Source organism: Paenibacillus sp. 2KB_20 (assembly GCF_052115765.1).
GTDB lineage: Bacteria > Bacillota > Bacilli > Paenibacillales > Paenibacillaceae > Paenibacillus_AQ.
Window position 1 is genome coordinate 864,679 of record NZ_JBFRHH010000001.1, and the last position, 57,671, is coordinate 922,349.

57 protein-coding genes and 6 tRNA genes (2 of these 63 only partly in view) are annotated in these 57,671 nt (G+C 49.7%); 10 read left to right on the top strand and 53 right to left on the bottom strand.

What is annotated here, in order from left to right:
- The 10 genes from AB4124_RS04015 to AB4124_RS04060 all read right to left on the bottom strand — a co-directional run.
- Positions 1 to 1,978, bottom strand: partial view of a VWA domain-containing protein gene (locus AB4124_RS04015; protein WP_441971258.1) — the 5' portion only. The gene continues 1,043 nt to the left of window position 1, outside the view; only the first 1,978 of its 3,021 coding nucleotides appear in the window; the start codon lies at positions 1,976 to 1,978; the stop codon falls past the left edge of the window.
- Entirely contained in the window at positions 1,962 to 3,959 is a 1,998-nt protein-coding gene (locus AB4124_RS04020; protein WP_441971259.1) for a vWA domain-containing protein, read from the bottom strand. Before AB4124_RS04020 ends, AB4124_RS04015 begins: the two co-directional genes overlap by 17 nt.
- A 256-nt stretch (positions 3,960 to 4,215) precedes the next feature.
- Positions 4,216 to 5,163 carry a DUF58 domain-containing protein gene (locus AB4124_RS04025; RefSeq protein WP_441971260.1) on the bottom strand — a complete coding sequence of 316 codons (948 nt, stop codon included), beginning with the start codon at positions 5,161 to 5,163 and terminating at the stop codon, positions 4,216 to 4,218.
- Positions 5,160 to 6,149 (bottom strand): AAA family ATPase, encoded by a 990-nt coding sequence (locus AB4124_RS04030; RefSeq protein ID WP_441971262.1) that lies wholly within the window; start codon positions 6,147 to 6,149, stop codon positions 5,160 to 5,162. The genes AB4124_RS04025 and AB4124_RS04030 overlap by 4 nt, the downstream gene beginning before the upstream one ends.
- 268 nt (positions 6,150 to 6,417) lie before the next feature.
- Positions 6,418 to 8,097 (bottom strand): phage tail tape measure protein, encoded by a 1,680-nt coding sequence (locus AB4124_RS04035; protein WP_441971263.1) that lies wholly within the window; start codon positions 8,095 to 8,097, stop codon positions 6,418 to 6,420.
- Positions 8,098 to 8,133: 36 nt separating this feature from the next.
- Positions 8,134 to 9,081 carry an ABC transporter permease gene (locus tag AB4124_RS04040; protein WP_076324639.1) on the bottom strand — a complete coding sequence of 316 codons (948 nt, stop codon included), beginning with the start codon at positions 9,079 to 9,081 and terminating at the stop codon, positions 8,134 to 8,136.
- A complete protein-coding gene (locus AB4124_RS04045; protein WP_076324640.1) occupies positions 9,078 to 10,007 on the bottom strand; it encodes an ABC transporter ATP-binding protein in 930 nt (309 codons plus the stop codon). Before AB4124_RS04045 ends, AB4124_RS04040 begins: the two co-directional genes overlap by 4 nt.
- Positions 10,004 to 12,364, bottom strand: a complete 2,361-nt coding sequence (locus AB4124_RS04050; RefSeq protein ID WP_441971264.1) for a DUF7408 domain-containing protein — start codon at positions 12,362 to 12,364, stop codon at positions 10,004 to 10,006. The genes AB4124_RS04045 and AB4124_RS04050 overlap by 4 nt, the downstream gene beginning before the upstream one ends.
- Before the next feature lie 456 nt (positions 12,365 to 12,820).
- Complete coding sequence (gene purU, locus AB4124_RS04055; protein ID WP_441971266.1) at positions 12,821 to 13,720, bottom strand: formyltetrahydrofolate deformylase; 900 nt, start codon at positions 13,718 to 13,720, stop codon at positions 12,821 to 12,823.
- Between the two features lie 131 nt (positions 13,721 to 13,851).
- Complete coding sequence (locus AB4124_RS04060) at positions 13,852 to 14,973, bottom strand: deoxyribonuclease IV (RefSeq protein ID WP_430111759.1); 1,122 nt, start codon at positions 14,971 to 14,973, stop codon at positions 13,852 to 13,854.
- A gap of 124 nt (positions 14,974 to 15,097) precedes the next feature.
- On the opposite strand from AB4124_RS04060, the gene AB4124_RS04065 reads away from it, so the two are divergent.
- Together AB4124_RS04065 and AB4124_RS04070 are read left to right on the top strand one after the other, a co-directional pair.
- Positions 15,098 to 15,571 carry a DUF2621 domain-containing protein gene (locus AB4124_RS04065; protein WP_009594427.1) on the top strand — a complete coding sequence of 158 codons (474 nt, stop codon included), beginning with the start codon at positions 15,098 to 15,100 and terminating at the stop codon, positions 15,569 to 15,571.
- A gap of 257 nt (positions 15,572 to 15,828) precedes the next feature.
- Positions 15,829 to 16,749: a copper amine oxidase N-terminal domain-containing protein gene (locus AB4124_RS04070; RefSeq protein ID WP_441971268.1), complete on the top strand. Its 921-nt coding sequence runs from the start codon at positions 15,829 to 15,831 to the stop codon at positions 16,747 to 16,749.
- 103 nt (positions 16,750 to 16,852) lie between these two features.
- Here AB4124_RS04070 and AB4124_RS04075 read toward each other — a convergent pair whose 3' ends face one another.
- From AB4124_RS04075 to AB4124_RS04145, 15 genes are all read right to left on the bottom strand, one after another.
- On the bottom strand, positions 16,853 to 17,266 hold the full coding sequence (locus AB4124_RS04075) for a transposase (RefSeq protein ID WP_441971270.1): 414 nt from the start codon (positions 17,264 to 17,266) through the stop codon (positions 16,853 to 16,855).
- 102 nt (positions 17,267 to 17,368) lie between these two features.
- Positions 17,369 to 17,476, bottom strand: a complete 108-nt coding sequence (locus AB4124_RS04080) for a hypothetical protein (RefSeq protein WP_441971272.1) — start codon at positions 17,474 to 17,476, stop codon at positions 17,369 to 17,371.
- The gene (locus AB4124_RS04085) at positions 17,473 to 17,718 is read right to left on the bottom strand and encodes a helix-turn-helix domain-containing protein (protein ID WP_441971274.1); all 246 of its coding nucleotides are present in this window, start codon (positions 17,716 to 17,718) and stop codon (positions 17,473 to 17,475) included. The genes AB4124_RS04080 and AB4124_RS04085 overlap by 4 nt, the downstream gene beginning before the upstream one ends.
- Positions 17,719 to 18,221: 503 nt before the next feature.
- Positions 18,222 to 18,713 carry a hypothetical protein gene (locus AB4124_RS04090; RefSeq protein ID WP_441971276.1) on the bottom strand — a complete coding sequence of 164 codons (492 nt, stop codon included), beginning with the start codon at positions 18,711 to 18,713 and terminating at the stop codon, positions 18,222 to 18,224.
- Positions 18,714 to 18,988: 275 nt separating this feature from the next.
- Positions 18,989 to 19,162 (bottom strand): helix-turn-helix transcriptional regulator, encoded by a 174-nt coding sequence (locus AB4124_RS04095; protein ID WP_441971278.1) that lies wholly within the window; start codon positions 19,160 to 19,162, stop codon positions 18,989 to 18,991.
- 247 nt (positions 19,163 to 19,409) lie between these two features.
- Positions 19,410 to 21,269 (bottom strand): DUF6382 domain-containing protein, encoded by a 1,860-nt coding sequence (locus tag AB4124_RS04100; protein WP_441971280.1) that lies wholly within the window; start codon positions 21,267 to 21,269, stop codon positions 19,410 to 19,412.
- 13 nt (positions 21,270 to 21,282) lie between these two features.
- A complete protein-coding gene (locus tag AB4124_RS04105; protein ID WP_076324647.1) occupies positions 21,283 to 21,795 on the bottom strand; it encodes an A24 family peptidase in 513 nt (170 codons plus the stop codon).
- Between the two features lie 186 nt (positions 21,796 to 21,981).
- Positions 21,982 to 22,902 carry a TadE/TadG family type IV pilus assembly protein gene (locus tag AB4124_RS04110; protein WP_441971640.1) on the bottom strand — a complete coding sequence of 307 codons (921 nt, stop codon included), beginning with the start codon at positions 22,900 to 22,902 and terminating at the stop codon, positions 21,982 to 21,984.
- Between the two features lie 82 nt (positions 22,903 to 22,984).
- A complete protein-coding gene (locus AB4124_RS04115; protein ID WP_441971282.1) occupies positions 22,985 to 25,216 on the bottom strand; it encodes a TadE/TadG family type IV pilus assembly protein in 2,232 nt (743 codons plus the stop codon).
- A 2-nt stretch (positions 25,217 to 25,218) separates the two neighbouring features.
- Positions 25,219 to 25,893 (bottom strand): TadE family protein, encoded by a 675-nt coding sequence (locus tag AB4124_RS04120; protein ID WP_441971283.1) that lies wholly within the window; start codon positions 25,891 to 25,893, stop codon positions 25,219 to 25,221.
- Entirely contained in the window at positions 25,886 to 26,077 is a 192-nt protein-coding gene (locus AB4124_RS04125) for a Flp1 family type IVb pilin (RefSeq protein WP_076324651.1), read from the bottom strand. Before AB4124_RS04125 ends, AB4124_RS04120 begins: the two co-directional genes overlap by 8 nt.
- A gap of 20 nt (positions 26,078 to 26,097) precedes the next feature.
- Positions 26,098 to 26,970 carry a type II secretion system F family protein gene (locus AB4124_RS04130; RefSeq protein ID WP_076324652.1) on the bottom strand — a complete coding sequence of 291 codons (873 nt, stop codon included), beginning with the start codon at positions 26,968 to 26,970 and terminating at the stop codon, positions 26,098 to 26,100.
- Positions 26,971 to 26,985: 15 nt separating this feature from the next.
- Complete coding sequence (locus AB4124_RS04135) at positions 26,986 to 27,843, bottom strand: type II secretion system F family protein (protein ID WP_441971285.1); 858 nt, start codon at positions 27,841 to 27,843, stop codon at positions 26,986 to 26,988.
- Positions 27,840 to 29,090, bottom strand: coding sequence for a CpaF family protein (locus AB4124_RS04140; RefSeq protein WP_441971287.1), 1,251 nt, complete (start codon positions 29,088 to 29,090; stop codon positions 27,840 to 27,842). Before AB4124_RS04140 ends, AB4124_RS04135 begins: the two co-directional genes overlap by 4 nt.
- Entirely contained in the window at positions 29,090 to 30,244 is a 1,155-nt protein-coding gene (locus tag AB4124_RS04145) for a hypothetical protein (protein WP_441971289.1), read from the bottom strand. The genes AB4124_RS04140 and AB4124_RS04145 overlap by 1 nt, the downstream gene beginning before the upstream one ends.
- A gap of 310 nt (positions 30,245 to 30,554) precedes the next feature.
- Here AB4124_RS04145 and AB4124_RS04150 point away from each other — a divergent pair, with 310 nt between their 5' ends.
- From AB4124_RS04150 to AB4124_RS04160, 3 genes are all read left to right on the top strand, one after another.
- Entirely contained in the window at positions 30,555 to 31,421 is an 867-nt protein-coding gene (locus tag AB4124_RS04150) for a thermonuclease family protein (protein WP_441971291.1), read from the top strand.
- Positions 31,422 to 31,499: 78 nt separating this feature from the next.
- The gene (locus AB4124_RS04155) at positions 31,500 to 32,918 is read left to right on the top strand and encodes a PepSY-associated TM helix domain-containing protein (RefSeq protein ID WP_441971292.1); all 1,419 of its coding nucleotides are present in this window, start codon (positions 31,500 to 31,502) and stop codon (positions 32,916 to 32,918) included.
- A gap of 41 nt (positions 32,919 to 32,959) precedes the next feature.
- Complete coding sequence (locus AB4124_RS04160) at positions 32,960 to 33,436, top strand: FixH family protein (RefSeq protein WP_441971294.1); 477 nt, start codon at positions 32,960 to 32,962, stop codon at positions 33,434 to 33,436.
- 12 nt (positions 33,437 to 33,448) lie between these two features.
- Here AB4124_RS04160 and AB4124_RS04165 read toward each other — a convergent pair whose 3' ends face one another.
- The 6 genes from AB4124_RS04165 to AB4124_RS04190 all read right to left on the bottom strand — a co-directional run bounded on the left by AB4124_RS04165 (position 33,449) and on the right by AB4124_RS04190 (position 35,865).
- Positions 33,449 to 33,874, bottom strand: coding sequence for a thiol-disulfide oxidoreductase DCC family protein (locus AB4124_RS04165; protein ID WP_441971295.1), 426 nt, complete (start codon positions 33,872 to 33,874; stop codon positions 33,449 to 33,451).
- Between the two features lie 88 nt (positions 33,875 to 33,962).
- Complete coding sequence (locus AB4124_RS04170) at positions 33,963 to 34,238, bottom strand: hypothetical protein (RefSeq protein WP_076324660.1); 276 nt, start codon at positions 34,236 to 34,238, stop codon at positions 33,963 to 33,965.
- Between the two features lie 89 nt (positions 34,239 to 34,327).
- The gene (locus tag AB4124_RS04175) at positions 34,328 to 34,570 is read right to left on the bottom strand and encodes a zinc ribbon domain-containing protein (RefSeq protein WP_006212369.1); all 243 of its coding nucleotides are present in this window, start codon (positions 34,568 to 34,570) and stop codon (positions 34,328 to 34,330) included.
- A gap of 139 nt (positions 34,571 to 34,709) precedes the next feature.
- Positions 34,710 to 35,129: an organic hydroperoxide resistance protein gene (locus AB4124_RS04180; protein WP_441971298.1), complete on the bottom strand. Its 420-nt coding sequence runs from the start codon at positions 35,127 to 35,129 to the stop codon at positions 34,710 to 34,712.
- A gap of 187 nt (positions 35,130 to 35,316) precedes the next feature.
- Positions 35,317 to 35,399, bottom strand: a tRNA-Leu gene (locus AB4124_RS04185).
- A 109-nt stretch (positions 35,400 to 35,508) separates the two neighbouring features.
- Positions 35,509 to 35,865 (bottom strand): helix-turn-helix domain-containing protein, encoded by a 357-nt coding sequence (locus tag AB4124_RS04190; protein ID WP_076324662.1) that lies wholly within the window; start codon positions 35,863 to 35,865, stop codon positions 35,509 to 35,511.
- Positions 35,866 to 36,041: 176 nt separating this feature from the next.
- Here AB4124_RS04190 and AB4124_RS04195 point away from each other — a divergent pair, with 176 nt between their 5' ends.
- The gene (locus tag AB4124_RS04195; RefSeq protein ID WP_379416286.1) at positions 36,042 to 36,686 is read left to right on the top strand and encodes a hypothetical protein; all 645 of its coding nucleotides are present in this window, start codon (positions 36,042 to 36,044) and stop codon (positions 36,684 to 36,686) included.
- A 101-nt stretch (positions 36,687 to 36,787) separates the two neighbouring features.
- On the opposite strand, the gene AB4124_RS04200 is transcribed toward AB4124_RS04195, so the two are convergent.
- The 13 genes from AB4124_RS04200 to AB4124_RS04260 form a co-directional block, all read right to left on the bottom strand.
- Entirely contained in the window at positions 36,788 to 38,431 is a 1,644-nt protein-coding gene (locus AB4124_RS04200) for an alpha/beta hydrolase (protein ID WP_441971300.1), read from the bottom strand.
- Between the two features lie 22 nt (positions 38,432 to 38,453).
- Complete coding sequence (locus AB4124_RS04205; RefSeq protein WP_430111788.1) at positions 38,454 to 39,473, bottom strand: FecCD family ABC transporter permease; 1,020 nt, start codon at positions 39,471 to 39,473, stop codon at positions 38,454 to 38,456.
- Positions 39,466 to 40,473 carry a FecCD family ABC transporter permease gene (locus AB4124_RS04210; RefSeq protein WP_441971302.1) on the bottom strand — a complete coding sequence of 336 codons (1,008 nt, stop codon included), beginning with the start codon at positions 40,471 to 40,473 and terminating at the stop codon, positions 39,466 to 39,468. The genes AB4124_RS04205 and AB4124_RS04210 overlap by 8 nt, the downstream gene beginning before the upstream one ends.
- A 40-nt stretch (positions 40,474 to 40,513) precedes the next feature.
- On the bottom strand, positions 40,514 to 41,536 hold the full coding sequence (locus AB4124_RS04215; protein WP_441971304.1) for an ABC transporter substrate-binding protein: 1,023 nt from the start codon (positions 41,534 to 41,536) through the stop codon (positions 40,514 to 40,516).
- Positions 41,537 to 41,654: 118 nt separating this feature from the next.
- The gene (locus tag AB4124_RS04220; RefSeq protein ID WP_441971306.1) at positions 41,655 to 43,322 is read right to left on the bottom strand and encodes an AraC family transcriptional regulator; all 1,668 of its coding nucleotides are present in this window, start codon (positions 43,320 to 43,322) and stop codon (positions 41,655 to 41,657) included.
- A gap of 262 nt (positions 43,323 to 43,584) precedes the next feature.
- Positions 43,585 to 44,049 (bottom strand): KGG domain-containing protein, encoded by a 465-nt coding sequence (locus AB4124_RS04225; RefSeq protein ID WP_076324669.1) that lies wholly within the window; start codon positions 44,047 to 44,049, stop codon positions 43,585 to 43,587.
- A 312-nt stretch (positions 44,050 to 44,361) separates the two neighbouring features.
- A tRNA-Leu gene (locus AB4124_RS04230) sits at positions 44,362 to 44,444 on the bottom strand.
- A gap of 39 nt (positions 44,445 to 44,483) precedes the next feature.
- Positions 44,484 to 44,559, bottom strand: a tRNA-Lys gene (locus AB4124_RS04235).
- Positions 44,560 to 44,643: 84 nt separating this feature from the next.
- Positions 44,644 to 44,718: transfer RNA gene (locus AB4124_RS04240), tRNA-Glu, on the bottom strand.
- 116 nt (positions 44,719 to 44,834) lie between these two features.
- Positions 44,835 to 45,530, bottom strand: a complete 696-nt coding sequence (locus tag AB4124_RS04245) for a Type 1 glutamine amidotransferase-like domain-containing protein (protein ID WP_441971308.1) — start codon at positions 45,528 to 45,530, stop codon at positions 44,835 to 44,837.
- 180 nt (positions 45,531 to 45,710) lie between these two features.
- Positions 45,711 to 45,799: transfer RNA gene (locus AB4124_RS04250), tRNA-Ser, on the bottom strand.
- A gap of 3 nt (positions 45,800 to 45,802) precedes the next feature.
- A tRNA-Asn gene (locus AB4124_RS04255) sits at positions 45,803 to 45,878 on the bottom strand.
- A 26-nt stretch (positions 45,879 to 45,904) separates the two neighbouring features.
- Entirely contained in the window at positions 45,905 to 46,411 is a 507-nt protein-coding gene (locus AB4124_RS04260; RefSeq protein ID WP_441971310.1) for a SprT family protein, read from the bottom strand.
- Between the two features lie 97 nt (positions 46,412 to 46,508).
- On the opposite strand from AB4124_RS04260, the gene AB4124_RS04265 reads away from it, so the two are divergent.
- Entirely contained in the window at positions 46,509 to 46,859 is a 351-nt protein-coding gene (locus AB4124_RS04265; RefSeq protein WP_071222576.1) for a hydrolase/acyltransferase, read from the top strand.
- A gap of 80 nt (positions 46,860 to 46,939) precedes the next feature.
- A complete protein-coding gene (gene cmpA / locus AB4124_RS04270; RefSeq protein ID WP_015737250.1) occupies positions 46,940 to 47,071 on the top strand; it encodes a cortex morphogenetic protein CmpA in 132 nt (43 codons plus the stop codon).
- A gap of 98 nt (positions 47,072 to 47,169) precedes the next feature.
- On the opposite strand, the gene AB4124_RS04275 is transcribed toward cmpA, so the two are convergent.
- On the bottom strand, positions 47,170 to 47,640 hold the full coding sequence (locus tag AB4124_RS04275; protein ID WP_441971313.1) for a DinB family protein: 471 nt from the start codon (positions 47,638 to 47,640) through the stop codon (positions 47,170 to 47,172).
- 146 nt (positions 47,641 to 47,786) lie between these two features.
- Here AB4124_RS04275 and AB4124_RS04280 point away from each other — a divergent pair, with 146 nt between their 5' ends.
- Together AB4124_RS04280 and AB4124_RS04285 are read left to right on the top strand one after the other, a co-directional pair.
- Positions 47,787 to 48,350 (top strand): CGNR zinc finger domain-containing protein, encoded by a 564-nt coding sequence (locus AB4124_RS04280; protein ID WP_441971315.1) that lies wholly within the window; start codon positions 47,787 to 47,789, stop codon positions 48,348 to 48,350.
- A 66-nt stretch (positions 48,351 to 48,416) separates the two neighbouring features.
- Entirely contained in the window at positions 48,417 to 48,857 is a 441-nt protein-coding gene (locus AB4124_RS04285; protein ID WP_098748723.1) for a GNAT family N-acetyltransferase, read from the top strand.
- Positions 48,858 to 48,967: 110 nt separating this feature from the next.
- On the opposite strand, the gene AB4124_RS04290 is transcribed toward AB4124_RS04285, so the two are convergent.
- The 8 genes from AB4124_RS04290 to AB4124_RS04325 form a co-directional block, all read right to left on the bottom strand.
- Positions 48,968 to 51,181, bottom strand: a complete 2,214-nt coding sequence (locus AB4124_RS04290; protein WP_441971316.1) for a Tex family protein — start codon at positions 51,179 to 51,181, stop codon at positions 48,968 to 48,970.
- 441 nt (positions 51,182 to 51,622) lie between these two features.
- Entirely contained in the window at positions 51,623 to 51,973 is a 351-nt protein-coding gene (locus AB4124_RS04295) for a type II toxin-antitoxin system PemK/MazF family toxin (protein ID WP_006212388.1), read from the bottom strand.
- A gap of 3 nt (positions 51,974 to 51,976) precedes the next feature.
- Positions 51,977 to 52,258: a CopG family ribbon-helix-helix protein gene (locus AB4124_RS04300; RefSeq protein ID WP_028406492.1), complete on the bottom strand. Its 282-nt coding sequence runs from the start codon at positions 52,256 to 52,258 to the stop codon at positions 51,977 to 51,979.
- 225 nt (positions 52,259 to 52,483) lie between these two features.
- The gene (alr, locus tag AB4124_RS04305; RefSeq protein ID WP_076324674.1) at positions 52,484 to 53,671 is read right to left on the bottom strand and encodes an alanine racemase; all 1,188 of its coding nucleotides are present in this window, start codon (positions 53,669 to 53,671) and stop codon (positions 52,484 to 52,486) included.
- Between the two features lie 271 nt (positions 53,672 to 53,942).
- Positions 53,943 to 55,055 (bottom strand): outer membrane lipoprotein-sorting protein, encoded by a 1,113-nt coding sequence (locus tag AB4124_RS04310; RefSeq protein WP_076324675.1) that lies wholly within the window; start codon positions 55,053 to 55,055, stop codon positions 53,943 to 53,945.
- Positions 55,056 to 55,320: 265 nt separating this feature from the next.
- Positions 55,321 to 56,649 (bottom strand): MFS transporter, encoded by a 1,329-nt coding sequence (locus tag AB4124_RS04315; protein WP_441971318.1) that lies wholly within the window; start codon positions 56,647 to 56,649, stop codon positions 55,321 to 55,323.
- A gap of 65 nt (positions 56,650 to 56,714) precedes the next feature.
- A complete protein-coding gene (locus tag AB4124_RS04320; RefSeq protein WP_076324677.1) occupies positions 56,715 to 57,212 on the bottom strand; it encodes a winged helix-turn-helix domain-containing protein in 498 nt (165 codons plus the stop codon).
- A 174-nt stretch (positions 57,213 to 57,386) separates the two neighbouring features.
- On the bottom strand, positions 57,387 to 57,671 hold the 3' portion of the coding sequence (locus AB4124_RS04325; RefSeq protein ID WP_076324678.1) for a GNAT family N-acetyltransferase. It continues 276 nt past the right edge of the window; 285 of the gene's 561 nt are visible here — the last part of the coding sequence; its start codon lies beyond the right edge, outside the window — the gene reads right to left on this strand; it ends in the stop codon at positions 57,387 to 57,389.

The following is a 57,671-nucleotide window of genomic DNA, read 5'->3' on the forward strand; positions in this document are numbered from 1 at the left end:
ATACCCATTCCTTGGACCACTTTCCGCTTAAATCGCTCGTCCATGCCACCGTTCGCCCGGATCCGTATTGCCAGCGCGACAGGATCGGGTCCGGCTCCGGACTGGACAGAACCGTCTGGGCGGAAGACTTCGGCGTTGTCGCTACATAACCATATAGCCCCGGTACGCCCTGCTGGAATAGACTTACCCAATCGCCCGCATTCTGAACGGCCGGAACAAAGGGTTTATCCACGATATAGGATTTGGCCAGCATCACGGCCTCCCGGCTGAATACCGCCGGCAGTGTCGTTTCATCCTCAACGAAGTAATAACGGCCTTTAGCCGCATCCGCCAAGGATTGAAGAAGGTTCGTATCGGCATCCATCCCGACCGCCACCGAAGACATCGTAATTTTGTTCTCCACCATCGTATCGGTCAGATCCTGATAACCGGAATTCATGGCCGATTGTCCGTCGGTCATCAGAATGATATGTCTGCGCTGGGCGTTAATCTTCAGCATTTCTTCAAGTGCGGAGGAAACGGCAGGATAGATGTTGGTTCCTCCGGCGCTCGGAATCGACTGGATGCTGCTGAGTACCTCTTCCTTGTCCCCGAGCTTCTGCGGCGGAACAACCCACCACGGCTGATCGTCAAAGGCGACGACGCCGACTGTATCCTTGGCTCTCAGCAGCTCAACCGTGCGCATGGCCGATTCTTTGGCCAATTCGATCTTATTGCCATCCATGCTCCCCGAACGGTCAATGACGAGGATGAGACCAAGCGATGGAATCTCCCGTTTGCCTTCCAGTTCCATCGAGACCGGCAGTGCTTTTTCAATCGGGGTTTTAAAATATCCGCCCATCCCAAAGCTGTCCTCGCCGCCCGCCATCATAAACCCGATGCCGAAGCTTCGGACCGCCTGCTCGATCAGCTCCATCTGCTTGCCGCCGACGTCACTGCCCGAGACATTATTAAAGATGATGCTGTCGTACACGGCATACTTGGCCGCTTCCAGCGGAAGCAGCTCCGGCGGAATCACTTCGGTGCCGATCATTCCGGACTCCAGTGCTGCCGTGATATTACCTGACGTTCCCGGGGTTCCTTCAACGATCAGTACGTTTGGCGGACCTTCCACCCGGGTAAAATCAAAGGCTGCATTATTGGCGGATGCCTCATCCCCATCCATGAAGATTTCGGCACGGTAACGGTGAAGTCCCGGGCTCTTAGCCAGGCCTTTTACGGCATACCGGTTCTCGCCCGGGGTTACGTCGACGCGTTCCCGACCGATCTCACGGTTGTCCTCGTAAATGCGCAATTCACCGGAGGTCTTAAACGTGCTGCGGATCAAAACCTCTACATAGAAAGACTCCGCTTGATACAGCTTATCCGGTACCTTTAGTTCCTCCACCGCAACGTCACGGATAGCCTGCTTCGGAGTTGGAAGCACATCAACCGCAATGCCCCGGTCCTTCAGCAGCCTTCCGGCCGCTGCCATGCTGCCCACATTCTCTTCCCCGTCCGAGATCAACACAATTCTGGAATCGCTGTTGCCCTCGAACAGGCTCCCTGCGAGCTGAAGACCGGACTCCAGCCCCGTAAACTGCTGCTCCAGCAGCGCATTTAAAGAGGCTCCTGCATTCTCCGTAGAGGATAATCGCCGTTCCACAGCGCCCTCAAGACCTGTAGAAACAACAGCGGTGCCATCCTTCTCGCCTTTTGCCCCAAGGGAATCGTTAATCCAATTCGTGATCCGGGCCGAATCCCCCATACTGTCGGAACGGTCCGCCAAGTACACCACCTGTTTATCCCGCAAGACGGTATACCCGTGCAGACCCGAAATCATAAGAATCAATAACAGAATGACGCAGGTTCTAAAGAATAAGGCCAATTTCTTGCGAAAACCGCTGAGCCGAAAATCCGATTTGTATGCGTAATAGAGAAAGACTCCTGCCGGGATCAACAGCAGCAAAAACCATGGTTGGCTAAATTGAACGCCCACGCTGGTACACCCCCCATTCCGCTGCGATCACAGCCAGTGCCAAGGCCGCCAACCACGGCATTAACGAACCGGCATCGCTTGCCGTCTCACTGTGCCCAGACGTCCCGGCACGTTCACCAGCTGCCGTATCCGAGTTCGGTGACGTTTGACTCACGACCGGGCCCTGATCGTTGCTCCAATCTGCCTCGTACGGGTCTGCCGTTACGGCCAGCCAAAACTTAAGCTTCTCACCCGCTTCATTCTGCTGTTCAAAAGCGTACAGCCCTGGATATTCCGGCACGATCTGTACCGGTGATATCCCTTGCTCATTCCGGAGGGCCTCCGCTGCAGGGATGCCGTCAGCAAGAGCAAGACCGCTCTTAGGTACCCACTTTGCCGCTACCGTATCCGCCGCAATCGGAATATCTGCTTGCGCGCCGGCCATATAGCGGCCAAGGCCGCTCCCCTTGCCCGAGGTCATCCACTCTAGTGCATTGCTAACCATGACCGGGAATTCCGGCGATAACGGAAGATCGCTATCCTGAAGCAGGAAATTAAACGACAATCGCGGTCGCCCGTTTTCGCTTCCCGCATAGACGATGGGTTGATCTCCCAGCTTGGCTACAGGTTCCCCCCAAGCAGGGGCCTGATCTACCAGCGTACCGAAATAGACGCCCGATAAGGTTACATAAGCGGTCACCGGATGCTTCGCAAGCACGGCGCGTCCTCCTTGGCTTCCGACTTTGGTGCCTTCTCCACCGATCGTCCAGAGCGGCGTTTTGGCGGCCAGTTCCGCCCACTTCCCTTGCTTGAACCCTTCCGGCATGCTCCCGTCTACGACGAGCAGATCAAATTCGCCATTGGGTACGGGCGGTACATCCGATGCTGTGCCCTTATCCGTATTTTGATCCGTGCCTGGATCCTCACCCGTCTTGTCTTCGGAGCCATCCCAGGCAACCCGGGTGACTTCGGCTCCGCTTAGCTGCAAGGCCTTCTCCAGAAACAAATTGCCCGAAGTCAGCAGAAGTACGCGCGAAGATCCGTGACCCAAACCGAATGCAAAGGAATAATTGTCTGCCGCATACCCGTCATCCTGGGATAACTCAAGCCGATACACCTCCGCAAACGGGAGATCGACAAAAGATTCGGTTAATTTCTTCCCCGGCGTAAGATTCAACACCTTGCTGGCCAGCAGCTGTTCATCCCCGTAAAGATTCACTTCGGTCGACATCGCTTCCTTGGCATTCGTGCTGAGGACAGCGACCGCCCCATAGGATGAACCTGCTTCACCCATAGGTGAAATGCCAAATTGGTCGATGGAAACGTTAAGAGGGAGCTCCCCCTGTACCTTCTCTACGGATACCGGAACCTGAAACGTTATGGGAGCCGTATCCTGCTTCCAGTAGCTGTCCGTAAAAATAACGACCTCTGCATCACGCTCTTCCCGTGTCAGAGCGGAAGCGAGCGATAAGGTTTCCCTGTAGGAGGCCTGGCCGTAATAGGGCCGTAACCCATCCACGACCTTATCGATGGCGGCGCGGTCGCTTTCATGGGAGACCAGCGTCGTGGGACTTGCTCCCACGGACAGGAGGGTAATCTCGCTCCGTCTCCCTTGGTCCTTTACGTACTCTTTAATTCGCTCCTGCATCATTTGCAGCCTGGATGTGGCTTCGCCTTCGGCCGAAGGCTGAATCTGCGCGCTCATGCTGCCCGAGGTATCGGCAACGATGACCACATGGGCGCTGCCTCCGCCAGACACCTGCATAAAGGGCTGCATCAGTGCGAAGACCATCAGCGCAGCAGCAAGCAGTTGGAGCCACAGCAGAAGCCGGTTCTGCAGCTTCTGCCACGGCCTGTTAGCCTCCAGGTTCCGAAGCACCCGCTCCCACAGCAAGTGGCTGGGAACGGTTGTATCCACATATTTTCGTTTGAACATATACATAAGCACGATAGCCGGCAGCGTTAAACCGAACCATAGGCTCAGCCAAGATTGAATCCCCAACGTGTCCCCTCCTTACTCCCGTGGACCCTGACTAACACGACTTGGATGTTTTCTCAAAGCATCGGATGAAGGCTCGTCCATCTTTTCCTATTTGAATGAGTTCTCTTCTTATTTGTTCTAAAGATCACAGACAGATGCTCGTGAAGCCTGCATTTCATAGCGTGTCTATTTATCGGTGTTACCCTTTCTACAAGCTTCCCAAAGCGTATGAAGTCCGGCAGATGCTTGGAACACTGCGTCCTGTATGAGGCTTGCCTTATCCAGTAACCAGACCTGCTCCTGCCAGTACCCCGAACATCGCGTCCGTAAGCGGCATGTCCGCCGGAATGAGCACGTAAGACATGCCCCGCTCCGCGCACACGCGGGACAGCATCGTCCGATACCGCTCCAGCTCCTCTTTGTAAGCATCGAGTACTTTACCCGTCAACGCTACTTCCTTGCCGCTCATCGTTTCGCTGTCGACCAATCGCAAATCGCCGGTCAATTTAGGCTCTAGTTCTTCCCTCGACAAAACATGCACCAGCACCACTTCCTGCCCGGTGCCGGACAAAAGGGATAGCGCCCTGAACAATTCCTCCTCGCCGCCCGCCAGCCAAAAATCCGAGAATACCCAGGTCATCCCCGGCTGCCGAGGGAGTGCGCTAGGAACCGCAAGCGCGGCGCCCAAACTTCCCTCACCTCCCGTTTCTGCCCCTTGCAGGAACGAAAACAGGCGATGGGCCGAGCCCTTTCCTCTCATGATCGGAAGACGAGCATTAATCGAACGGCTGTAACAGGCGACCTGCAGCCTGTCGTAGGAGGACAATGCCATGTAGCCGATGCTTGCGGCGAGTTGACGTGCGAGCAGCCATTTCGGGCTTCCCTTCGTTCCTGCCGGATCCGCAGCGGATAGTTCGGATGACGATGACATGACAGCCCCCATCGATACCGAGCAATCCACGAATAGGCTGACCGTCAGCTCCTGCTCGTCCATGAATTGACGCACGAACGCTTTTCCCGTACGAGAATAGACGCCCCAGTCAAACCTGCGGACATCATCCCCGGGCGAATACACTCGGTAATCGGCGAACTCAAGGGATGATCCGAGCCGGCGGGATCGTCTCTTTCCCTGCAGCATTCCGGCAACCCGTCGCTTGGCATCAAGACTCAATCGCTCCAGTCGCGGAAGCCATTCCGGAGGAAGCAGGTGCCCGCCCCCGCTCACGCGGATGCCTCCAGCGCTTGCAGAACCTCCTGAATGACATGGTCTGTCGTAATGCCAAGCGCCTGACCTTCAAAATTCAGGAACAAACGGTGACGCAGCGCAGATAAAGCCACGGCGCGAATATCCCCTGTCGATACATGCATCCGCCCGCTGCACAAGGCCCGAACTTTGCTCACCGAGATGATGGACTGAATGCCCCGCGGTCCGGAACCGTACTGGACGTATTTCCGTACCGCCTCCGGTGCCGCAGCCTCCTCCGGATGCGTCATCATAAGCAGACGAACCGCATAGTCCAGAATCTCCTCGGCAACAAGCACTTCCTTGGCTCCATGCTGGATTTCCAGCAGCTCTTCCCCCGTCATTTGCCGTTCCACCTGGAATTCGTGGGAGGACGTCGTCCGCTTTACGATTTCCTTCAGTTCATCCGCACTCGGATACGATACTTCGATCTTTAGCAGAAAGCGGTCAAGCTGCGCCTCCGGCAAGGGATACGTCCCCTCGTTTTCCAATGGGTTTTGCGTCGCCAGAACAAAGAAAGGTTTTGGCAGCTGATGGGTTACCCCGCCCACCGTGACGGTCTTTTCCTGCATGGCCTCCAGCAAGGCGCTCTGGGTTTTGGGCGTAGCCCGGTTAATCTCATCAGCCAGCACGATGCTGCTGAACAGCGGACCCTTTTGAAAGGTCATTCCGGTGTCTCCATGCTGCCCGAACGACAAGATGTTGGTGCCCGTTATATCGCTCGGCATCAAATCCGGCGTGAACTGAATACGGGAAAAGGACAATTCCAACGCTTCTGACACCGTGCGAACGAGCATCGTTTTACCGAGACCCGGAATCCCCTCCAGGAGGGCGTGCCCTCCTGCAAAGATACACCAGAGCATCTGCTCCACAACATCCTGCTGCCCGACAATCACCTTGCCAATATGTTCCCGCAGGCCTGATATTTTCTCCATCCATTCCTGTGGTCTCACTGCAATATCCGACATGGACGAAACCTCCATCTTCTTGGTAAAGTTCAAATACTCATTCTAAATAAGTTGAACTAAAGATTCTTAGCCTGAGCATCACTACGAATGCGGATTATTCTTCCGATCGCTGTTGCCCCCAGATTTCTTCTATACATCCATATCATGGTTAAAATCCGGTGACAAAGGCGACCACTTCGTTTCTCCAGAATAATTCCGCCTTCTCCGTTGAAGTTCATCTTTTCTTTAGTTCAATCTATATAGCTTCCGTTATTGGCTCTTCGATCCCTTACGGATTCGGATTGATTTGTATGAAATACTCTTCAACCAACCCTTGCATCTGGTCAGGCAGTTGATTGCGATCTAATGTTTTACGCGCTTCGGTCTCATAATCGCGGTACACTTCCTCATAAGGTCTGGACATGCCCGGAACGGTCGGCGAAACGCCGCCCTTCTGAATATCACCGCCACTGCCCTTGATCTCGCCGGAATCGTTCTGCACATTGCCGCTGCCCTTGTAATCCCGAGGGATCGTCACAAGCTCGCGACCGCCAGAGCCAAAGCCGGCTCCGCTGCCGGTCCCGCTTCCCGATCCTCCGCTGCCACCTGAACCGGAGCCTGCTCCTGATCCGGAGCCGCTCCCCGAACCGGACCCACTGCCGGCGCCTTGACCTTGACCGGCCCCGGAGCCGCCTTCCCCGGAGCTTCCCTCCGAGCCTTCGCCTTCTTCTCCCGAGTCTCCCCCGGATCCCGCCTGCGCCAACGCCTCGGCACTGCCGCCGTTACTCCAGGCATCGGATACCGACATCCCGGCAGCCGTCATCTGATCGGCCAAGCTCAGTCCTTGCGAAGCAAGGGAGGACGCCAGCGAAGCGGCGGATTGCGACTGACTATCCGACGCGGCTTTGGCTTGCGCCGCTTTAGCCAGCTCCTCGGCCAGCTGCTGGAGCGCTTCTTCCAGCTCCTTCGGCAGCTTTCCTTCCTTTAGCGAGTCGGCTGCTTTCTTGAGCTCTTGCTCCAGCTTCCCGTCCTCCAGCTGCTTGGCAGCTTCCTCAGCCAACTTTTTCAAAGCATCGGACAGCTCGTTCTTCTCTTCCTGGGACATCTTTTTCACCTGCTCGGTGAGTTTCTTCATTTCCTGCTTGAGCTCATCGGCCATGCCTTCGGCTAGCTTTTCCCCCACCTGAGACAACGCCTTCTGCTGCTGCATTTTTTGAGCCAGTTCAGACAATGCCTTCGCTTTTTCCTCCTGCTGTTTCGCTATTTTTTCAAGCTCTTTCATCGCTTCTTCCAGCTTCTCCAGCGCTTGCTCGGGATGTTTCTCACGGTCCAGCGCTTTCTTCAGGGCACCCAACTTCTCCTGCAGCTTCTTCCTGTCAGCAGGATCGATCGTTTTTTTCTGGAGTTCCTCCGCAAGTTTTTCGGTTTTGGCTGCCTGCTCCTTCATCCAGCTCTGCGCCTCTTTTGCCGCTTCCACCTTCTTGTCCATCGGGTTCGGAACAAAAACAAGGATGAGCACGGCAGCCAGCGAAGCACCACAGATCAAGAGATGTCTTTTACGACTAGGGTAAGGAAGACGCTCCGGCAATTGCTCCGCAAAACGTGCACCATAGTGTTCCGCCTGCTCACGCTGCCATTTAGCGGCCTGCGATTCCTGTTCTTTGAACGATAGTGCCGTGACCATCATGTCGCTTCGCTCCGCTCCGTCCGGAACATGATCCATCGCTGAAGCGGCTTCTTCGATCGGAACCCGGTGCAGCCATCCCCATAACAAGCCTACGAAGCCTGCTCCGACAGGAAGGGCCACGGATGCGACGGGAAGCCAGGCAATGGGTACAAATCTCCCCAGTACTAGGAGCAGCAGCAGCGCGGCAAACCCTGCCATCAGTCCGTATAAAACATACGTTATGACGCGAAATCGCTGCAGCCGCCGTCTCGCGGCTTCGATAAAACGCATGATGTTGTCCATTGCTCTTCCTCCTTACCGTACTCTTATACTTTAAGGTTACGCTTCATCCCGCGTCATTTCCGGTACTTGCGGGAGCTGTGCCTCATCCTTATCCTTACGTTTCCGCCTTGCGATAGGACGTATTTTCCGTATGGCAACCCACAGGGCAAGAACAATCACAACCGAATACACAATGAAGAATTCCAGCCACAATTCAATGGGGGCCTTACTGTTCAAACTTCCGCCGTGCAGCAGGAACACTTCCTTGGAGAACGACGGGTTGAACAAACTCATCATCGCTCCGCCGGGATTCAGACCCAGCAAATATCCGACCCATGAATAACTGCCCGGTGTAGGCGTTATCCCGCTTTGATACATATTCCGCTGTTCAATCCCCATGAAGAACAGATACAGCAGGCCTGTGACAAGGAATATAATAAGTCCCGCACCGTAGGCGACAATAATCGCGACGATGGTTCTTTTGAATAAAGTCGAGAACATCACGCCAAGCGAACCGAGCAGCAGCATCACGAATAAATAAAAAACAAAAACGGATATGAGCTGTTTCGGCGAAATCCCTCCATATAGGAAAACAATGCTGTATATCGGCAGGGTGGCCAGCACGATCAGTGTCATGAAGCTGAGTGCCGACACCAGCTTGCTCAGCACAATCGTGGCCGAGCTCTGCTGCGTCGTCAGCAGCATGCTCAGCGTTTGCTTCTCCCGCTCGCTGCTGATGACGCCGGCGGTAAGAGCCGGTGCCATGAACGCGATGAGGACAAGCTGAGCAAAACTCAGCACATAGAACATCATTTGGCTCATCTGCGGATCGAATCGCTGAGGTCCCCGCTGTCCCAAATATAAGAAGAGGTAAATGAAGCCCATCGCAACAGCTCCGAGCGCCAACACATAAAATAACACCGACAGCATAGAACGCGTAGAACGCATCCGCAGCCGAAATTCCTTGTCAATGACCGGATTAATTAGCTTTCTGCTCCAATTCATTCGCGGGGTCCCCCTTTGGTAATTTCGAGGAATACATCCTCCAGATTGCTCTGTGCTTCCTGAAACGAGACAATCGGAATTTCCCAGGAGACCACCTGCCGCAGCAGAGCGCTTTGCTGCGCATCATCCCCGCCGTAATGAACATGGACACCGGTGTTATCCGTTAATACCGACGAGACAAAGGGTTCGTCCCGCAGCTTCTCGGCCAGTTCCTCTTCACGCTCGAGCGTGCGGATATGGATGACTTTTTTCACGCGGAGACGGCTCTGAATATCAGCCACCTTGCCTTGGGCAACCATCTCGCCGTGTTCAATCACGCCGATTTCATCCACCATCTCCGCCAGCTCAGGCAAAATATGCGACGAGATGATGATCGTCTTGCCCATAAGCTTCAATTCCTTCAAGATTTCACGCATCTCGATCCGCGCCCGCGGATCCAGCCCCGAAGCCGGCTCATCCAGAATTAATACGTCCGGATCATGCACCAGACACCGGGCAAGGCATAAACGCTGCTTCATGCCGCGCGAGAGACTGTCGACGTACGTATCCGCTTTGTCGCTCAGGTTGACGAGCTCCAGGAGCTGCGGAATGAGCTGCTCCCGCTCGGCGCGCGGAATGCCGTAACTTGCCCCGTAAAAATGCAAATATTCGGTAGATTTCAGCTGGTCATACACGCCAAAGAAATCGGGCATGTAGCCGATCCGCTTGCGGACCTCTTTGGGATGCTGGGTCACGTCAAAGCCGCCGACTTTGGCAACTCCCGAGGTTGGCAGCATCAGGGTGGCCAATATGGACATCGTCGTGGATTTGCCTGCTCCGTTCGGGCCGACAAATCCAAATACCGTCCCTTTTTCGATATGAAGACTGATGTCCTTCAACGCATGGAACGTTCCGTATTTTTTACTCAGGTTTCTAATCTCGATCATGGAGTGGCCTCCCCCTTCACAGACAGCTCCGGCATCATAAAGTTGGTCTGATCCTTGGCGGTGATCATGAAACGGATCCGATTTCCCACGATATACTGCTCCGGATTTTTGGTAATGGTATGCACATTGTTCACGTCTGTAACAGGCTCCCATTCGCTCTTCTTCGAGTTCCAGATCTCCATCATAACGTTGTTGTTGAATTTGGTGCCTCTCATGGACAATTCCGAATACTTCACGTTGCCTTCCGATATTAACGGGAATTCGGCGATCAAGCTGCCCTGTCCCATTTCGACCCCATGAGGGTAAACCCCATACATCGGCGCATTCACCTGCGATATCTCGGGAGACAGGAACCCGTAAGGAATGTTGATCTCCCCGTTCAGTCCCCAATCCATCTCCACGGGCTGTATCCAGAAATTGAGCTGATCACTCTCCACCTCAGCGCCTTTCAGCGTATAATTCGTCAAATGATCCTTGCTCCATCCCAAAATGTAAGCATCCCTGTTGACCATTCTGTTGGAATATCCGTATTGGGACAAAATATCGCGCTCACGCTGTTTCGGATCATTCTGCGAATAAGGGTACAGCATCCCGGACAAGTCACCGCCCGTAAACTTGATGATTTGTTTCGGGTCCTGAGGAACGGCAACCGCCTCTCCCTTCTTGATATCTCCCAGCTTATAGGCTTTGCCTCCAATAACCAGTGCAACCTCGGTCAAATCGTTAATCGTGTCATTGGTGACCTTACCGTTTAATTCTCCTTTGGCATCCAGCTTCAAATCCATGCCGAGGCGCCCCATCTCCTCGGTTCCTTGACGGTCCACCCATACCTTGGCTAATGACCATTGGGACATGTCGCGAAGCTCCAGCGTCGTGGACGCCTGCTCCATTCGGACAAAATTTTTATTCTCGCCCATCCCCCCAAACGTGTTCCGGGACTGCCCCGTTCTCAAATACGTATTCTCCGGAAATTCCAAGGCATAGTTCCCGCTTCGAGGCGTGAAGAATGCGGAAGCCGTCGATTTAACCGCATCCCCCTGACCGTTTAGTTCAATCAAGTTGATAGTGTGTGCGAGTTCCCGCGTCTTGTCCGATGAACCGGCCACGTAAACGGAACCGCTCGCGATGACGGCAATAATCGGGATCAAGAACCAAGCCCATTCCCGTTTGTCCGCCTTTTTCAAGATGTAGTAGAGCAGCGGCGCAACGACGACCGCATAAATAATGAGCATCCACAACAGCAGCGTGAAGGAAGGCATCTTCAGTGATGGAAAATACTCCAGAACGTAATTCAAATTGTCCATAAGCGAATTGTAATACATACCATTCTGCGCACCCATCATGGGAAGGTTATTACGCAGTATCGATGCCCAAGCATCCGGATGGCCTGCCCATGAGCTCACCGGTTCCATAGCCAGATCATAGGCCGCATATTGAACACTTCCTTGGCCATAGGTCTTCGAAGCAAACAAAGGTTGTCCATCCGCTTCAATCCCGATTTGGGCGCCTTCCACCGCTTTCGCTGTAGAAATGGTAAATGCCCCATCCAGTTTCAGCGGTTTCCCGCCAAGCTTCTCCAGCTCCGCCAGCGAGTTAACGGTGGTGGTGCCATTCGCAACAACCGGCGTTATGTCGGCAAACGGTGCCGCTGTTTTGGTATATCCCGCGCCTCCGGCCAGAATCAGGGTGCCGCCGCCATTTACCCAATCCGTAATCGCCTTGCGCTGAGGCTCTGACAGCGTATCGGAAGCAAAATTGTTAATAACGATAACGTCCAGTCCGTTCAGCAGCATTCCATCCGACGGAACGCTGGCGTTCTTAAGCGGAAACACGTTCACGCTGTTGCCCTTGCCGTTAAGGACATTCATGAAATTCATCGTATCCGGATCATCCGATAAAACGGCAATGAGTGCGCCTTGATAAGGAGAAGCCTGCACGTAATTTTTACCTGTGGCAAACGGAATCTGCTTCCCCTTGGTATAAGATCCTTCATAGAAGAGGATTTGGTTATTATCTTTATTCAGCATGGCCCCTGGAATGCCGATCACGACTTCCTTCGGCGTATCCTTCGGCAGGTCCACCTGCTGGACGTAGGAAGTTTGATATCCGAAGCCATTGTAGTTCTGAATCTGCACGACCACGTCACCGGATATATCCCGGTCACTGGTTAAGGTCAGTTTGAGCGGATTCCATTTATCATGTTTAATCTTGCCTTGATAACCCATTTCGGATTGAATGCCAATCTTCGCTCCATCGGCGTAGACGTTTCCGGCCGGAATCGACAAGGATAACGTGGCAACAATCAGCAGCGCCACCATCGGCAGCAACATCCACGTTTTTTTTGTATAAAACGACAACTGATGATTCCCCTCTCCACATATAAATTGCTCTCACATGAGAAATGACACATATGTTCCGAAGACGATGTAAAGGTTCTCTTCACAAGTTCAACTATATTGACGAGTCGAATTTATAAAAAGTTTGACGTTTCCTTCCATAAAAAGATGTATTGGACTGTATTTTCAGCATTCCAGGGGAATTTAGCGTTTTTTACCAAGTCAACTATAAATAAAAATCCCACTCCAATAAGAGGAGCGGGATCAAGGGGTAATCCATTGCAGCGTTAAAGTGTTGGGCTGCTCCATTGTACTATCTATGATGAATCGTCTGAATACAGCCTCATATTCTTACTTGAATCTCAGGCACAGGCCCGGTACTCTGGCATGGCTCGCCATCGTGTTCGTGCTGTTTCCGAACCTGCTGGCTATCTTCCTGTCTGGTCATACGTACGCTTGCAAATCTTTTGCAGATCGTTAGTTGAATACAACCGTTTTATTGTTATGCACCAGAATCCGATCCTCGACATGCCATTTGACGGCTCTTGCAAGCACCACGCGTTCGATGGTACGGCCAATACGCTTCAACTCGTTGACATCGTCCCGGTGGCTAACGCGCTGCACATCCTGCTCAATAATCGGTCCGCCATCCAGCTCTTCGGTTACATAATGGGCGGTTGCTCCGATAATTTTCACCCCGCGGTTATAAGCTTGCGCATAAGGCTTGCCGCCGACAAAGGCCGGAAGGAAGGAATGGTGAATATTGATAATCCGGTTCCGGTAATGTTCGATAAAGGTTGGCGAAATAATCTGCATGTAACGCGCAAGGATAATCACGTCGATATCATCGCCGATCACATCCAGCTGACGTTGCTCCGCTTGAGGCTTCGTATCCGCCGTAACCGGAATATGGTGATACGGGATACCGAAGGATTCCACGTATTCCTTCATATCCAGATGGTTGCTTACCACCAGTGCGATATCCGCATCCAGATCACCAGCCTGCCATTGCCACAACAGCTCTACAAGACAGTGATCTTCTTTTGAAACAAAAATCGCCAGTCGTTTCTTACGGACCGCATGATAGATATTCCATTCCATACGGAATTGATCGGCAACATCCCGGAAGGACTCCTCCAGCTTGGGAAGCTTCGTATTCAAATCCTCCAGATCAAATTCAACCCGCATAAAAAACATGCCGCCGGCCGGATCCATTGTATATTGATCAGACTGGACAATGTTGGCGCCATGCTGGTACAGAAACTGGGAGACCGCCGCCACAATTCCCGGTCCATCCGGACAGGAGATCAGCATGCGGGCACGATTAGGGTACTGACCTGCCGCAGATGGCAGATCCTTCTTGATGTGAATTTCCATGAGACTCGGTGATCCTCCTTATAAATCTGCAATTAACATGAACGGCACCTCTCAAGAAATACAAACCGCAACATGCGGAAGTTTTCTTGAGAATGCCTTAGTACTCTTAATATAAAGCCATTTAATGAAGCTTATGAAGTCAGGGTAACACCGGACAACCAAGCGATCAGGCGCTGATTGATCTGCTCCTCCGAAAGGTCGGACAGCAGGCCTGCTGCCATGACCATATCATACAGGCGCTCCATCGGTTCGCGAGGATCCGCCTTTTTGGCTTTGGCATCATTCTTCAGAAGCGTCCAGGTATCCAGCACGAACGAACGGGATTCAATGCCTTCCTTCGCAAAGAAAGCACTCAGCTCTTCTACTTGCTGAGCAAAAGTTGGCCCGAAACGGCCTTCCACATCCCCACGCAGAAGCGCAATCTCGATCTCATACATCGGACGCTGCGTCTTCGGATCTTTACCGATCCACGGCGTCTCCAGAATAAACGGTCTGCCCTGGAGCTTCTCATGACGAACCACTCTTTGAATGGCTTCATAACCGATCCATCCGGTTCCAATCGGCGTATGACGGTCTTTACCCGCTCCACGCGGATTCTTGCTGTCGTTCACGTGCACAACCGTTAACCGGTCGAGTCCGATCAGCTTGTCGAACTGCTCCAGCACGCCGTCCAGATCATTTACGATATCATAACCCGCATCATGAATATGGCAGGTGTCGAGGCAGATGGCCAAACGGTCATTGTACTTCACCTTATCAATAATGGAAGCAATTTCTTCAAAACTGCGTCCCATCTCAGTGCCTTTGCCGGCCATCGTCTCCAGCGCAATCTTCACTTCGGTCTCATCCGTACCGCCGAGCACTTCATTGAGGCCTTCAGCAATTCGGTCGATGCCGTATTCCGCGTCCTTATCGGTATATGCACCCGGATGGAGAACGATATTCTTCACGCCGACCGCATGCGTACGGCGAATCTCCTCTTGCAGAAAGCTCACCGCCAGCTCAAACGTGTTGGGCTTGTACGATCCAAGGTTGATAATGTACGGCGCATGAACCACAATCTCATCAATCCCACTTTCCTGCATAGCGGCTCTGCCTTCTTCGATAAACATGGAATCGATCGGCTTACGGCGCGTGTTTTGCGGTGCGCCGGTATATATCATGAACGAGCTTGAGCCATATGATGTAGCTTCAGCCGTCGCAGTCAGTAATCCCTTGTCCGAAAACGACACGTGGGAACCAATTTTCAACATGCTGTATCCCCCTTTTTTACACACAATTACACCTATTTTAGCTTGTATATCGAAATAAATCTAGAAATGCGTTATAATTCTCATGAAAGTGTCATGTGACAATAATCATTGAGGTGATATACAAATGAAGAGCACAGGGGCCGTCATGGGCTATTTGTCGTCCAGTGCGCCGCCGTCATGGTTCATGAACTCCATTGCCTTCTGGGGATGGGTCATGCTTGGGCTGATGGGCATCGGCGGATTTTTCATGTTCCGCAAGTTTCTGAAAGTGCTTCCCAAAGCCGACGGCAAATCGAAGCTCGATTGGCAAAATTACTGGGTAGAGCGAAGCCGCCCGCTGTGGACGGATGAATCCAAAGCATTTCTGGACGAACTAGTGCAGCCTGTTCCAGGACCGTTCCGGGATATCGCCAAACACTCCATTGCAGCCGAAATCGGCAAAATCGCCGTCGAATCCGGCGCTACCGAAGTAACCCGGGATCACTGCATCAAAGGTTACATCGTAGCTACGCCGAAGCGGGATTACAAATTCCTGATGAATTTCCTCCAGAAGAAGGAAATCGACTACAAGCCTTATCAGCATTTGATCAATAAGTAATAACACAACCTTAAATGGAACGACGGTACCTGCTCCATTCAAATGCTCGGACAAACCGTTGGGTCCGGAAGATAATTCCCCCTAGTCCTCATACAAAGGATCAGGGGGATTCGTTTTTTAATTTCGTTAAATGGAAGGGATCCGAATGCACTTGGCCTGTTTTTCGCTTCAAGAAAATTGTGGAAATAAGTCATAGATCACGTATAATAGATTGTTATAAGAAATATAATCCGATAGTCCTAGGAGGAAAGAATGGCGTGAAGTTGAAATTAGCAATTATTATAGTTTTACTATTTACATGTATTGTACCAGCCGTAGGAGCGGCGCCAGCCAATATCGTCAATGTAGATGGCGTTAAAGTGGGGCTGCGACAGGCCCCTATTTTGCGAGACGGGGTGACCCTGGTACAATTCGCTCCGATATTCAAAAGCTTGGGTCTCTCTGTAAAGTGGGATCCCGCTAAACAGCAGATTACAGGGACTAAAAAAGGGATCAACCTTGTGCTGACTGTAGGCAACAAAAACGCCTATGTGAACGGCTCGCGAATGCTGCTCGAATCTCCTCCGGTATCCTTGAACGGAAACATTTTCGTTCCGCTTCGCTTCATCAGCGAGGCCACTGGAGCAACCCTCGCCGTAAATGGAAACACCATCAACATTACCAGTTACAAAGGGACAGAGCCCTTTGTTCCTAAACCTACACCGATCCCGCCGGTAAAAACGAAAGCCGTAAAAATCCAAGAGGAGTTGGAATCCAAATACTCGAACCTCTCTTTCGGAAAATTGCACCTAAACAACTTAACTTATGGTGTAACCGACGATTCGGATACACTTTCCATTGCCGTAGAAATTTCGGATGAACAAACGATGCAGAACATTATCGACACCTTTGACAGCAAACCTTCAACGGGGCATCAGCTGACCAAAAATATTGCAAATCATGTACATAAAAAATATGGCTACAAAAAAGTCAACATATTTATCATTACATTCTTTGCGAGTTCCTCTTATCCAAGCGGATATGATGCCCAATATAATATTTTCGTTCCCGAATACAATGTATATGTTACACGCTGGCCCTTATACGGAGGATCTTATAATTACTCGAAAAAGGTAGCTTACTGGTATTTTGACCCAACCGGCGATACGGAGTATATGATTTATTCTAGCTCGTTATAAAAAGTTCGCACTCACACTTCAATAAAAATTAGAAAAAGAACCTCGGGTATATGTTTAAGGCAGATTGGTCAAGCCCCTGTTTGATAGACACTGAAAAAAGCCCCTAGGCTATAAGCTGTTTCCGGTACGCTACCGGAGACAGCTTATTTGGTCTTCGTTGCGGTCGATTCTGGTTGTAAAATTGAATGTAGGCTTCAATTCGCCTCTGTGCCGCATCCATATTTCGGATATCATAAGGGTAGAGCCCTTCCGTTTTGAGATGTGAGAAGAAGCTCTCCATGGAGGCATTGTCATAACAATTTCCTCGACGAGACATGCTAATTTGGGCGTCAACCTTTGATAGCATGTCGTGGTATGCATGAGATGTGTACTGGAATCTCTGGTCGCTGTGAACGACCAGTCCGGTCACGTCTTTTGTCTGTTTAAAGGCTTTCTCAAACGTCTGCAGAAAAAGTGAATTGTCATTTCTTTGACTCATGTGGTAGGCTACAATTTCATTGTTAAACAAGTCTTTCATCGCAGAAAATAGAGCCAGGATTCCCCCACTCGGTATTGTGTCACATCAGTCACCCATTTTTGGTTAGGGGCATCCGTCTCGAAATCCTGCCTCAGTAAATTTTTAGCGACACGTTCCGGTCGAAGAGACATAATTGCCGCGATGTTTTCGTCGGATGCGTGAGCGGATTCCGAGTACCCGCATGAGCCGCAGCACTTTCTTATGATTCATCCAAACGCCATGATCCTGAAGCAAGAACAACTGGATCTGCCGGTAGCCGTAAACTCCATGAGTCCAAACTCACCGGATTCCTTATACTTCTTCATCCAATCTTTGAGACGGTGTCTGTCTGTCATCCCAAACTTCTCCATGATTCTGCGATATGTCCAGCCTTCCACCAGATGAAGGTGTATCGCCTCCATCTTTGTCTCGAACGAATACTGTTTAAACTTCTGTCCCTTAAACGCTGGCATAAAAATGCACCCCCTAGAATTTCATCGGATAAACCAGGGGTTTAGTCCAATGTCTATTCTAAGGGGTGCACTTCATCTATTACTCGGTGTTATTTGCAGGTTAGTGTCTGGTACTTCAAGATAAACCTTAACCTCATTTAGTATTTAGAATATTAGGGGTTTGATTTCAGATAACATATCCATTTGTTTTCACTGCCGTTGAAAGATTCGTTTTACAAACTCTTGCGTTTTGATTTTTTGACTGGATCTTCGTTATTAATAAGTTCATCTACTGCCCATCTGTTAACTGGATTCTTAGTTCGACCAGGCTTGATACATTTATGTTCGATTATGTCACTTATTCGATAGAATACAACGTAATCAATTACTATACATGTTTTTACATTAAATATGGCATATTCCTCATCTTTACTTTCTATATATCTTGCACAGGACCGAATCTGAAAACTCATAGAATTTAGGGTTCTGCATTAAGAACGTCTTCTTAATTCTTTCTAAATGACTCATATTATCTGAAGATGATTATTGTCAAGAAAATTATTGAATGTCTTGTAGATTAGAGTCCCCGCAAACATATAAGGAGGAGTTTTTTCCTTAACAAAATTATCAGTCTGGTTAATACTCATAAATAACCAACTTCCAAGGTATTCGTATATCAGCTCGTCATTAGTACCCTCTGTGAGTAAAATAGTAGATATGTATTTTAAATAGTCTGTCACGAAATCAAATTCTTCCTGGTTTAAGGCTCCACCCAATAAATCTAAACAGTTCTCTATTTTATTTACATTGAATGCAAAGCTATCATTGAGTAAACCTGTACCAAGTGAAGTCAGAAAGATTATAGATCTCCACTTATCGGCATCTTTAACTTGTTCAGTAGAGTATCTTTTTAGTAGGTCAGCATACATATCTTCACTTATTATTCGTGCAGCTTCAATCAAAGATTCCAATGACCGAATGTTATTTTCTCTAATTTTCTTCTCTGTGAAAAACATCTTACACCCTCATTTTCTATGGTAATTTACTCTATTCTGAACTGATGTAAGTCTTCAATGTCGACAAAACCAACTTTCCCAGTTTCATCGAAAAGCATTCACTGAACACTTCACAACCTTCCCCTCAACAACTTCATAAGATTTCACCTCATAAAGTATCATCTTACCTACCCTCCTTATAAAGAATTTATTTTATATTTCTCATATAGCTTCCCCTATCTTTTTCATTGCATCCTGTTTCTCTTGGCTTGCAGACAATAGTTCATAGACCAAAGCTAGATTTCAGATCCCTTTGCTGTCCTATATATCCCTAGTAGACTATCTACAGACATATCGTATAGTTCAGAAAGCAAAGTTGTTGTTTCTAAATTAGGCTCTCTTGATCCAGTCTCATAGCCACTTATTGTCTGTCTGCTGACATTAAGATATTTAGCAACCTGCTCACACATGAATCAAAAACACAAGATGTTTTTTCAATTAATCGTTAACATATACAAACTTAGTTATATAGTTAATAGGTATATTTTACCATAATCATCATACCAGATGTTTCTATATATCTAGTAAAAATAAAAAAACCAAAAGCCCCTCAAAAAATTAGGGTACACCTTTGGTTTTCTGCAATAATCCGAATTTTCTCAAAGCTTCATAGAATAATAGCTTTGCAAATCCTACTTCTACAATAATTATCCCGTATTAATATAAACCCCTACGCAAGGTAAACTCCCATCCCGCAATAATAAAGACATCCCCCTCCATCAAAGGGTATTCTTTATAAGGCACCATGGACTCCCCCTTCAACATCGTGCCATTTCTCGAACCCAGATCCTTCAGTACGTAACCTCCGCTTTCACGCGAAAGTTCGACATGCGCCCTTGAAGTCCCCACTCCCTGTGCAACGAATTGGGCTACGTCAGGGGACCGGCCGATAATGAAGTGGGGCTGATGCAGTTCAATCCGCTGGGGGGCGGCTGCATTCGGTTCATTTAGCTCGAGGTAAGCACCTGCTGAATGTTGCACGCCTGGACGGGCTGCGGTATCCGGACTTAGCTGCACGGTAGCCCCCCCGCCTCCAGGGAACGAAAGCACCTCCGTCCGTTGGGACAACTGGGTATAATAATCCCCCTCATCCCCATATGGATCCGCAGTCGCAGCTGCTGCCTCAGATGAACGCAAATAAGCATGGCCCTGCGGAGACTGTGCAGGATATCCCGCTGAATGGTGATCTCTATCGGAGTTAACTGGAGATTTAGGGACCCGCCATCTCCAGTTCTCTTTTCCCTCCTCAAGCTCTGCTTCTGCTTTTCCAGCGTCTGTTTCCCGGCTATCCCCAAGAAGACCCGATAAAGGGTCCGCCTGAAAACGTGGGACAGACTTCCACTTGGAGTCCTGCGGGCTAAGCTCTGTTGACTCGAACATGGGCAGGGAAGCGGACCAATCGCCGGATCTCCGTGAGAGCAGCTTGAGTTTACCTGTCCAGCCAAGCCAGGTTAATGCAGCAAGCAGAATCGTAATCCCTACCGACAACCCCAGCATCAGTGAAGTAGGCTGATTCATGTAAAGTAATCTCCAAGCTCCCGCTGCAGCGAGCAAACATCCTAACAAAATATAGGTGCGAACCGGCGAGGCTTTGCCATTGTCCGAAGCTTCTGAATTTGTATCATCTGTATCAGGGAGCCACGCAGGATTAGAGCTCAAGGGGCTTCGATCCACGTGAGAATCCATTTCCTCGCTCTTGCCCCTCTTCCCAAACATCTCATTCGTACGTTCCGCCAGACCTCGGATTAAACTCTGTTTATCCGTGTGGGTGTCACTCTCCGTCTGCGGCACTGCTATCCGCCCGCGAGCCGGTTCTGTAAATGCGAATGCAGGCTTGGAGCCCATGTTGCTTGATTGACTACCGGTATAGAGCGATCCTTGATTCAAACCTGAAGGCACTGCTGCATTTGCTTGAGTTACAGCACGATGGTCTTCACCCTCTCCTGCTAACAGGTCGACCACAAGCTTCTTAAGTCCCGGCAGATTAAAGCTCTGTTCACTGCAGAACGACATCAGTGCCTGTATCCCTCCCCCTTTTAGCTCCGTCACCGATGCGAGCAACCTTGTCATTAGCTCTTTGAGCATAACTGGAAGACGTGTGCCGCCTGCTTCGGTAGCTGCAACGGGAACATAAGTTAAATATAAAGTGCCAAGATCCAGGGAACCTTCAATAAACAGATAATCCTCATGCAAAATATAATTTTCCGGTTGAAGCATATACAACTTGCTGTCGTCCAGAGCAGTGACGATCTGCAACAGCAATCCAAAATATTCGGTCAGCGTCATTCGCTCGCTCTTTAACGCTTGAGATAGCATTTTTTTGCCGGTGATATCATACTCCAGCGTTACCTTATAATCGACTTCTTTCATATGCAGCTTCAAGAAATGAGGGATTCTCGAAGAACGGATCATTCCCAGCTGTACATGATTAAGTTCTGATGATTGGATTCCTTCAGTCCGGTCCAGCACCATAATGGTTCCACCGTTCTGCATAAAATCCGCCTTTAATCCGAGCATAAGCTCCCCCCTCCTACAAGTGCAGTACCACATACGTGCTGATTACGCCAGGAAGGACAGCAATCATAAAGGGGAATCGCAAGTGTTCCTCCTGGCTATTGCGCCATGGCAACCAGCTCTTCATAACAAAAACGCCGGCGATACTGCCAACGACATTGCGTATTCGCTTCATCATTTCCCGCCGCCAGAGCAGGATGAGCAAACCGATGACACCGGCAAAAATTACAGAATACATGATGCCCTGCAAGGTAAACCATAAGCCGGTCCAGGCACCAATCCCCCCAAACAGCTTAACGTCACCCGCTCCCACAGCCCCTATAAAATACATAATCAACAAGATAAGAAACCCTGCTCCAAGACCCTGCAAAGAAAAGAACAGCCCCTCCCACCCGTCCAGAACGCCATAATAGACGGGACCGGACAGCATAGCAGAAACGGTTAAAACATTCGGTATTTTCATGGAACGAAGATCTGTAATGAATGCCGCGATCAGATAAACGGCACAAACACCAAAAGCAACGGCCATACTACATCAAAACTCCCTTGCTTAAACTATTCACTGGAATAGCCTTGATAAGATTTTAACTATGGATGAACAACGAATGCTCCTTTAGAATGACTCTCTTAAAAACTTATTTGAAACACTTCTTTGAAACACTTCTCTGAAACGCTTCTTAGGGAACACTTCATTTCGGACTCTTGCTATCAAGCCTCAAGAACCTGACCGTGCCACCACCGTAAACGGAACCTCAATTCGCTGTCCGTCTGCTGTCTCAACGACAAACAGCCACGTTCCAGGCGTTGTATTAAAGCCTACGTTCCATTCCCACTCGATATAGCCGTTCCCGTCCGCGGTCTCCCAGCCCAAATATTTAGCCGTGCTCTGACCGCTTTTATAATAGACTGACAGTTGGGCACTGCTTCCCGGCTCTACTTTCACTTTTACCTTAGCCTGCTTGCTAGCAATGGCCGGATTCGGCTTCTCCAACAGCTCGATAGCCCCGTTCGTCCCCGAGCCATCCCCTGAACCCGTCCCTCCTTCGCCGGTGTCGCCAATCCATAATCTCTCCTGAGCCTTTGCCTGCAGCACGATGCGTTTGTTCAAGAAAGGAACCCGGATCGGAAGCGCGTAATTCACCTCAATGCCGAAATAGGGACTCGCCCCGCTCTTCAAATTCGGAATGTGAACATTGGACACATGAATTCGTTCATAGTCCAGAAGACGGTCAGGCATAAACGGCTTCAGTAGCGGCTTGACCACAGGATCGAGTACAGCTTCCACGGTTTGGTTCTTAAGCTGCTGCAGCGGCTCCTCTCCTGACGCCACGGCTTGCGTGATCCACTCATTAACAGGAGAAGGAAGCGAGTCGCTGTAATTTGAAACCCAATCAGAAAGTGACAATTTGGGAATCTCCCAATGGGATGTGCTTGGTGAGCCTTCTCCTGTTCCACTACCATCGGCATTGGCCTGCACGGCTAGCGAGACGGGATACATATGAGCCGCTACGGTTTTGACCGTATCCGAAACGGTACTCTGGAGCGCTGTCGATATCAACGTCATTTGCACGATATAAATGAGAAAAATGACAAAAAACATAAACATCGGCAGCACAAGTGCAGCTTCCACCACCATGCTTCCTTGTTCCGATGACGCTTTACCTTTATGGAGAGGTTTCTGTATTACCGATAATCGTTTCATTCAAGTACCCCTAATCCTAATAGGAAAAATCCGCCTTGCGCTTTACCATGTAACGACTTCCCTGAACTTCGTCCCCATCGCTTCCAAATACAACGCCGATTGCTTTCGTCACCCCTGGAAGAAACCATAAACGCATGGCCGTCTTGACCTCTCCTGAAGCGTAGGTAAATCGCTCTGCAGGATTAGTGCCGGTATTCAATCGAATCAACGCCAACATGCGCGATAGCTTCTTCTCGTTATTGCTGTGAATAAACAGAAATATTCGCAAATGATCCCTGTAAGTCAGCTCAACAGGGACATACTTGGATAGCTGAACGCTCCCCTTCTGACACAACTGGATCATATCCTCAATGGCCTTCTCAATCCCATACAGAATCGCTGCCGCCAAAATCGCCAACGGATTTCCCAATTTACTATTCACAATGAATCCTTCCATCGTCCGGATCGCGAGTCTGGAACCAAAGATCTCTGCATAGGCCGCCGAGATATTCCCGGCGGGGTTATGAAATCCGTATAGAATGTACTCCACTTCCTGGTTCCCAATGGCGAATTCCTGGATGATATCCCCGCCCGTGTTGGAACCATCAACCATTCCGGTTAATTTCCCAATATCAAAATGCTGATAATAATGAACGGCGTACTCATTTTGAAACAGTTCATCCCTGACACCGCCCAGCACGTTCCCCATAAATCCAAACATACCGTCCATATTATCCATTGCTTGTTTACCGGCATCATACGGATCATCGTCCATAGGCTTTCCCTTATTCATGTTGTCCGCTTCAGCATTAAATTGAAGGCTTTCGTCATAGTACTGCTGGAGTTCACGGAACTCATCCATAATAGCCTGATGTTGTCCATTCAACCCGTTAATCGCCTCAATGACTTTGGATGCCTGCTTCAGCTTCTGACTGGCCTGCTTCTCCATCGCCTTCCGTTCCTTATCGGATGTGCGGAACTGTTCCAATGACGCCTGCTGCCGATCTATAATATTTCCACTGCCTGATACTCCATAATTAGACACAAAACTTTGTAATGTGCGACTGGCTTCAAGCACCGTCCCCTTCATTCCCTCTCCCCCCAGCGAAGACTGAAGAGTGGTGACCGCTCGGGCAACCTGTTGGTATCGACTCTCCTGGCTATCAATCTCTTGCCGGAAGCCGTTCAAGAACTCATCGCTGTGAATTAATTTGTCAGCTTGCTTCCGTATGGATTGAATCATCTCCGCTTCTGCCCCGGATGAATCGTTAGACCCTGGTGTTACATCATTCGTGACCTGATCATATCCCCTATTAGATGAACGGTTCTCGGAATCCTTGATAACCTGCTTCATCTCTTCATTCAGATTCCTTGCTTCCTCCCATAATTGATGCGCATCCGAGAGCAGCTTGTCATTCTCCTTCTGAACTCGGCTGGCCTCCCTCGAAATCTGTGAGCCAATGGAAGAAATTCCGCTCCGGTAAGCCATGAGCAGCAGCGTATACTGTTGTTCCTTAGGAGGCCTGTCCGCATCTTCCTGTTGTTTAGCCTTATAATCCTCGTATTGCGATGCCACATCAGCGGCGGTATACATACTGCCCCCCAGCGAAGTGTCGGAGATCGATTGTCCCGGCGGATCCATAACAAGCTTCGAAAGCCGGATTGCATGCTCCCCTGCTTTTCGCTGCTTTGCCAGCATTTCATCCAGCGCCGCTTCCCGCTTGTCATACAATTTGCGAAGCTTCTTAAGGACATCTACCGTATTGGAAGCTTCCTTCATGGACTGCGATAACGGTTTGAACTTGCCCACTAATTCCAAAGTGAAATCAATCGGCGCTTTATACTTCATATCCTCGATAATCTGCCGGTTGAATATGTCATAAGTCCCCAGCGGACGCTGCAGCTCAAGACCCGAACTATCGAGCTCCATTGCCATTAACCGGAATGCATCGCTACGTTCTCCCGGATTCATGCTGTCATTCAGCACATTGCCCATAATGAGATCGCCGCTGGTGTCTCCAAGGGCATATAATCCATATTCCTTCTGCAGCTGCGGATCATAGGAGGACATCACGGAGCGTACGGCTGCTCTTGTCAGCCTCTCACTTTGCACCTTCATGGCCGCGATACGCGAGAAATCAATGAATATGGCTACAAACATAAATACGGCTGCCAGGGCGATAATCAAAAAAACAGATACAGATCCATCGGACGATCGGCCCACCTCTCTCCTTTTCCGACTAGACCGCGCTTTCCCATGCTTCGTCATGACTATCGCGAACCTCCGAACTTTTGTAGAACTTCTCCTGCGGCAGCCTTATCCGTTCCATTTCTCCCGCCTTGAAACTTCGATCCGTAATATCGCATTAGATCCACCGTGCGAATAAATTCAACAGGATCCACCACGATCGATTGTGCGCTGACCTTGATCTGGCCTCCATCGTCCAATATTCGACTGAATGGCGTCAGAGATACCTGCTCATTTAACGAAGTCGTCACCTTTCGAATGAGCAGCTGATTCGAATAACGCATCTCTCCCGCCATGCTAGCGGGCACAGCCGTACCGCCCTTGGACATTTTGAGTTCCGGCAGCTTCCCACTGCCTTCTTCGCCGTGCGGCAATTGTATCGACTTCGTGCCGTCTCCACTGGCCAAACCAAATAGAGTTCCTAGAACATGATCATCCGTTAACCGCCAATATAACGAATCATATTGTCCCTGCTCTACGGATCCCGTAGCTGCGAACTTGTGGCTGTTGTCCCAGCTATATGCGGTCCTTTCGGAAGCCGCGGCCGATGCCTGAACCAGCATCGACTTCTGGTAGATATACAAGCATAGGAACAGAAGCAATACCGTCACCATCAGTACGATGGGAAGAACCAGGGAAGCTTCCACCGTGAAGCTCCCTGTCTCGTCCTTCCATCTTCTCGGCAGCCGTTTATTCAAGGAACTCTTTACTCTTGTTATTCACGTTTTTAAACAAGTTGTTCACCAAGGCCGTAATCTGATCTTTAAATATAAGCGCGATAATCAAAATAACGACTAGGATCAGGATCATCTCCAGCGTTCCGATCCCTTTCTCATCCTTCCAAAAAGCTTTCATCCCGTTCTTTGCCATGCTTAACATCATATTTCATACACCGGTCCCTTCTACATGTTCATCATCATAAATGCAGGCGCTCCGAGCAAAACAATCACGATCATGAAAATGACCACCATTGGCAGCACCAGCTTTGAGGAGGCCTGCTCGCCCCTTGTTCTTGCAATGGCCTTGCGCTTCTCCCACAGCACGCGGGACAAATCCCGCAGTGCCAGGACAAAGTCATTCCCGCCACGCCTAAAATTAAGCAGGACGGTTGTTGTAAATATCGATACCTCCTGAACGCCGCACCGTTTATTGAACTGCTCGAAGGCTTGCTGGAACGGATGGCCTCCCTCCCATTCAAGCACCATTCTCTTCAGCTCAGCATACAGGGGATGGTTCGCGTCCTTGTTCCGTTCCACGCAATGAATGATCGCCCGCTGCACCGTCTCGCCGGCGCCAACAAGCAGCACAATCTTGTTCAGAAGCTCCGGCAGCTCCATCACGATATCCTGCTCACGCAGCGTGACCTTTTTATGGAGGTCCTTTACCAAAGCGACGGGCAGCAATGCACCCAATCCCAATCCGGCCAGAAGTCCGATGACATCCCCCAACAGCAATGTCCACAGGCAGCCACCGATCAAAATAAGCCATGTATACGCAAGTGCCTCGGCCATAAACAATAATGTCATTTCTGTGCTGTGCCGCAAGCCATGGATCTTCTGAACGGAGCCCTGCATTCGATAAAATATAATCGGCAGGCGCATCGGAACCTTCCCTCGCTCGAGCAGAAACAACAGAGGCGGTGCTAACCGCTGCAGCCTAAGACCTTCCATTGGCACTTTGCCAAGACGATGGTACCGTTCGCCGCACGTTTGATTCAGCACCACCCAACCACCCACAAGCAGAACCATCAGCGCGCCGGATATCCATGTCAGCATGCCCGCCTCACCTCCTTACACCTTGATATTCATCATTTTAGTGATCCATAAGAAACAGCCTCCTAGAGCCACCAGTGCAAAAGTAGAGATTATGATCCCCGATCCGCTATACATGGACTCCATATAATCTGGAGATGTCATATTCATGAACAGCAGCAGGAGGAAAGGAGCCGCAAGAAGCGCCTTGGATTCAAACCGCTTCTGGGCGATCATGACGGATATCTCCTGCTGAATATCCAGCTTTTCTCCGATGACAGAAGAGGTTCTGCGCACGACTTCAACCAGATCACCGCCTGTTCGTTTGCAAGTCGAGAAGACATCGGCAAAGTTCGTCAGATCCTCCATCCCCGCCCTACGTGCAAAATCCTGCAAAGCTGTTTCAATAGGCTCGCCGTACTCCAAACGGGACACAATGACTTTGAGTTCGAAGATCAGATCGCTGTTGCCCCCGGGATCCAGCAGCAGCAAGTCCTGAACGGCGTCCCTGAACCCATTCTCTACGGAGCGGCCAGCCGACAGAGATGAAGACAAGGAATACAGAGCTTGCTTGAAGTGAAGATTCAGCGTCTTGCGCCTGATTTCCAACATAAACCGTCGCCAAAATTTAGGGACCGTCAGACCTCCCGTTCCAAGCAGCAGCGACAAAATCAGATTGTGATAAAACAGATAACCGATGAAGAAAAACAAAAGGCCGCCAAGGATGACACATGCTGTTCTCTGTCTCAGCGAGAGATGATAGACGCCGTAATCCGGGAGAGTGTTGGTTCGAGTAGGCGCAGCATGCTCACGCTTTCCAGCCCCCTTACTCCTCTTGATCACCCGCTCACCTTGATCCTCTTCCGGAGTCAATACAGCACCGCCAGATTGCTTCATGACGTCACCTCCATCATCTTCTGCAGCGGCCAAGCCGTAATCCCGGCCATATGAAGCTTGTCCGCCGATTGAAGCGGGTTACCGCAAGGTTCAAGACACCCAATCACCCGGCCGCCTGATTCGCCCGTCTCGCGGAACCGGTACAGTGGATTCAGCAGCACCTCGCCGCCGCTCATTCCGATCACTTCGCTAATCTCCGTTACGCGCCGCGATCGATCTCTAAGCCGGGATAAATGAACGAAAATATCAATCGCCGAGCTAATCTGCTGACGGACTACGCTGATCGGAAGATCCGCACCGCTCAGCACCATCGTTTCCAAACGGCTGATCATGTCCTGCGTGCTGTTGGCGTGCCCCGTCGATAGACTTCCGTCATGCCCGGTATTCATCGCCTGCAGCATATCCAGCGCCTCGCTTCCCCGTACCTCGCCCACCACGATCCGATTGGGGCGCATCCGCAGCGAGGAACGAATCAGATCGCGTATCGCGATTTCCCCCCGGCCTTCCGTGTTTGCATTCCGGGTCTCCAGCGACACGAGATTCGGAACCGTCACGATCTTCAATTCCGCCGAATCCTCGATCGTGATGACACGCTCATCAGGCGGAATATACTGCGATAATGCATTCAGGAAAGTCGTCTTCCCCGAACCTGTCCCTCCGCCTATAAAAATATTGTATTTACCCTTGACCAATATCCGAAGCTGCTCCGCTGCCTCCTCTGTTAGCGCGCCCCTTCCAACCAGGTCATCCATCGTCATCGGTGATTCCGGAAACTTACGGATCGTCATGGTCGGCCCTTTCAGCGCTATTGGAGGCAGTACGATATTTACCCGCGAGCCATCCTTCAATCTGGCGTCAACGATGGGCGTTGATTCATTCACCACCCGGTTTACCGTACCGACAATGCTCTGAATGATATCCTCCAGGCGGCTCTGCGATTCGAATTGGAGCGGCAGCTTCTTCACATCGCCATCCTGCTCTATGAATATGTCCTGGTGGCTGTTAATCATAATTTCCGTAATTCGAGGATTATCCACTAATGGTTGAAGCACATCCAACCCGCGAAAAGAATCAAATACCCTGCGCACCAGCCTCCGCTTCTCGGCGGCTGTCAGCTCCATAAGCTCGCGTCTTCTCCATACCAGTTCCTCGATGCGGGCCATCAATTCCGAATTGTTAATGCTCGCACTCATATCAAGCTCGGAACGAACCTGGTCACGAACCGACTTGAACGGATCCTCCATCATCACTGCTCACCACCCGCTTGCACTGGTGTGATACCCGAGCCCTCCAGCAGCTGCTGGCAGAGCTTCAATACCTCTCTCTGATAGATGGGTGAGGACAACAGCAGTTCTTCCCGATGGAGCTGTTTCCATGAAGGAATATAAGGCAGTACGCTGTCTATGCTTATATCCTTGCGGGGGAATCCGTTAACAAGTTGTCCTGTGTATCGATTGACAATGAATCGGCTCCGCTTCTTCAAGTTTCCGAAAAGCGCGGAATCCTTGAGCTCCAATTGATCCATCCATATACCGCTCTTATACATACTCATTAGATCATCCAATAAAATCCAGAATAGCACTCCGGCCTGTTCAAGAACCGCCTGCATTCGTTCCCCCATGTATCCCTCGGTATCCACGACAATGGCATCATATTGATTACACGATACGAGGGAAGCCAACAGCAAAGCGGTGTCCTCCATGGTCATCTCCGTGATTTCCTTTACATTGAAGCTGGGCTCAAAGGAATCGCACTTCAGGCCATGATGTCTGATGATATAAGGGGTTATCGACAACTCTGTCCCCGAAGCCGATTCTTGTGAGGCCTTAATGTCATACAACAATCTTGAAAAGCTGCCCTCCATGCCCACCGAACCGGAAGGAAATAATGCACTGCTGTTCACCGTCTCCAAATTAAGATAGAACACCTTCAATCCCAGCACGCCCAGCTGCTTCGCCATGTTCATGGCTATCGTTGACTTCCCGCTCCCGCTCAGGGGAGATACGATGCCAATCACCGAGGTTGTTCCGACATTCAGTTTCTCCAGCGCCCCACCGCTTCGCTTACAGTGGGTGATGATGACTTCCATCAACTGAGGCAGCGGTTGATACTTGAATGTACTGTTGCCCCCCTCTACGAGAGAAGATGATGAATGGCCTTCACTTAGAAGCAGCCAAGGAACCGAAGTCTCCCCCCGGCTGAGCCAACTCTCCAGCATTTCCGTATCCCCCGCGACCAGATTCGGTACTTCCCCCACTTCCATATAATGTAGAAATGAATCGGTGCGGGTAAATGCGGTCACCTGAAGAACCGATCCGTAAGAACTTCCATGCAAATAACTCAGCAGCGGTTCAACATACCGGGAATCCTGCACTGCCAGCACAAGTCGGGCCGGTATCATAAAGCCAATCCCTCTTTTCTGTAACAACGCCAAAAAAGCACCGTCAAAGGCCGCAATATGCGGTCAATGAACGGTGCTTCCGTTGTCTGTTATAATTTGACATTAGAATATCACAGTTGCAGCAGAACGGCAAGATTTTATTTTTTATATACAGATAGCCCTTAATCACTATTGTCAAAACAAGGATAAATGTCCTACTATATAGGCTTAGAACGAGTGTTCTCTATATAGAAACTTCTTATATAGAATTAACATATATAAACTCCTAAACCATCTAAACCAATACTTCCAAGCTTGGAGAGTGACACCTATGAACAAACGTATATTAGCCGCGTTTCTAACCGCCCTGCTGTTATTATCCGGCTGCAGCCAGCCGCTGATGTCCCCTGCGACATCAAACAATGAAACCGCAACAACCGTTAAATCCGAAGCCAAGTCAAACACCAGCACGACGAATTCCAAACAAACGACCTATCCAACCGATGATCTGAATCTTCCGCGGGTAGCCGTGGAACTGGTTAAAGCCGTTGACGGAGACACCATCAGCGTAATGTTCGAAGGCAAAAAGGAGAACGTTCGGATGCTCCTGGTCGACACGCCCGAGACGAGTCATCCGAAGCTGGGCGTACAACCATTCGGGCCCGAGGCCAAGGCTTTTACGAAGGATCTTGTGGAACAAGCCGATCAACTTGAATTGGAATTTGATATCGGTCCGAACCGCGATAAATACTCCAGGCTTCTTGCGTATGTATATGCCGACGGAAAAATGGTCCAGGAATCGCTGCTTGAAGAAGGACTCGCCCGCGTGGCCTATATCTACCCGCCCAACACCCGCTATGTAGACAAATTTGATGACTTGCAGCGGATCAGCCGGGACAAGGCGCTTGGCATATGGAGCGTAGAGAACTATGCCCAGGAAGACGGCTTCCATCCGGAGGAGCAGGACGACGCCAACAACAAGAACAACAGCAGCCGCAATGGCACAGCAGCAACCCAAGCCCCGAAAGAGAACAGCCAAAAGTCAAAGCAAGGCTGCGACATCAAAGGCAACATCAACTCGAAGGGTGAAAAAATCTACCACACACCGGAATCTCCATACTATGAGCGCACGAAGCAGGAGCAGTGGTTCTGCAGCGAGGCAGAAGCCGTCCAGGCCGGTTTCCGGGCCCCGAAGTAAACTCATCTGATATATGAAATGAACGCTCATGTTCATCTTATATAAATTTTAGCCGTAAATGAAAAGGAGCCACCAGCCATGGGGAAAAAGAAACCTCCAGCAAGCAAACCAAATGAAAGTCAACCGCCAAATCCAAGCTCTGCCGCATGGTACAAAATCGTATGGAGATGGCACTTCTATGCCGGCATCATCTTCGCTCCCTTTCTGATCATCCTGGCTATCACCGGCTCCGTTTACTTATTTAAGCCTCAGATTGAACAAGCGCTATATCGGGACTACTACACGGTAACCCCTCAGGTTGAACGGGTAACGCCCAGCAAGCTGGTCGGACAAGTTAAAGAGCTCTACCCTGACGCTACGATCACGAAATACCGCCCAGGCGAGTCGGACTCCCGCTCTACAGAGATTAGTTTGACCTCAGGGGGCGAATCCATGACCGTCTTCATGGACCCCTATACGGGAGAAAAGATTGGCGAGCTGAAAGACAAAGACCGCATCATGGACAAAATCGAGGAGTTCCACGGCGAGCTGATGGTCGGGACCGTGGGGGACCGGATCGTGGAGCTTGCCGCCTGCTGGGCGATCGTGCTGATCATGACCGGGGTGTATTTGTGGTTTCCGAAAAATAAAAACAAAAACAAAGGCAAAAAGAAAAGAAGCCTCGCGGGCATCCTGTACCCGCGTCTGGGCAAGGGCAAGCAGATTCTTCGTAGAGACCTGCACGCCGTTCCTGCATTCTGGATTGCCGCAGGCATGTTGTTTCTTATTATGACCGGGTTGCCCTGGTCAGGCCTGTGGGGCAGCAATTTTCAAACCATGGCGACTAATACCGGTGCCGGTTATCCGCCGTCCATCTGGTCGGGCAGTGCGCCATCCTCTCATGTCATGCAGACCAAGGAAGTGGCCGAAGTACCTTGGGCCGCCGAGAATCTGGCAGTTCCCAATTCGACCATCTCTGACTTTACCCCGCTTCCCATCGAAGATGTGATGTATGTGGCCCGAAGTGAGGGGATCCATCCAAGCTACACCATCAGCATCCCGCAGCAAGCGGACGGGGTGTACACAATGTCTGCCTATCCGCCCAAAGCACAAGACGAGGCTACCATGCATATCGACCAGTACAGCGGCGCGGTCTTGGCGGATTATCGCTATGATCATTACGGAATCGTCGGCAAAGCCGTTGCCCTTGGCATTACGCTGCATAAAGGAACCCAGTTCGGTATCGTCAACCAAATCTTCAGTTTGCTTATATGCATAGGAATCATTTTTATTGCGGTAAGCGGTTTGTACTTGTGGTGGAAGCGTAAACCGGATCATGGACTGGGGGCACCAAAAGCGCCCGAGGTAGATGCCAAAAAAATGAGGCTGTTTCTTCTGCTGCTCATCGCTTTGGGGATCCTATTCCCGCTTGTGGGCTTGTCGCTCATCATCGTGTGGATCATCGATTATGTCATCGTTCGGAGGGTACCGGCGATCAAGACATTTCTAAATGCCTGATTCGGTTATATACTCAAACTACAATAAGGGGTGGCGGTTTCATGATCATGAAAAGCCGTTTTATATTATCCGTTCTGCTATCGGTCCTGCTGCTGAGTGCTTGCTCGGCCAGTCCCGATGCAGCCAACCGGTATGAAAAAGAAATCCCGCTGATCGCCGAGGTGAACATTCCGGATGCATTATCCGTACATCAACCGGAGACCATCGAGATTATCCTTACCCAGGATGGCAAAAGAGTACCCGGTGCGGATTTTGTCCACTATGAGCTGTGGAGCCATGACGGCTCCCTGCGGGATCCCATGACGGATGCGGTAGAGGTCGGTGATGGTGTGTACACGGTAACCAAAACCTTCGATAAAGAGGGGCTATATTTCATCAAGCTGCACAGCGGCAACAACGGGTCCATCATCATTCCCCAGAAACCGTTCGCCGTCGGCAAACTGTCCGAGGACGAGCTTGCCTATCTGCAAGCGGGTACCCCCACATTTCAAGAAGGTACGACAGAACATCATCATTAATACAAGATCGCATTAGGACATAAACCGGCGCCGAATCTCCGGCGTCGGAACCATGCATTCAGTGGATTGTCCGAACCACCGGTAACGGTTCTTCGCCACCCAGCGGTACACCAGGTTCCGTAAAAAAGGGGGAATCAGAATCAGAATGTACGACAGCGGCCAAGGAAAACGAAGACGCCGTGCAATCCGAAGAGCGGCCGTCGACCTTGTGTAATACTTCCCCTGTTCAATCAGAACCATCGTTTCCGTAGTATCTCCACTAAGCCCTCCCTGCCTCAACAGCTCCTGCCCAATCTCGGATTGTAGCGAAGCAAAGCGAAAGGCCCCCCCAGGATCTCTCTTGATAATGAACTGCGTCAGACCCTGGCACAAATGGCACACACCATCAATCAGCACAATGGCATATTCCTCATGATTTTCCGTTGCACGATCCTCCATATACTCCTTCGCTCCCTTCCCATACCCATAAACAAGAAAAAACGCAGGAGCCCTCTCCTACGCTTGATCAAGTACGCTTATTGGTTTATTACTCAGCAGCTTTGTTCAGCCACTCGCCGTCTTTCATCTGCTGGTCGAATTCGTTTGAGAATTTCTCCATGCATTTGCATATGAAATCCTTACGACAAACCGGGCAAGGTACTTTCCCAAGTCGGCTAAGCGCAGTCAGTTTCCATTCCGGGAAGCGGTTATAGAATACGCGAATATCCGTTCCGTCAGCCGTGTGGATAATGAATTCGTAAAGCCCTTCTTTTTCATTGCTTCCAGCTGTGGTCACATTTGCAATCTGCGGTCTGTATGGCATGTTCATCACCCGTTTATTTTATTTAAATTCCCTATGACTGGTTTGTACTTTCTGGTACTTAGTCATATTAAAGAATTTTAGGGGTGATGTCAACCGAAGAACACATCCAGGATCGAGCCAAGCTGCCCCCTCTTTTTACCTTCTAATATATCCGGGTTGAACACTTCCACATATCCGCAGTTCGTGCAGGAAACAAATAGGAAATGATTGTGCTGAATATCGAACATCTTACTCAGCCCGGCCCCAGACATCGAGACCTCTTTCGTCTGGCAGTGATTTCCTCCACATTTGCTGCATACAAACCGTTCCTCTATCATTTGTTCAATACGCATCTTAAGCGCCCCTTTCCATTTCATAGCTTTAACTGAAATACGGCGTATCATGTAAAAAGTTTCATATTCAGCATCATAAGTCGACAAAAAAAGATGACCCTCCATTGTCAGAGAGCCACCCGAATTCCTTCCTTTATGGTCAGCTTACGCTTAACTCCACGTCGATGTTGCCCCGGGTTGCTTTGGAATACGGACAAAACGCGTGCGCTTTCTTCGCGAGATCCTCCGCCTGGCTTCGTTCGATACCCGGCATTTCGATCTTTAGCTTCACTGCAAGCTTAAAGCCGTCAGCGCCTTCGTCCTTTCCGATCATAACCTGGGAGTGTATCACAACGTCCTTGAGCTCGACACCCTCTTTACGGGCAATATTAGCCAGAGCGCTTTCGTAACAGGCGCCATAGCCGGCTGCAAACAGCTGCTCCGGATTGGTTCCGTTACCACCCGGTCCTCCAAGCTCCTTCGGCATGCTTAATTGGTGATTAAGAACCCCATCCGTAGATTCAACAGAGCCTTCACGCCCTCCAATGACTTTTACATCTGCTGTGTATAATGGTTTCATGCTCGTTCATCTCCTTCATGCCCTATTATGGTCTCTACATGTATTCTTTAAACTTGCAGCACAATTCGAAACGATAAATAGGGCAACTCGCAAAAGAAACAGCATATTCCCAGCTCGGGAAAGGCAAACAAAAAAGCTGTTTATCAAAGGAAGAATTCCTCTTGATAAACAGCTTCTTCATAAAGTATGCGGTAGAGAGGACTCGAACCTCCACGGGTATACACCCACTACCCCCTCAAGATAGCGTGTCTGCCATTCCACCACTACCGCATGTTATAAGGGATGTTCTGTAGCGAACATTCCCTATTATACTGTTCCATCATACAAAAGTAAAGAACCAAATTATGGGTCATTGGCTTAGGCGCAAGAGCAGCTAGTTCTAGTCGTTTCGCTTTTCCTTCCGGTAGGCTGAAAACTCAATATATTCACGGATAAACTCCTTCTCATTCTCTGCCAATCCGGACATTAAGGGAAGATCGGAAGATTCCGAGTCCACTCCATACTCTCCACGCGCTTCCCTGACTCGGGTAGGGTTGCCCTTGCCAATAATCAACCAATCCAAGCTTACGGAAAAGAATGCTGCTATCTCAATTAATTTATTCGTGCTCGGCGTTGTTTTCCCCCTCTTCCAATCACCAAAATTCCCTGTGCTGATCCCGAGGGTTTCACAAAACGCCTTCTTGGTCATGCCTCGGCTTTCTATGAGATGTTCGATTCGTTGGTAAATAGACTGCATCAAACAACCGCCTTCCTAATTCTCTTTGAAAGAAAATTACTTATGTACGTATTTTCCTCTTGCAAAACCACTTAATTAAGTGTATAATCAACATATATTGCCTAAATTATACCATAGTACTCATGGAACGTTGTATCTTTTAGTCATGAGTCTATTTAGTATGAGGAGCGAGTCATTTGCCCTACGATACCATGATCACATCCTGGAATAATGCGGTTCATTCCTTGAATAAAGGACTGATGATCCTTACCCCGGATGGCATCATAGACAAAATTAACGATCCACTCATTACCATGGCCGAAAGATATGGTGTTTCCGCTGAGTTTGGGTGGGAGGGGGCATCTTTTTTTAATATCGCTTCCCGGCCCTTGAGTTTGGCTTCGTTTGATCATTTTTTCCATGAGTTGGATGTGCCCTCCGTAAGAGATGTTATGCTGGGTAAGCTGTCTGATTATTCCTTTGAATATGCGGTGCAATGGAACGGCCAAGAGATTTGGGTTTTATGTGAGGTACTGCCGCTGCTTATCAACAAGGACAGCCGTATTCACGGAGCTATGATATTATTTACGGATATTACGAAGTTCAAACGCAAGGAACTGCTGCTGGAACAAGCGCTGGCTCACAGCTTTCCCCTTCCCGGGCATATTCCGATCTGCGCCGTATGCAAATACGTTCACCACGGGCAAGAGTGGGAACCTGTGGAGAGCTATTTGGAGAGCCGCCTCCCTATTGAATTCACCCACGATATCTGTCCGGGTTGCATTCGCAGATTATACCCGAAGTACTCTTCCATCCTTGATGATCCGGAATTACTCGATTAACTCTCTGCCTACATGCAACAACACTGAATAAGCAGCTTCATTATCCGGCTTTATCACTGGATATGAGGCTGCTTATTTATGCTTAAATCATCATTCTCATATTACGCGTTTACAAAACGAAGCAGAGGGCTTATCAGAGCTGGCAGCACCGAGACGTGGCCTTCTCCCTCAATTTCATGAAACGTAGTCTCCAGCACCTCATTATGCCCTTTGAGGAATGCATAGAGTTCCCTGGCGTCTTGCACCATGGACGGCTTCTCCTCGGCTCCCACGTACAGACGCAGCTCTTTGCGCTGTCCACTCTGCTGTAAACGGGCTTTCCCCTCTTCCCATCGCTTGTACAGCACGTAGTTCTTCCACCACACCGAGGGACAGGCCGCAATATACCGCGAAAAGGCTTCCGGTCTGGTGAATAATGTATACAAGGTGAAAAAACCACCGAGCGAGTGCCCGAACAACGCCTGCTTCGAACGGTTCACCGCGTATTGACGCTCTACGGCCGGCTTCAGCTGAAACTCGATAAACGTAAGGAATGCTTCAACGCCGCCTGTTTTCGGCCAATCCAATCCGTTAGGACGGACCGGCAGTTCATGGTCTTCAGCATATTCAGTAAAGTTATAAAAACGCTCGCTGCTCACAATGGGACTGTCGCTGTCAAAGCCGATCCCGACAATAAGCGCCGAGGGAATGCCACGGGGCGTCCGGGATTGCACTCGGATTGCCTCCGCAAGCGATCCAAAGGTCGCATTGGCATCCAGCGAATATAACACAGGATAACCTCCTTCGGGTGGCGGTCCCATCGGTTCGGCAATAAAAATACGGTATTCACGGCCTGTGACGTCGGATTGCATGGACCATGTCACCGTTCCCGGTATGCAAAACAAAGAATCCTTTTCGAGGTTATTGTTATGGTCATCGCGGTTATCGCGCTCTTCATCCTTTTCGTGTTTTTCGTGATGATCCTTACCTTCATGCTGAGAACGCGCCATCTCGGATTCTTGGTCATCTTCTTCCTTGACGAACAACCACCGCAGCGCATCCGGAAATCTTCTAGCCATAAAAATGGGATCATGGGTTCCATCAGGATCTACCGCCAGCTGGATCCGCTCGGGGCTCACCCCTTGTTCGATCCAGAACCGATGGGCCTCGACGTTATTCGAAAACATATGTTTCTGCGCATTTTCCTTGTACGCACCTTCCAACTGTCCAACAGACATATACACCCTCAGTCCGGCAGGCAATTCTCCCTGCTGTCTGATGTAATCCATAACCCCGTCATACCATAACGAAGCCGACAGCATCCCGAGCCGTCCAAAGGTCTCGGCACGCCAATATCCCGCGAACATCGAGATCAAACCGCCAAAGGAACCGCCAATGATTGCGGTATGCTCGGGTGCTGCGAGCGTACGGTAATGTCTGTCTATGTATGCCTTGATGACATCCGCAACCTCATCGACATAAGCTCTGCCCTCCCCGCCGAAAGGCGGATTGCCCTCCAGCAGCGGCTCAGCCGGCCAAGGCGTATACTCACGATTCCGATTCGTAGACGATATCCCGACCAGGATGACCTCGACCAGTTGGCCTGCTGCAAACAGATGATGCAGATAGTTGAGGCAGTCCGTAAACATATCTCCTTGATCCTGTACATAGGCAACAGGATAGGAACGATCCGACTCATGATAAGAAGGAGGTAAATACAGTGTGAGTTCCCTGTCCTCAACCACCAGCTGTTGATAACGATTCATGTGATCCTCCCGAAAGCTGCTTTTATTTTCTCATGCGAATTAATAGATAGACAAAATACGGAACCCCGATGACGGACACCACAATGCCTGCAGCCAGCTCGGCCGGAGCGAATATCGTTCTGCCGATGAAATCGCCTATGACCACAATCGCCATACCTGCTATACCACTGATCGGGATGATATGCCTGTGCCGCAGCCCAACCAGCTGCCTCGCCAGATGCGGAGCGATCAGACCGACAAACCCAATGCTGCCGGATACGGCAACGCTCGCACTGACCAAACCGATGCTGCATAGAAGCAATACCTTTTTCTCACGCTCGACAGATACCCCGACACTCTTCACGCTTTCCTCGCTCAGCTGGAATAAGTCGAGAACTTGAGAGCGGAGCCAAATGATAGGCGGCAGCATAATGAGCCAAGGAAGCATCGTGACCACGAACTTCCAGTTGGCGCTGTGAAGGCTGCCGGCCAGCCAAGCTACGGCCATCTCGTAATCCGATGGATTCATTTTCAGCGAGAGGAACATCGTAATAGCCCCGAAGCCGGAGGCAATCGCTATTCCCACAAGAATTAGCCGCTGCGGATCCAGCTTTCCGTTTTCTCTCGCGAACATAAATATGGCCGTAGTCGCCGCCAAGCCGCCAGCGATACCGAACATCGGCATCATCATAACCCCGAGCCAGCCGGTCATCGTGATCTGTCCTTGCAGCAAGAACATAAACAACACAACCGCCATGCCTGCACCTGCATTGATGCCGAGAATGCCCGGATCCGCGAGTCCGTTGCGAGTAACCCCCTGGATAACGGCACCGGCCATACCCAGCGCAAACCCGACGAGAGCGCCAAGCACAATACGCGGCAGCCTGAATTCAAACACGACGAGATCAAAATCGGAATTGGGACTCAGCCGCAGCAGTGTCTGAAATACTTCCTTGATGGACATATCAAACGTCCCGTTAGTCAGACTGAAATATACGGCAGTCAATACAATCAAGATTCCTCCAGTAAGAACAATCGGGAATCGATAGTAGGTGTTACGCACGCTGAGCCCCTCCCCTCGTCTTGATCAAATAAAGGAAGAAAGGAACACCGATCAACGAAGTAATAACACCCACTGGCGTCTCAAACGGATCATTCACAAACCGTGCGAGAATATCGCATAATGCCAGAAACATGCCACCAAGCACGCCCGACACCGGTACGATCCATCGATAATCCGAGCCGGACAGGAAACGGGCAATATGAGGAATAATTAAACCTACAAAAGCAACCTTACCCGCCAGCGCAACAGATACGCCGGTCAGAATAACAACAGCCAGCATCGCAAGGGCTTTGATCAGCCATGTATTCACACCGAGCCCCTTGGCCGTCTCGTCCCCGAGCGACAGCAGCGTGATCGATTTGGACAAAACGACGGCAAGGCATAAACCAACGATAGCAAACGGAATGCTCAGTTTGATCAGTTCCGGGTCCATTGCGTGCAATCGGGCATTGTACCAGAAGCTGATATTTTGCGATATTTGAAAATAGGCCGCCAATGCCTCTGCGGTACCGCTAAGAAACGTCCCGATTACGGTTCCGAGTATAGCCAGTCGAACCGGACTGAGTCCGCCAGGAATAAGCCATGCCAAGCCGAACACGACGGCTGCTCCGATGGCGGAGCCGATCAACGAACTGACAATGTACATATTGGAGCTGGCGTTCGGGATAAATACCATGAACAGTGTCACCGCGAACACCGAACCGTCGGATACCCCCATGATGGATGGGGACGCCAAATAGTTCCTTGTCATTCCTTGCATTAACGAACCTGATACCGCGAGAAAAGCGCCGATGAGCATTGCGCCGACGACTCTCGGCAATCGAGAACTCACAATGATCTGATGATCGATGTTCTCCGAATCAAAAGCAAAGATGGAATCCCAAACGGTATCCATCGTAATATTCTTGGCTCCATACAGGATGGAGGCCGCTATGAGCAATAAACAGACTGCCGGGGCCATCACAAGGATGACTGCCGGCAGTGATTTTTTGAATCCCATGAACAACACGCCTTATAGGTTTATACTGAAATGTTTGATGTTACTTTGTCAGGCTTTCGACCGCAGCTTTCAGAAACTCGATTTTGCTGTACGCAGTTCCGCCTTGAGCGAGTGGATCTACCACATTGACAAAAGCGGTGCCGTTCTTGAATGCATTCAAGTTCTTCATGATTGGATCATTCTGCAGTTCCTCCAAAGCATTCGGCGTATCTTTATTCTCATCTGGCGAGAATTGGACAAATACGTAATCCGGATTCATCTCTGCAATCTTCTCTTTCGAGATCAGTTCCTGTGCTTTGGCTGCGGCTACTTCAGTCGGTACTTCAATCCCCAAATCCTCATACAATACCGGGTTAAAGAACACCCCTGCCGGATAGATGTACATCTCACCTGCACGAATCCGAAGCGCCAGAACTTTCTTGTCCTTCAGGCTATCTCCAATCGTCGCTTTGACTTTTTCCAAGTCCTCTTTATATTTCGCGATTTCCTGTTCCGCTTGTTCCTGTTTGCCGCTTAACTCGCCGAGCAATTTCAGGTTGCTCTCCCAGTTGGTCGAGATATGGGAGTACGGAATCGTGGGAGCAATTTTGTTCAACTGTTCAATGACTTCAGGCTTGGCTTTGGACGATGCTAAAATCACATCCGGCTTCAAAGACAGGATCGTTTCGAAATTCGGCTCCATTTTCTCACCAATCGACTGGGCGTCCTTCGTGATCGACTCAAACATCGGCGGGAATTTACCCGAGAAGGTGATCGCTCCAACCGGGTTCACTTCCAACACAATGGCATCCTCCATGGCTTCAACGGCACCCGTAATGACGATGCGCTCCGTTTTGGCCGGAAGCGTATATTCCTGATCGAGGTATTTTACAACTTTAGTATCGGACGATGCGGGGGGCGCTTCTTCTTTCGCAGCGTTATCCTCCCCGGCTGTATTCGTGTTTTCTGCTGCATTATTCGTGCTTGCTCCGTCTGTATCTTTAGCCTCGTTACCTCCACCGCAAGCGGACAGTACCAACGCAAATGCCAGCAATAACCCCAAAACCCATTTCATTCGTTTCATCTCTCTCCTAATACCCCTTCCATGATCTATGATCACTCGAATAATTGATAATGATTATCATTATTGATCATAGTATAGGATTTGCTCTCTTAGTTCCATGGACAAATAACCGGATTCCTCATGGACAATTTCCGGAAAACAACCGGAAGGCCTCTTCCGCCATCTGCTCCATCGCAATGGGAGAGTATTCGCGCCAAGGGTAAGAGGATAATGGATGGAACGTTCCTTCTCGCACCGCGGGTATGGTCATCCACTCCGGCGTTGCCTGCAGTTTCCTCCAATTCGCCAGCGTTTCCGAATCCTGACGGATCAAGAGCAGGATATGGTCTGCGCGGCTCTCCTTGATCTGCTCAATCGTTAAACATCCTTTATCCTCCCAATCCATAGGCATCGCCGGCTGAAAATTGAAATAATCAAATAATAGTTCCTTCATGCCCGGATGGTTGTAAGCTATCAGTTCATCCTGATGCAGGCGTGCGGTCAAAAGCGTGCGTGCATCCATCATTTCAGTGGGGAGCTTCTCACGGTAAGTCGATATTTTATGATGAAACGTTTCAATCCATCGCTCTGCTTCAGGCAGCTTGTTCAGCAATTTAGCGAGACCTAGCAGATTAAACTGCCACCCTTCCTGCTCTGCCGGCATTTCGTAGAGAGGGGCAATCAGCCGAAGCTGTTCCTTCTCCCAATCCTCCACCCCCTGTGCGCAGACGATGAGCTCCGGGCGTGCCGAGGCCAGCTTCTCCAGATTGGCATATTTGTTATGATTCTGGCGGTATGCATCCAGATGGACCGGGATATCCGGCCCAAGAATGTTATAGTAATGCTGTGACCACTTCGGATGAAGCGGAGCCGCATACGGCGTAAAATCCAGCGGCATGGCGTAACCCAGGAGGGCTGTGGAGCCGTACATCGCCAGTTTATTTTTCCTTGTCTTCATATACACCGAGGGAGAGATCCCGAATGCCTTCTTGAACTTGCGGCTAAAATAAAATTCATCCTTATACCCCACCATATGCGCCACTTCACGCAGCAAAGAATCGGAGCCCAGCATCAGCTGCTTCGCCTTGTTCAAACGGACATGGGCCAAATAATCCATTGCGCTGCACCCATACGTCTTCTTATATACTTCTACAAAATATTTAGGACTTAGCTCGGAGAGGTTCGCCAATTGTTCAATCGTTAAATCTTCATCATAATGTTCCTCGATATACTCCTTCACCCGCTCCAGCGCTTGCCGCTTATCATTCTTGGAGTATGGGCTGCATTCGGCAATCATCGTATATAGCAGCTCTTGAAAATCCAGCTGAACCCTCCACTGCTTCATGGGCTCCTTGCTGTGAAAATCCTTATACATCGACCGACAGACGAGATTCAAGCGGTCCGGAGAGCTAATGACAAAGATGCCATCATAGGGCATGAGAGTGGCGCCGTCCACCTCATGCAATCGACCGCTGCCTGAGACACCTTCCATGAAACTAAAATGAAGTATTGCAACCGAAGCTTGCTCGTGTTCCTCGGAACTCTTGAGATCGGCACTCGTAATTCCGAAAGTAGACCCTGCTGCACAAAAATAAACACATCCCTTATTCATACGGGTGATTTGCTCTGCCTGTTGTAAACAGGTTTCTCCGCTCAGCGGGATGATCAGGGCTGGCTGCACTGCCAACTGCTGCTCCAAGGAGAGCTCATGCCCATGAACAATATCCATATTCCATAAACCGGCCATAAACCCGCTGTATTCACGTGAATCTTTTTTGCTACTGCTATTCGTCGATAGGTTTACCATATGTACAGACCCCAACCTTAAATGAGAATGGTTATCATTATCATATAATTATCATACACCGTCCCAAAAGTCCAGCACGATCTTCTCTTCTCCACCTTATCGCATGACGATGTAAGGCAAAAAGAAAGCAGCCACGTGCTCCCTGTCAGGGAGTCGTAGCTGCTGCTTTTCAAATGGTGTGGATGAGGCGGATCTTTCTCATGTGAGCAATTCAGTCCCCTTCAAGGGAGGGAAACTTTATCTCAAATCCACCGGATTGTCATTAGTTCCCCCGCTGGCGCTGCCTAGCTCTCGCCTCGCCGCCTTTGCGGCCCGCTTCTTCACGGCTCATCTTGCCATCCCCGTTGCTGTCGCTGCCGCTTCTGGCTTCGCCGCCCTGCTGCCCAATCTCTTGATAGAACTCACGTCCGTGGGAATCCGAGGTAGCCTCGCCGCCTTTACGTCCGATGTCCTCATAGAATTCTCTGCCATGAGAGTCGGAAGTCGCTTCCCCGCCCTTCTGGCCGATTTCCTGATAAAATTCCTTATCATGAGAGTTTGACGTGGATTCCCCGCCTTTTTTACCGATATCCTGATAAAAGTCTTTGTCATGGGAACGGGAAGTTGCTTCGCCGCCCTTCCGTCCGATTTCTTGGTAGAATTCTTTGTCATGTTTGTTCGCAGTTGCTTCTCCACCTAAACGTCCTGCTTCTTCACGGCTCATCTTTCCATTGTTGTTATTAGCCATTCTGAATCACTCCTTATAGGTAATTTGAAGTTGTTGCTCGTCCACGTTATGATATTAAACTTCTGACCAGAGATGAAACACCCGTTTTGCATAAACGCGCACTGAAAATCGATGAAAACCGTGATGAATCCTATGTAAACCTTGATATAAGAAAAACGTCTATCGACGTACATTCTAGAGAAGACAGACCGCGTTTAGATGTTGTTTTTCTTGCGATATCAGGTAGGCCATGCTTCGAAGTGTATACTTTCTGATATCTTAAACGCAAAAAAAAGCCCCGCACAAAGTGCGGAGCCTTTCTTAATGTTCGTATGCGGTAGAGAGGACTCGAACCTCCACGGGTATACACCCACTACCCCCTCAAGATAGCGTGTCTGCCATTCCACCACTACCGCATAATATAAGGGATACATCATTTCGTTACTTCATAAAAATGGTGAGCCATGAAGGGCTCGAACCTTCGACACCCTGATTAAAAGTCAGGTGCTCTACCAACTGAGCTAATGGCTCTCGATGACAATCGTGCGGCTGCCATATAAGAAAGTGGTGTCCCGTAGAACCGACGGGGTTCTCATCCCGAGGTTATATAGAAAGTGGTGACCCGTAGGGGATTCGAACCCCTGTTACCTCCGTGAAAGGGAGGTGTCTTAACCCCTTGACCAACGGGCCACTTTAACCACGTCGCCGTGACGACAAGATTGAGTATAGCATAATTTCAAAAATGCTGGCAAGCTTTTTTTTCGTAAATTTTAATATTTATTTTCGGGGCTTTTTCGGCTTATAAATCAGCCTAAAAAATCCGGCGTTAACTTCTCTTCTTGAACGCGATTTCCTTCGAGTTCCACATGATATGCATGTGCATTTTTCCTTGAGCTTACGATCCTATGCAGCCGTCCGTCCATAAAATGCAAAGCAACCCCATCATCAGCAGCATATCCTGCTTGTGCCTCACCTTGAAGCACAAGTTTATGATAGGCAGGTCTTCTTTTGCTCTCACCATCATAATGCGGGCAATGACTGCCTCGTAATATACCCAAACCCTCAAGCTTGTACAAAGGCGCGTTCAATGGGTTCGTCACCCCTTGCTCAAACCAGCAATTGGAACCAGCGCTTAACCCAGTTAAGATGACACCCTGTTCATACGCCTCCTGGAGTATCTGATCCAGGCCCCATTCCTTCCACAAGACCAGCATATTGCGGGTATTGCCCCCGCCAACATAGATGATATCCTTCTCGAGTACAAAAGACCGAAGATCGGCAAAGTTCGGCTGGAAAAGCGACAGATGAATGGGAGTACACGGCAGTGTCCGGAAAGCATGATAGAAACGTTCAATATAACCATCCGCATCCCCGCTTGCTGTCGGAACAAAACACACCTTAGGCATTTCTTTCGGTACTTGGTCCAAAATATAGCGATCAAGCAGCAGATTATCCGGTTCCATCGAGAAACCGCCGCCACCCATGGCAATTATCTGTTTCATTGTTCTCTGCCCCCATTTACGCTAGGCCAAAGAGAGAGGGATACTCTCTCTTTGGTCGAGACTGCGAAGAATGCCTAACGCTGCTTATGCTCCGACGAACCCTATCCAGGATTCTCATCCCTATGCAAAAAAAGCTCCCGATCACTTGGTGATGGGAGCTTTCTTCGATGTAACGCTCAACGGAGAGAGAGGGATTCGAACCCTCGCACCGCTTACGCAGTCTAACCCCTTAGCAGAGGGTCCCCTTATAGCCACTTGGGTATCTCTCCATATGGCTCCCCGAACAGGACTCGAACCTGTGACAACTCGATTAACAGTCGAGTGCTCTACCAACTGAGCTATCAGGGAACATTAAGTTGGATATTAATAATTTATCATGACTTCGTAGGGGAGTCAAGCTTCAGAAGCGTAAGGCGTCCGGCGCACTTTCCGCACCGATAACGAGCCGGATTCATCTTCCGTTTACGAAGGTATTCCGTCCCGCAGGCACTGCAGCGAAGTTTATATCGATAAGGTTCCGGCTCCCGACGGCCCGCAGCCTTGCCCTTCGGCAAGGACTTGCAGAAACGGCTCCCTCCAACGGCTTGCAGCAGGTTTTTGAAATCAGCGTCCCGATGCCGATATCCCCTGCCCGCAATATGCAGATGATAATGGCACAGCTCATGCTTGATGATCTTCTCCACCTCTTCCCTGCCATGCGTAGCCAGCTGATGCGGATTGATCTCGATATGATGGCTTTTCATGAAATAGCGGCCGCCTGTTGAGGACAATCGCCGGTTAAACGTCGCCTTGTGCCTGAACGGAACCCGGAAGCTCTCCAGCGAGACTTTCTCAACCCATGCCTGCAGTTCTTCATTGCTCATCTCGTTCTTCGTCACCATGTCTTTCCTTCCTTTTGCCTTATAAATGCTACTTGAATTTTAACTTCTCTCTGGGCTACACTGTCAAGTAGAAAGTATGGAGGGAGAACCTGCAATCATGCCAAACATGCGCTACGTTATTTTAAAAGGACAGGACGAGCTGTTATTTGTCGAAATGCCCAGTGACTATGCTTACCAGCTCAGTGCTTTAAATTTACGCCTCAATAAGGAAATCGATAAACTCACCGCCGCAGGCAAACCTCAGCTGCCACTTGCTGTAGCCGAATGCGACAATCTGGATTTGCTGCAGGAATCGCTGAGCATTCAAGGTGGTCTGGAATACATAAATGAGCTTGAGCAAGCCTTTGCTTCCCTTAAGGAAACGGAATATCCACTCATCTCGCTGCTTACCGAAATTCGGGCTCTCCAAGCGCAGCTTGAGCAATGGTACGAGGAAGAAGCGTTATAATCGAGGTAGACCTGCACGCTTTGGGCTTTTTCCCCATATGCTATCCATACAGATGGAATTAGCAAGAGGAGGAGATACCCTTGCCGCAATGGCTCTGCAATCAATTGACACGCGCTTTTCGCAAAAAGGACAGACGTCAGATCAAGCTGCTGAACGAATGCTGGTACTTTTACCGGAATTCCCCGGGCGAAGAAAATTCGAATGCCCGTTAGGGCACTGCAACCGATCCATAGGTATGACAATAAGCCGGACATCCTGTCCGGCTTATTTTTGCATTGTATTATGATGGCTGAATGGTGGGATTTTGCACTTATAGATCGCTGCGTTTAGCTGGCCAGGACCCCTGAAGCTTCCGGAGAAAAACAATTTGCCCCGTATGATATGCATCATGCATGATTAAGCTAAGTATTCGCTGCGGCGATTCGATGACCTCCGCCTCCGGCATCTCCTCAATCTTCTGTCTTAACGCAGCATGAACTTTCTGAAGCTGCTCCCGAGCCGTATTCCATGCGTCCTCACTTGTTTCGTGAATGAGAAACGTCTCGTCGTTACCAATCCCTTCATTATGGAGCGGTATCCCTTCCAATCTTCCTAGCAGACGCTGTTTGTAATACAGCAAATGCTGCACGTTCTCCCATATGGAATTCGCCGCCTGCCCTTCCGGTTTCCACAAAGCCTGCTCAACCGTAACATCCTTCAAGGCAGGATGAATCGGCGGATACCAATCCTCTTGCCCCATCGCATAATCCCAGTTTTGGAGCAGCAATTCCTTCATGTTCATAACCATCGCCTCCGCCTCATAATTGTAACCATCATAAATAAAATAGAACGTTACATAAAAATTAACACACTTCAGACCCCATTACAAGTAACTAGCAACATGAATATTTACTTGTTACAATAATGAGACGAGAAAGGATGAGCTTCATGTTATGGGATGATTTTATAAACAGCGAATGGCATGACTGGAGAGGCAGCGGCCGATCCGAGGATCGGCTTGCCCGTGAGGATTGGCTCACCGATTTTATAAACGAGTACAATCTCCCAATCTCCGTTCCGCTGACCCCGGATGAACTGGGGCTGCTGAGGCAGCTTCGTTCCTTCCTGTTGGCGTGTGTTCAACACATCGCCGCGGGAGAGTCTCCTTCCCCCATGGAGATAGAGGAATTAAACCGCTGGATGGCTGCCGGACCTGTTATTCGCCATCTGGAGATAGATGAGGATCAAAAATTTGTACTGGCTTATATCCTGCAAAACCCTGGCCTGCAAGAAGCGGCTGCCGAGATTGCCGGCTCCTTTGCGCAAGCCATCGAGCAAGGCGAGTTATCCCGGTTTCGCATCTGTACGAATCCCGATTGCCTCTGGGTATATTACGACGACACGCGAAACCGTTCCAAACGATATTGCGATGATAAAATGTGCGGCAATCTGATGAAGGTCAGACGGTTTCGGGCGAAGAAAAAGCAGCCATCTTCGGGCAGCGAGAGTTAAGCCGGGTGTTTATGCTGGGCGCTGTCTAACACAATATACATTTCGAACTAACTGAGGTGAGTAGTCATGAGCATCAAAAGGGTAACTCAAGCAGAATTGCCTTGGGTCAATCAACAATACGAACACATCGGCTTTCAGCCAAGTTCACTGGACAATGAAATTATTGCCATCGTCATGTCGCAAGACGACTACGCAGGGATCGGCCGATTGGTTAAACTTAATGACCACGAGGCGGAGCTCGGTGGTGTTTATATTCTGGACAAGTTTAGAGGACAGTCCCTGGCACACGAAATCGTCACGTTTCTTGTAGAGGAATCAAAAAGATTGGGCCTAGATACGGTATACTGCATTCCGTTTGAAGAGCTGCAGCATTTCTATAAGAAGTTTGGTTTTCATGAATTCGATGTATCTGCTCCCACAGTCGAACCCAAAATTCTAACAAAATATCACTGGTGTCTCGAAAGTTACGATAAAAACGTCCTGCTGCTAAAGCTGAACCATCGCTAAACCCATCGCCAGGACATATCCCCATTAGCTATTAGTACAGGGCAGTTATGCAAAAAAGAGCCGTTTCTCCCCAAAGGAGATACGGCTCTTCTATTACGCTGCAGTACCTATCACTGATCTTTCGGCTTGCGCATCGTCAATCCGACGCGGCCTTTTTTCAAATCTACATTCAGCACCCACACGGTAACGTTATCCCCCACAGAGACAACATCCATCGGGTGTTTGACAAATCCATCGCTCAGCTGGGAAATATGCACCAGGCCGTCGCTCTTGATGCCGATATCCACAAAGGCGCCAAAATCGATGACATTGCGTACCGTTCCCTGCAGCTCCATTCCCGGCATAAGATCCTCGATCTTCAGCACGTCCTGGCGGAAAATCGGCAGCGGCAGCTCCTCCCGGGGATCGCGTCCCGGACGCTGCAAGCTGTCCAGAATATCGCGCAGGGTCGGTACACCAACCTCCAGCTTCACGGCAAGGTTCTCCGGCTGCTGGGCATCCAGCAGTTCAGCGAGCTCCTTGCTGCCGAGCTTGTCCAGACTTACCTGAAGCTCCTGGAACAAACGGTCAACCACCGCATAGGATTCCGGGTGAATCGGGGTGCGATCCAGTATGTTCTCGCCTTCCGATATCCGCATAAAGCCCACGCACTGTTCATAGGTCTTGGCACCGAGACGCGGAACCTTCTGCAGTTGCTTCCGGCTGACAAATTTCCCGTTCTCTTCCCGGTATTTCACGATATTTTTGGCAATGGTGGCATTGATGCCAGCCACATAGGAGAGTAGTGACGGCGATGCCGTATTCACATCCACCCCGACATGGTTAACCGCAGACTCTACGACGGCTTTCAGGCTCTCCTCCAGATGCTTCTGGGTGACGTCATGCTGATATTGGCCCACACCGATCGATTTCGGATCGATCTTCACCAGCTCGGCCAGCGGATCCTGCACACGGCGTGCGATCGAGGCTGCGCTGCGCTCGGCAACATCCAGATCAGGGAACTCTTCTTGAGCCAGCTTCGAGGCCGAGTACACGCTTGCTCCCGCTTCATTGACGATGAGGTAAGCCAGCTCAGGGTCAGCAAGTTCCGCAATGACTTCTTCGGCTACGAATTGCTCCGTTTCACGGGATGCCGTACCGTTTCCAATGACAATAAGCTTGATGCCGTATTTTGCAATCAGCTCTTTAATCTTCGCGGCCGCCTCCTGCTTCTTGTTGGCCGGCGGCGTCGGATAGGTTACAGCTACCTCAAGCAGCTTGCCTGTATCATCGACCACCGCAAGCTTACAACCGGTACGGTAAGCCGGGTCCACGCCCAGCACACAGCGACCTTTCACCGGCGGCTGCAGCAGCAGGCTGCGCAGGTTCCCCGCAAAGATGGAGATTGCCTGGTTCTCCCCTTTTTCCGTCAGCTCACCCCGCACTTCCCGTTCAATCGATGGGGCAATAAGACGCTTGTATGAATCCTCGATCAACGCCGTAAGAATATCCGAGACGGCAGATGGACCTTTAAGCACCTGCTTGCCGATATACGCGTGAATGGAATCGGAAGGAACATCAAGCCCCACCTTCAGAATATTCTCGCGCTCTCCCCGGTTAATGGCCAAAATCCGGTGCGGCGGCATTTTCTTCGCCAATTCCCGATAATTGTAATAGTTCTCGTATACGGATTCCACTTCGGTATCCTTCGCCTCTGAGGTCAATATGCCGTGGTCCAGGCTGTATCTGCGTACCCAGGAACGAACGGTTGCGTCATCGGCAATGTTTTCGGCCAATATATCCATCGCGCCTTGCACAGCCTCTTCTGCCGAAGCCACACCTTTCTCCTCATCAACATACTTGGCTGCCTCAACCATCACATCAGCCTGCTTCGGCTGCGACCATATCCACTCCGACAGCGGCTCAAGTCCTTTTTCCTTGGCGACGCTGGCCCGGGTTTTACGTTTCTGCTTATACGGACGGTAGAGATCTTCTACCTCCTGCAGCTTAACGGCGGCCGTAATCGACGCCTTCAGATCTTCTGTTAGCTTGCCTTGCTCCTCTATGATGCGAATGACTTCCCGCTTACGGACCTCCAAATTGCGCAAATAACCTGTCCGCTCTTCAATATCACGTAATTGGTTCTCATCCAGTTCGCCTGTCATTTCCTTACGGTAACGTGCAATAAACGGTATGGTATTGCCCTCATCCAGAAGTTCAACGGTCGTGCGCACCTGTTTTTCGGACAATTGAAGCTCCTTCGCGATCTGCTTCACGATCCGTTTCGATTCTTCCTTGCGAATCTGTTCCTCATTTACTTCCACAACAGCTTCTAATTCAGACAATGATATCCCTCTTTCTTCAATGAAACTATATTTGCTATTATCCCAAACTTAAGCGCTCATTTCCACTACATCGCTCACTTCGTAAGGCTTTAAGCTGCTTTTAATGTCAATTTCATCTAATTTTAAGATTTAATTTATATTCTTATTGTACGAACATGCCGCTGCCGGATATCCACACCTCATTAAAATCAGGGGGGTCACCTTAAATGAATGACAAACATGCGATTGCCTGGTCCGTTGTCTGCCTTTTGTTTATCGCAGCGGCGGTCACTACGGCCTACATCCTCATACCTACAAACATATAATCCACCAATCTCCAGTCCCATGTAACAATTGCCGAGCCTTCAAACATACCATCCATATAAAAACCCTCAAGGAATTACTCCTTGAGGGTTTTTAGTCATAACATTCTATGTGGAAAACGTTAGTGCTTGAATGGAATCAAAAATCAATCAAGCCCAGACTTATTTGCAGGGAATCATCCACCTTACTCATCATTTCATCATCAAGATGGGTGATTTTGTCCGTTAGCCGCTGCTTATCAATCGTCCGGATCTGCTCTAGCAAAATGACGGAATCCCGGTCAAATCCATGCGACGCCGCGTCGATTTCGACGTGAGTCGGCAGCTTGGCTTTTTGAATCTGTGCCGTAATGGCTGCAACAATCACAGTCGGACTAAACCGGTTGCCGATATCATTCTGAATGACAAGGACCGGCCTTACGCCGCCCTGCTCAGAACCGACAACAGGTGATAAATCCGCAAAAAATACGTCGCCCCGTTTAACGATCACTGTCTACACCCCGCTTACTAAGCGGTCTAGAGTGTTGTCTGCATCTTCCTCCGCGTGAAACGCCTCAGAAGCCATGGTCAGGTTAATTTTGGCCATTTCCATATAACCCCGCTGCATGGATTCACGAATGTAACGTTTCTTCCGTTCATTCAGGTACAACTTCATGGCTTGCCTAATAAGCTCACTGCGGTTGGAATTTTCCAGCTGAGCGATCCCGTCCACTTCCTGCAAAAGATGATCCGGTAAACTGATCATGATTCGTTTGGTGTTCTGCATATTGGCCACCCTCTATTACACCCCCACAACCTTCTCGCCTGTGCACCAGTATTACATTATTCAAGGAAAATTATACAAAAGAATATATATGCCGAAGGTATATCAAGTATGCTGCATATCATTATAAACTACAATCGACACTTTCGTACAGACTTAAACGACATATTCCTAATTCGGGAAGGTCTGTACTTATTCCTTCTTTCCTGAATAAATTACTTAAAGTGACATGACTTGTTAAAGGTTGCTCCAGAGTGCGTTTACGGTCTTCACGGGTATATCATCACGTATATACTGACGTGGTACCCGGTGGGCGATCATGCAGACGACCTCGTAGTGGATCGTCCCCAGCTTGGACGCCAGCTCATCTGCCGTAATGCATTCGCCAGACTGCTGACCGATGAGTACAACCTCTTCACCAGCTTTAATTTGTTCCGCCTCATCGGCGAAAGGTTTGAGCGATACCATACATTGGTCCATACAGATAGTTCCGACTACAGGGACGCGGCGGCCGCGTATCAGTACTTCCACTTTACCGCTCAACATACGAGAGAAGCCATCGGCGTAACCGATGGGAAGGGTTCCAATTTGCTCTTCCTCCCCCGTTACATACTTCGTCCCGTAGCTGATACCGGAATGCGGAGGTAAATTTTTGACGTAGACAAGCTTTGTCTTTAACGTCATGACAGGGCGGAGGCTCACTGTCTTTCGATTCACCTCATCCGAAGGATACAGTCCGTACAAGCCGATGCCGACACGAACCATATCATAGGATAATTCAGGTGTATCAATCGCAGCAGCACTGTTGCCCGTATGTATGATGGGGATATGGTAGTCCTTATCCCGAAGAGCGTCCGCTACGCCCTGAAAACGGCGGTACTGTCCCAACGTATAGTCTTTGTTCTCTTCATCCGCTCTTGCAAAATGGGTAAACATTCCTTCGACAACAACCTGCGGCAGCGAAAATACTTCTTCTATAAAAGAAATTGCATCTTCGCCTGGAAGCAGGCCCAAACGACCCATTCCGCTGTCAATCTTGATGTGTACCTTGAGTGGCTTCTCCGGCTGGACCGGCAGTGCCTTTATCGCTTGGAGCACTTCCGCACTGAACAGGGTTATGGTCACATCATGCTCATAAGCGATCTCTACAGCCTCCGGTGGTGTATAACCGAGCACCAGGATTGGGCAAGAGATGCCTCCTTGCCGAAGCTCGAGCGCTTCATCCAGAAAAGCTACGCTTAAGTAAGCCGCCCCCAGTTGCTGAAGTTCGCGAGCCACTTCTACAGCTCCGTGACCATAGGCGTTAGCCTTCACACAAGCAAGCAATTTCATGTGGCTTGGCAGCGCCTCACGAAAAGCGTTATAGTTGGCGCGCAGATGGTCTAGGTTGATCTCCGCCAGGGTAGGTCGATATATCGCTTGCAATTCCAGTCACCTTCTTACCATTTTGAAAAAAGCATTATGCTTTGCAATAGATTAATGGTAATGTTCCGGGGGGCAACTGTCAATTGAGACAAACTGCTTATTTATGAGGCTCGTGGTCCCCCCGGGGTGGCGAAACTTGGTGAAACATCGGAATATCTGCAAGAAATAGCGATAGGTCCACGGACGAAGTTCCTTTATTTGGAAAAGAGGCGAATGGCCTCATTGTCGGAATGTTGCCCTCCTTCAATGCTCGGTATCCGCCTACTTCGTATTATTTACCCGATTCTCCCTGCATGGAAGCAGCGACTTTCTTCATTTCTTCGACAGGCAGATTGGCGCTCGTAATTCGGTATTCCACGCCTTCCGAATTCCAGGTCAGCGTTCTTTGCTGATCGCCGGTGAGCAGACCTACCGTCGTGAAATCGATATACACCGCCTCGCCCGGTACGAGGGAGACCGCACGATCCACGGGTCTGGATTCCATAATCGTATATTGGTACACACCGTCATACTTCAGAATAACCGCATGATCCTTGTTCTCTGGAACTTCCATCGTGTCTTTGTTCGTGACCCCTGCAGGCACATATTCCGGATAGATGATGCCGAAGGATCCCATATCGCGACCGGAAGCCGCTTCTGTCAAACCTTCGGTTCCCTGAGTGCCATTACCTTCCGTACCGGAAGCCACCGGTACCCCGTTCTCGTCCACTTCCGCCATGGTCCCCTTCGCATCGTTCATCGCACTTAGATTCTTGTTCGTATCAAACGAATCCTTTGTCAGGTTCGTATCGAAGGTAAAGGTGTTGAATTTCACCTCAACAACCACTTTCGCTTCGGAGTCTGACACTTGTACCTGTTTCGGTGTGTAGTTGTCCTTGGCGAGCCAAATCTTCTGACGAATCAACGAATGGCTGTGGTAATTGGCAGCCACATCAAACACGTAACTTTCCTTATCCTCAGCAAACTGACGGGTGTTGTCGCTCAAAATGCTGCTAAGCAGCGTTTGGTACAGATATACCTGTCCCTGATTATCCGGCCAGTCGCTCTTGAAGCGGAAGCTCTTGTTCAAGCTAGGCGTCAGAACGAACACGCCATCATCGTTGCGAAGCACGATTTGCGTAATATCCTTTTGCCCATTGGTTAAGCTGATCCGATAGTAAGATGGAGACTGGTACCATACCTCAACCTGATACTCCTGCGGCGCCGAACCGGTATGTATGGTCATAACGCCCGCTCCCTGGTAAGCGCCCTTGGCACTTTCCAGCTTATCAGCCACCTTGCCCAGATCCTTCACAACGCTGTCTGCATTCTTCTTCCCGCATCCCGCCAGTATTGTTGTTAAGCATAATACTACCGCGAGCAGCACCCATGAAATCCGGCGCATGTCATCATCCCCTTCAACACTTGTTTTGACTTGATTGATACATGTCTATGAGGGACTTGGTCACATTATGCAGACTAGCCTGACAAGCACCGCTGCGGTGGGACGCGGCAGGCGTTTACACTTCGTCTAAGTGAAAAAAAGAACCGTGATGAATCCGTCGATCGCTGATTCATCCTCGTCTCGGTTATTTGAGAAAATTTTCCAGTACGGGCGATCTTCTTCAGCCCTCTGTATAAGCATGGAAGCTAATCGACGTTAGCCATCTCTAAGGGGCTGTATTCATAGAAATGGATTTCTCAGGTGTTGCATTCGTATAAGGCGCAAACCATTTCTCATCCACATTGTCAGGTGATGGAAGACTGCGGGTGGTCGAGTCAAAAATCCAGAAGATCCCTACGCAGAATACGGCGATTCCGCATCCTGCGATAACGGACGAGCTTGCTGCAACAACGCCAAGAGCACCTCCAATTAGGCTGCCAAGCGGCATGGCAATTCCGCTGAGTCCGCTAGCTGCCGCGAACACCGTGCCCAATCTTTTCTCGGGTATCGCTTTCTGAATGACCGAATTGATGATAACGTTCGTAATGCCTCCGGGAAACCATGCCAAGCCGTATACCAGGACGACAAGCCATGTCCATGGGGTAAATACGCTGAGACACCAGGCAGCGCCAGATAAACAAAACGCTCCGGCAAAAAGATATCCAAGCGGCAGGCGCTCCAGCTTCAAATACGGAGCCAGAATCGCGCCCAACAAGCTTCCGCAAGCCTGGGCCATGAGCAGAACTCCGTATACACCCGCCCCGCCGAGGCTGTCCGCAAACGCAGGCATAACCGTAAAGGTAGCGCCGCCCGCTGCATTGATGACGATAATCCCCATCTGTACCCGTGCAAGCGGGGTTGCCAGGATGTAGCGAAGCCCCTCTTTCATGTCCGCCCAATAATTTTTAAGGGCATTTCGCATAGATTTTGAATTTGCGGTGTTATTCGTTGATGTTTTACTTACGTTGTTATCAGAAGTTTTGATAGACTTTTTGATTTTCAGTTGCGAGAATAACAGCGCTCCGATGAAAAATCCGATCGAATTCCATAAGTAAAGGGATACTGCGCCCAGCACAATAATCAATACGCCGGATATTGCGTTGCAAGCGACATCGATGCCTTGATAGGCTAAGGAGAACAGCGAGTTTCCTTGCGTCAGCTGCTTCTTATCGAGAATTTTAGGAAGGGCCGACATTTGGGCCGGATATACCCACATATTCAGCGTGGATAGAACCGGTGTAATCGCCAGCACAACGCCTACTGTCAGAAAGTCGAAATAAAATGCAAGCGGAACGATCAACAGTAGAACCGCCTGAAATAACTGGGTGTATACCAGAAGCCCCCGTAAAGGAACGCGGTCAATCATCGGACCGGATAACAGTTGAATGATTCGGGGGAGAATCGAGAGGAATCCGGCAAGTCCCGTATACAGCGTCGAGCCTCCCAGATCGTACACCAGCCACATGGCCGCTACCGCGTACAAGCTATCGCCGATATTCGTAAGGATTCGGCCAACGAACAACAGCAGGAAATTGCGATTCTTTAATATTTCCACGAAAGAAACACTCCTTGATTTAAAGTTTAGTAGTTTTGGAGAGAAGGGGCTAAAGAAACCCCTTCCTATTCGGACGTTTCCGTCGAAACCACGTTGATCCCAACCGCATATTCCTTGCTGTCGTCCCCTTTTGTCGCGAGGGTCTTGGTCACCCATTTTTCGAGCAGTTCTCTGAATTCCTTCGTCATTTCTTCGTATTGCTCGGCGTTCAGCTGCATTCTCAGGCTTATCCTTGTGCGGCTGGCCGCTGCATAATCTTCGGCAAGAACCGGGTCTACCATTTGGGTTCCCTTGGTGTTAAACCACTTCGCTTTGGATTTATAATATTTCTCTACGATGCCGCCGACGGTCCGGGTCTCCACCAAATCTATTAATCCACCATCATATAACTTCTGAATATGATAGTGAATGCTTCCCGGCGAATCTCCCAATTCATCTGCTACTTGTTTGGCAGTTTTGGCCATATCCAGCATGGTTCCGAGAATCTTCACCCGCTGAGCGCTGCCGAGCAGCTTCGCTTGTTCCACCGATATTTCGATACTCTGATTATGATCTTGATCCATGACGCAAACACTCCATTCTAAATTAAAATAGACATTCTAATTGTGTAATTCATACGGTTATTTTCGTTCATTCCAATTTAATTTATCATTCTAATTTTCTAGATCGGTATGACACAATAATAAACCACCTATTACCATTTGTAAATAGGCGGCTTATAAATTGTTTATTTTTTTCTAAACCGGTTTGACCATATGATAATAAACATGCCCGTTAATCAAGATGTCCTTATCTGTTTGATAACCTCTTCTTTCGTACAAAGAATGAGCGCGATGATTGTCCGTCACCACGGCAAGAGCAATTTTACGATACATCAGCTCCTTTGCCCGATTCTCCGCGTGATGTATAAGGGCCGAACCAATCCCCTTACCTCCAAACTGCGGAGAAACCGATAACGTATCGATATAGTACTCATCCTCGTCCGCTTCTTTATCCAGCGCTACGGAAGGGTCATTCTTGAG

Bases quoted from the DNA above. Each gene is read 5' to 3' on its own strand.
- AB4124_RS04095 (WP_441971278.1), bottom strand. From the start codon at position 19,162: ATGTGTGAGCAGGTTGCTAAATATCTTAATGTCAGCAGACAGACAATA.
- AB4124_RS04190 (WP_076324662.1), bottom strand. From the start codon at position 35,865: ATGCAGTCTATTTACCAACGAATCGAACATCTCATAGAAAGCCGAGGC.
- AB4124_RS04140 (WP_441971287.1), bottom strand. From the start codon at position 29,090: ATGATGGAGGATCCGTTCAAGTCGGTTCGTGACCAGGTTCGTTCCGAG.
- AB4124_RS04090 (WP_441971276.1), bottom strand. From the start codon at position 18,713: ATGTTTTTCACAGAGAAGAAAATTAGAGAAAATAACATTCGGTCATTG.
- AB4124_RS04040 (WP_076324639.1), bottom strand. From the start codon at position 9,081: ATGAATTGGAGCAGAAAGCTAATTAATCCGGTCATTGACAAGGAATTT.
- AB4124_RS04130 (WP_076324652.1), bottom strand. From the start codon at position 26,970: ATGCTGACATGGATATCCGGCGCGCTGATGGTTCTGCTTGTGGGTGGT.
- AB4124_RS04320 (WP_076324677.1), bottom strand. From the start codon at position 57,212: ATGGATCAAGATCATAATCAGAGTATCGAAATATCGGTGGAACAAGCG.
- AB4124_RS04285 (WP_098748723.1), top strand. From the start codon at position 48,417: ATGAGCATCAAAAGGGTAACTCAAGCAGAATTGCCTTGGGTCAATCAA.
- AB4124_RS04265 (WP_071222576.1), top strand. From the start codon at position 46,509: ATGCCAAACATGCGCTACGTTATTTTAAAAGGACAGGACGAGCTGTTA.
- AB4124_RS04220 (WP_441971306.1), bottom strand. From the start codon at position 43,322: ATGGTAAACCTATCGACGAATAGCAGTAGCAAAAAAGATTCACGTGAA.
- AB4124_RS04245 (WP_441971308.1), bottom strand. From the start codon at position 45,530: ATGAAACAGATAATTGCCATGGGTGGCGGCGGTTTCTCGATGGAACCG.
- AB4124_RS04280 (WP_441971315.1), top strand. From the start codon at position 47,787: ATGTTATGGGATGATTTTATAAACAGCGAATGGCATGACTGGAGAGGC.
- AB4124_RS04155 (WP_441971292.1), top strand. From the start codon at position 31,500: ATGGGGAAAAAGAAACCTCCAGCAAGCAAACCAAATGAAAGTCAACCG.
- AB4124_RS04115 (WP_441971282.1), bottom strand. From the start codon at position 25,216: ATGACGAAGCATGGGAAAGCGCGGTCTAGTCGGAAAAGGAGAGAGGTG.
- AB4124_RS04125 (WP_076324651.1), bottom strand. From the start codon at position 26,077: ATGATGTTAAGCATGGCAAAGAACGGGATGAAAGCTTTTTGGAAGGAT.
- AB4124_RS04175 (WP_006212369.1), bottom strand. From the start codon at position 34,570: ATGCGTATTGAACAAATGATAGAGGAACGGTTTGTATGCAGCAAATGT.
- AB4124_RS04100 (WP_441971280.1), bottom strand. From the start codon at position 21,269: ATGCTCGGATTAAAGGCGGATTTTATGCAGAACGGTGGAACCATTATG.
- AB4124_RS04045 (WP_076324640.1), bottom strand. From the start codon at position 10,007: ATGATCGAGATTAGAAACCTGAGTAAAAAATACGGAACGTTCCATGCG.
- AB4124_RS04145 (WP_441971289.1), bottom strand. From the start codon at position 30,244: ATGATACCGGCCCGACTTGTGCTGGCAGTGCAGGATTCCCGGTATGTT.
- AB4124_RS04150 (WP_441971291.1), top strand. From the start codon at position 30,555: ATGAACAAACGTATATTAGCCGCGTTTCTAACCGCCCTGCTGTTATTA.
- AB4124_RS04200 (WP_441971300.1), bottom strand. From the start codon at position 38,431: ATGAATCGTTATCAACAGCTGGTGGTTGAGGACAGGGAACTCACACTG.
- AB4124_RS04075 (WP_441971270.1), bottom strand. From the start codon at position 17,266: ATGAAAGACTTGTTTAACAATGAAATTGTAGCCTACCACATGAGTCAA.
- AB4124_RS04160 (WP_441971294.1), top strand. From the start codon at position 32,960: ATGATCATGAAAAGCCGTTTTATATTATCCGTTCTGCTATCGGTCCTG.
- AB4124_RS04085 (WP_441971274.1), bottom strand. From the start codon at position 17,718: ATGCCAGCGTTTAAGGGACAGAAGTTTAAACAGTATTCGTTCGAGACA.
- AB4124_RS04215 (WP_441971304.1), bottom strand. From the start codon at position 41,536: ATGAAACGAATGAAATGGGTTTTGGGGTTATTGCTGGCATTTGCGTTG.
- AB4124_RS04135 (WP_441971285.1), bottom strand. From the start codon at position 27,843: ATGAAGCAATCTGGCGGTGCTGTATTGACTCCGGAAGAGGATCAAGGT.
- AB4124_RS04180 (WP_441971298.1), bottom strand. From the start codon at position 35,129: ATGAAACCATTATACACAGCAGATGTAAAAGTCATTGGAGGGCGTGAA.
- AB4124_RS04080 (WP_441971272.1), bottom strand. From the start codon at position 17,476: ATGAATCATAAGAAAGTGCTGCGGCTCATGCGGGTACTCGGAATCCGC.
- AB4124_RS04275 (WP_441971313.1), bottom strand. From the start codon at position 47,640: ATGAACATGAAGGAATTGCTGCTCCAAAACTGGGATTATGCGATGGGG.
- AB4124_RS04105 (WP_076324647.1), bottom strand. From the start codon at position 21,795: ATGGCCGTTGCTTTTGGTGTTTGTGCCGTTTATCTGATCGCGGCATTC.
- AB4124_RS04210 (WP_441971302.1), bottom strand. From the start codon at position 40,473: ATGGGATTCAAAAAATCACTGCCGGCAGTCATCCTTGTGATGGCCCCG.
- AB4124_RS04030 (WP_441971262.1), bottom strand. From the start codon at position 6,149: ATGTCGGATATTGCAGTGAGACCACAGGAATGGATGGAGAAAATATCA.
- AB4124_RS04110 (WP_441971640.1), bottom strand. From the start codon at position 22,902: ATGGTGGTGGAAGCTGCACTTGTGCTGCCGATGTTTATGTTTTTTGTC.
- AB4124_RS04065 (WP_009594427.1), top strand. From the start codon at position 15,098: ATGAAGAGCACAGGGGCCGTCATGGGCTATTTGTCGTCCAGTGCGCCG.
- AB4124_RS04260 (WP_441971310.1), bottom strand. From the start codon at position 46,411: ATGGTGACGAAGAACGAGATGAGCAATGAAGAACTGCAGGCATGGGTT.
- purU (WP_441971266.1), bottom strand. From the start codon at position 13,720: ATGGAAATTCACATCAAGAAGGATCTGCCATCTGCGGCAGGTCAGTAC.
- AB4124_RS04060 (WP_430111759.1), bottom strand. From the start codon at position 14,973: ATGTTGAAAATTGGTTCCCACGTGTCGTTTTCGGACAAGGGATTACTG.
- AB4124_RS04035 (WP_441971263.1), bottom strand. From the start codon at position 8,097: ATGGACAACATCATGCGTTTTATCGAAGCCGCGAGACGGCGGCTGCAG.
- AB4124_RS04165 (WP_441971295.1), bottom strand. From the start codon at position 33,874: ATGGAGGATCGTGCAACGGAAAATCATGAGGAATATGCCATTGTGCTG.
- AB4124_RS04310 (WP_076324675.1), bottom strand. From the start codon at position 55,055: ATGCGCCGGATTTCATGGGTGCTGCTCGCGGTAGTATTATGCTTAACA.
- AB4124_RS04170 (WP_076324660.1), bottom strand. From the start codon at position 34,238: ATGCCATACAGACCGCAGATTGCAAATGTGACCACAGCTGGAAGCAAT.
- AB4124_RS04225 (WP_076324669.1), bottom strand. From the start codon at position 44,049: ATGGCTAATAACAACAATGGAAAGATGAGCCGTGAAGAAGCAGGACGT.